The following is a 56475-nucleotide window of genomic DNA, read 5'->3' as shown; positions in this document are numbered from 1 at the left end:
GAGAAGTGCCCATCTGATATCGACGTCGAACTACTCGAGAACTTGCGAGCCTGGCGCCTGGACAAGTCCCGGGAACTGAAGGTGCCGGCGTATGTCGTGTTCAGCGACAACACGCTGACCGCGATTGCCGAACAGCGACCGCAGGACAACCGCGGGTTGGTCGCGATTCCGGGTATCGGGCCGAAGAAACTCGAGAATTTCGGTGAAGACGTCCTGGCCGTCATCAAGGGCAAGCAGTAGCTGTACCTGAATAACCGCAGGTCAAAAATAGGTTGTGCAGATTCACGGAGTTCTCTAGTCTGGATTCCAGCGTTACGGGGAAACTCGTGCGCAGAAATTATCCGGACCGAATAGAAATGGAGGTGGCAAAAATGACGAACTTGATTTCCTACGAAGCGTGCGCTCACGCAAAGTTCGCTGTTGCCGCCCCCGTGCGGCCCGAAGCAGCGGCCAAGGCGCAACATGCGTCGCGCCTGCGCTTCCTAGCAGCTGCACCGTCCGTGGTCCGAACCCATCGAGGTTTTTCTCGGTAAGGACCCACCCGTTCACTTACGGCCACGGACCCGCACTTATGCGGACCGTGGCCTTTTTGTTGGATCGCCCATTTCGGGGTTTCCGGCTCGGCTCAGGTTCGCGTCCATCGAACCCATTTTTTTGCGACATACGTTTTCGCATCCGAGCACCAGGAGACCGAGTTGTCTACGCAGACAAACCCAGGGACATCCGACAATTCCGTAACTTTTATCGAGGTCGCTTCCACCCGCCGCGACCTGCCCTGCCGGGCGTCCAACCCCGACCTCTGGTTCGCCGAGTCCCCGACAGAACTCGAGCAAGCCAAGGCACTCTGCGCGCAGTGCCCCATCCGATCTCGTTGTCTACGCGCAGCTATCGACCGCGCTGAACCTTGGGGCGTCTGGGGTGGTGAAATTCTCGAGCAAGGGTCCGTCATCGCACGCAAGAGGCCGAGGGGGCGACCACGTAAGCATTTGGTGTGTGCGTGAATTGGCGCCTATTCGGCCGCCGGTTCTTCGATAACAGGATCGGCGAATCCTGGCAGCCACCGGGTCAGGATTTCCATGTACGGGGCATATGCGTCCAATTGGGCGCAGATGCCCACCGAGCCGAGAAGAACCCGGAAGATCATCAGATATTCGGGCGGCAGGTTGAGTGCTCGGGCCGTTCGGAACTGCGGGCTGCTGAGATCAGTGGCAGTTCCGGCAGCTCGCTGCAGCCATGATCGCGTGAAGTGGAACGACTCCGTCTGAATGGGATCGGTGAACGGACGCAGGTAGTTGGCAATCTCCTGGTCGGTGACCGTGCGTCCGGGAATGACAAAACCGTTGGCGCGCAACAGTTCTGTGAGTTCGTCGAATCTTTCCTCGACGGCCAGACGGACCATGGTTCCCAAAATTGTGGGCAGGCCGTGTGGGAACGGCGCAGCAGCGCCGAAGTCGATGACGCCCAAGCGGCCGTCGTCGAGGAGCATGAAGTTTCCGGGATGCGGATCGCAGTGAAGTAGTCCGACCCGTGCCGGTGACGCGAAGTGGAATTCGGCGAGGAGCGCGCCGGCAGCATTGCGCTGCTCGGGTGTTCCTCTCTCGATGATCCTGGTCAAAGGTGTGGCTGTCATCCATTCGGTGACAACAACTTTCGGCGCACTCGCCACGACGCGCGGAACGACGAATTGAGGATCCCCGTCGAACTCCTTCGCGAAGGCCCGTTGGTTGTCGGCCTCGATCCGGTAGTCGAGTTCTTCTTCCGTTCGCGCCGTGAACTCTTCGATAACCGGTCGCACGTCGACGCCCGGCATCACCGAGCCGAACAGGCCGGCAAATCTGCCGAGGGTTTTGAGATCGGCTCGCAAAGCTTCATCTGCGCCGGGGTACTGCACTTTGACGGCTACGTCGCGGCCGTCCGACCACACGGCGCGGTGGACCTGTCCGATACTGGCCGATGCGGTCGGGGTGTCGTCGAACGACTGGAATCGCTCACGCCACTTCGTTCCCAGCTGCTGGTCCAACATTTTGTGAACCTGTTTGACGGGGAGCGGCGGAGCGGCGGCCTGGAGCTTGTTCAATGATTCGCGGTACGGCTCGGCGAATTCCTCCGGAATTGCCGCCTCCATGACGCTGAGGGCCTGCCCGAGCTTCATGGCGCCGCCCTTGAGTTCCCCGAGAACGGCGAACAACTGCTCGGCGGCTCTTGCGCTCAACTGCGCGTCGATCGCGCCCTTGTCGCCGCCGGCGAGCTTGCGCCCGAAGCCCATGGCAGCACGCCCTGCCATGCCGATCGGAATGCTTGCGAGTTTGGCAGTTCGGGCGGAGCTCTTGCGTGGGATCTCAGACACCACACCATCATGTCTGACGGACGCGTCCGGCGCCCGTCACCGGGGCGAGGTAGAAGCAACTGCACGACGTTTGTCGAGGCCAGTGGCGCATTGTGATTCGATACGGGACCAGATCGATTTCGAGGGTCGTGAACAAACTTGCGGGTGGTGTTGCTTCGCTCGCCCTCATTGCCGACGATATCTCGGACAACGCGAGTGCTGTTGTCGCGTGGATCATCGCAGGATCGGCGTACCCGGCGCTTCCTAGCAACTGGGACGCAAGGTGCAACCAATCCGGATCATGATCGGCTCGGGTGATGTCCGCGCACCGAAGACAACTCGAGTGGCCGGGCAGAACCAGCGGTCCGACGACACCGGATCCGTCACGAACGTGCACGGCGAGGTGGGGGATTCCGGCACGAACGAGGTCGGCGACCAGGCGTGGATCGGTGACGACGTCGTCGGTCAGGACAACCAAGGCGTTCTGCCAATCGGCTACGAGGTGACTGCCGCGGTAGCCGTGCGAACGTTGCACCGGCGAGTTTCCGTGGCGTAGCGCCTGCCTGATCGTGTCGGACAGGGGACCTTGCCCGTGGATCCGGATCGATCCGGCGCGAACGGTTTCCTGACGACTTGGTCGCAGAAACCCGGCGGTGGTGAGTTCGGACACAAGCGCGGTCATGACGTCGGAGCTGATTCCTCGCTGTGTTGCCGTCCACATCATCGTGGCGACACTCGTGTGCCCGTCCATCATGCGGAGCAACGACTGCATATCCCGGGCATCGACTCCGGGCGGCGGGGTCAGGACCACGGCGCGTTCGGGTTGCCAGCCCAACTGCAACCGGCCGTCGGGCCGCAAGAGCACAACGATCCGTGGGTCCCATTCGGGTCCCACGGATCGTGTGGTGTTCGGGGTGATGATGGTGTTCGAGGTGAAACGGCGATCACGTGTGCTCATCAACCGATGGTGGCACTCGGTCACACCGGCCAAGCGTCGAGAAAGCTAGTTATCCACAGACTGTCGCCGGGTCTGACCTGGCAATAGCCGTTGGATGAAAACCTTTTCGATTTCTACTTGTCGTTGCTGCCGGAGTCGTTCGTACCGGAGTCTTCGTCGCGAGTTTTGTCCATCGCTTCTTCGGCGGCGCGTTCCTTGGCGAGCAATGCCTCGAGTTGAGCCATCGGATCGTCGAAGTTCCCGGACTCGCCGACGCCGGTGACACGCTCGACAAACGAGTTCGGGGCATCGAGATCGCTGGAATCAGGCAGCAAATCGGGGTGTGACCAGATGCCGTCGCGGGTTTCCATTCCGGCTTCTGCTGTCAACCGCTGCCACAGTGCTGCGGCTTCACGAACCTTGCGGGGGCGCAGTTCCAGGCCGACCAGCGTTGCGAAGGTCTGCTCGGCCGGTCCGCCGGTAGCGCGTCGACGACGCAGCGTTTCACTCATCGCGGCAACACCGGGAAGACGTTCACCGAGTCCTGCGGTCACCACTGTTTCGACCCAGCCTTCAACCAGGGCGAGAAGGGTTTCGAGGCGCTCGAGTGCGGCCTTCTGCTCCGGAGTCGTCTGCGGTTCGAAGGTGCCCTGCTGCAACAGTGCTTCGAGCTTGGACGGATCTGCGAGGGCAGACGGGTCCAAGTCCTTGGCAAAATCTTCCATCGCCGAGAAGTCCATTGTGATTCCGCGGGCGTATTCCTCGACGGTGGCGAGGACACGCTGACGCAACCACGGCACGTGGCTGTACAGGCGCTGATGCGCGGCTTCGCGGGCGGCGAGGAAAACCAGGATCTCCTGGTTGGGCTGTTCGAGTCCCTCGCTGAACGCCTGCACTGCTGCCGGCAGGAGAGCAGCGGTGCCGACGGGGCCGAGGGGGAGTCCGATGTCGGTGGAGGAGAGAACTTCCTTGGACAGCTGCCCGAGGGCCTGGCCGAGCTGTGAACCGAACGCGAGTCCACCCATCTGACCGAGCATTCCCAGCATCGGACCGGCCATTTGCGCAGCTTCGGGCGGTAGGCCCTGAGTCCACATGCCCGATACCTTCTCGGCGACCGGATCGCATAGGCGCTTCCAGGTGTCGATGGTGTTGTCGAGCCAGTCGTTGGGAGTCCAGGCGAGTGTCTTGGTTGCGCCGGCCGGGAGCGTAGTCACGGCGTCCAGCCACATTTCGGCAAGATGGGCAGCGTCGGTGATGGCCTTGACGTTGCCTTCGGTGATGGGCGTCACCGAACCGATCTGCTGGCGAGCCAGCTTCTTCGCGACGTCGTAGTTGACGGGTCCGGATCCGCCGGATCCCATCGAAGAACCCATGCCGCTGAGCATCTGGCCGAACTGGGTCAGCATCTGCCCGAGCTGCGCGGGATCGAAGCCGCCTTCGGGGCCGCCGGCGCCGAACCCGAATGGCATGTCACCGCCCCCGAACGGATTGCCACCGGCCGCATTCTTGTCACGGTCGGGGTCGTCGTCGGAGTTGGAGAAGCCGAAGGGCGTGTTGCTCATACCTCAACGGTACAAGGGTTCTGTGGCTCGAGTAATGCACGCAGTCACGCTGATGGCGAACAGAGACGGCAATAGCTCTACCCTGGACCAGGTGAACCGACGGATCGTGACCCTATTGGCCGCACTTGCCCCCATTCTCGTACTGGGAATCGTCGGATCCGTTGTCACGGTTCCTTTCGTCGCTCTCGGGCCGGGGCCCACGTTCAATACGTTGGGCACAGTCGAGGTCGACGCCGACGGACAGACGGTAACCAAGCCGGTCGTCGACATCGAGGGCACGGAAGTCGATCCCACCACCGGCAACCTCAACATGACGACGGTGTCGGTTCGCGACAAGCTCACACTGTTTCAGGCGTTCGGGCTGTGGGCGAGTGGAAATCACGGGTTGGTCCCGCGTGCCGAGGTGTATCCGCCGACCAAGTCCAAAGAGGAAATTCAGCAGGAAAATACTGCCGATTTCCAACAGTCGGAGAACAGTGCCGAACTGGCAGCCCTTCACTACCTCGGTAAGCCGGTCGCACTGAAGATCGCTTCGGTCTCACCCGACGGTCCGGCTGCGGGCGCGCTCCGCGAAGGTGACACGCTGCGCAAGATCGGTGACACCCCGGTCACCACGGTCGGTGGCGTGCAAGAGAGCGTGGGGGCGATCAAACCGGGCACCGAGGTTCCGGTCACCGTACTTCGAGACGGCGTCGAAACTGTTGTGCCGATCACGGTCGGGGCCAGGCCTAATCATCCGGAAACCGGTTATCTGGGGATCACACCGGACGAGGTGCCGGACGTCCCGTTCGACGTGACGTTCAATCTCGCCGACATCGGTGGGCCGTCGGCCGGTCTGATGTTCACCCTTGCCTTGATCGACAAGTTGAGCCCCGGAGAACTCAACGGCGGCGAGTTCATTGCGGGTACCGGAACCATCAATTCGGACGGCGCGGTTGGGCCGATCGGCGGAATTCGCTACAAATTGATTGCTGCGTCCGAAGCGGGTGCGAAGACCTTCCTCGTCCCCGCCAAGAATTGTGACGAAGCGAAACAGGATGCGCCGGACGGGCTTCGACTGGTGAAGGTCGACAACCTGTCCGGCGCAGTGGATGCCTTGGACAGCCTCGATGCGGGCGGCGAAGCGCCCAGCTGTTAGGTCCCGGTTCAGTCCTCTTCGACCTCGTCCAACGTCGCGTACAAAGCGTGGACGAGATGAGGTGCCAGACCGTCGTACGTCAGAAGCTGGGGATCGCCGTACGGATCAGCGTCCTCGTCGGGACGCATCTGCAGCAGTGACAGCGACGGGCCGTCGCGCAGGACTCCGACGAACAGACGTGCCTGGCGACGATCGGGGTGGGCGTCGGCGGTGAGCCGGGCTACCTCGTCGGCGGCATGTTCGTCGGTGAGGACGGGTTCTACGGCGTGATCGAGATCGGATTCCGCGGTAGGCGGCAGAACCACGATCTCTTGGACGAGGATGCAACCTTCGACGGAGTCGGGCCAGTTGGTGGTGGCCAGGAATTCGTCGAGCGCACGGGATCCGCCGATGATGTCCTCGGGCAGGGCTTCCTGCTCGATGGGGGTGTATTCGGCACCGTCGGCGAGCTGGTCGAGCAACCCGGGTTCGGCTGCAGCAAGCAACTCGGTCGGTACGAGCGCATACAGCCTCGGCGGCTGATCCCAGCCCTCGGCGTCGATGTGGTCGACAACTTCATGAACGCACCGGGCCAAAGCCTTGGGTGATCTGATCGGATTTTCTTCACTCACCCGTTCATCCTTGCACCTCGGGCAGGAAGTCCGACTCGCCGTGTTGTCACCTCGTGACTGTTGTTACGTAGAGTGGTTCGAAACTGCCAAGCCCACTCGGGCCTGGCTGCACTGATCGATGCACTCGGTTGCGACGCTGTGGCGTCGCCGAATCTTGGAGCGTGGCACGTGGGCATGCGGCCCCCCGCAGGTTTACCCTCTCTGTCCAGACGCAGTCGAATCCTGTTGGTGGTGGCCGTAATTGTGGCGGCGCTGCTACTGGTGGGCCCGCGACTGATCAGCATGTACACCGATTGGTTGTGGTTCGGCGAGGTCGGTTTCCGAGGTGTCTTCACCAAGGTTCTGCTGACGCGTGTACTTCTCTTCCTCGTGGTGGGTGCCATAGTCGGTGCAATCGTGTGGCTGGCGATGTTGCTCGCGTACCGAGCTCGTCCGGTTTTTGTACCGGTCTCGGGACCGAATGATCCCATCGCTCGCTACCGGACCACTGTCATGTCGCGACTGCGACTGTTCGGTGTGGTCATTCCGATCGCGATCGGAATGCTGTCCGGATTGATTGCTCAGGCGAACTGGGTCACGATCCAGTTGTTCTTCAACGGCGGAAAATTCGGAGTCACCGACCCGCAGTTCAATCTCGACGTCAGCTTCTACACCTTCGATCTGCCGTTCTACCGCTTCGTTCTGAACTGGTTGTTCGTCGCGATTCTTCTGGCATTCCTGGCGAATCTACTCACGCACTACGTCTTCGGTGGTATCAAGCTGTCCGGTCGCGCCGGAACGTTCACTACGGCCGCTCGCGTTCAATTGGCACTGCTTGCAGGAACTTTCGTACTCCTCAAGGCTGTCGCCTACTGGCTTGATCGTTACTCGTTGCTCTCGAGTGATCGTAAGGAACCCACGTTCACGGGTCCCGGCTATACCGACATCATGGCTGTGCTTCCCGCAAAGCTGATTCTGATGTCCATCGCGGTTATCTGCGCGTTGGCGTTCTTTGCCGCGATCTTCACGCGGGACCTGCGGATTCCGGCATTGGCCGTGGCGCTGCTCGTCCTGTCGTCGGTGCTCGTCGGTGCGGTCTGGCCGATGATCGTCGAGCAGTTCTCGGTCAAGCCGAACGCTGCCGACAAGGAAAGTGCGTACATCGAGCGGAACATCGCGGCAACCAGACAGGCGTACGGGATCACCGACGACAAGGTGAATTACCAACCGTATTCGGGTGATGCCACCGCAATTCCGCGTGATGTGCCGGCCGACGTCACCACGATCGCAAATGCGCGTTTGCTGGATCCCAATATTCTCTCGCCCACGTTCACGCAGCAGCAGCAGCGTCAGAACTTCTACGGGTTCCCGCCTTCGCTGGACGTCGATCGTTACGACATCGGCGGTGAGAAGCAGGACTACATTGTCGCGGCGCGTGAACTCTCGCCGAACAACCTGCAGGGCAACCAGACGGACTGGATCAACAAGCACACCGTCTACACCCACGGTGACGGCCTTGTTGCAGCGCCGGCAAACAGGATCACGGCTCCGGTTCTGGATCCGACCAAGGAAGCCGCGAACAACAATGCCGGCTACCCGATCTACACCGTTAGCGACATCGCGTCGTTGGCTGCGGGAACGCAGGTCATCAAGGTCGACCAGCCTCGCGTCTACTACGGCGAGGTCATCGCCCAAGGTGCTGCGGACTACGCAATCGTCGGCGGGGGTGGTTCCGAACCGCGCGAGTACGACACCGAGCAGACCAAGTACACCTACTCGGGCTCCGGTGGTGTTCCGATCGGCAATTGGATCAACCGTCTCGCCTTCGCGGCCAAGTACACCGAACGCAACATCTTGTTCTCCGGTGCCGTCGGATCCGATTCCAAGATCATCTACAACCGTGACCCGCGCGATCGCGTCGGCCAGGTTGCACCGTGGTTGACGACGGATGGCGACGCGTACCCGGCCGCTGTCGACGGCAAGATCGTCTGGATCGTCGACGCCTATACAACTCTCGAGAATTACCCCTACGCACAGCGCAGTTCTCTCGAGGGCTTGGTAGCCGACAGTGTTGACGCCACCACGGGCCGACTTCTCCCAAAGAAGGAAGTCTCGTACATCCGTAACTCGGTGAAGGCGACTGTCGACGCGTACGACGGCACAGTGACGCTGTATCAGGTCGACGACAACGATCCGGTTCTCGATGCGTGGAAGGGCGTGTTCCCGAACACAGTCAAGCCGGAGAGCGATATCTCCGAGGATCTGCGTGCGCACTTCCGTTACCCGGAGGATCTGTTCAAGGTTCAGCGCGAGATGCTGGCGAAGTACCACGTCGACAACCCGACCGAGTTCTTCACCAACAACGCTTTCTGGTCGGTACCCAACGAGCCGACCGTTGAAGGCTCGAACCAGAATGAACCGCCGTTCTACGTGATGGTCGGCGATCAGGAGACCGGTGAGCCGGTGTTCCGACTCATCAGCCCGATGGTGGGCTTCCGTCGCGAGTTCCTGTCCGCCCACATCTCGGTGGACTCGGATCCGAAGAACTACGGCAAGATCACCGTCTTGCAGTTGCCGACGGACAAACAGACGCAGGGTCCGTCGCAGTCCCAGAACTCGATGATTTCGGATCCGCGAGTGGGTTCGGAGAAATCGATCCTCGAGAGAACCAACACCATCCGGTACGGCAACCAGTTGGCGTTGCCGATCGCGAAGGGCGGCATTCTCTACGTCGAGCCGATGTACACCGAGCGCAGTAATGCCAGCACGTCGTTCCCGCAGCTGTCCCGTGTTCTGGCCAGCTACCAGGAACCAGGTGTGTCCGGACGAGTTCGAGTCGGTTACGCGTCGACCCTCGCCGAGGCTCTGAATCAGATCTTCGACAACGGTGGCGCTGCGGGCGCGGCAACGGCTCCGGGCGGAACAGCCGAAACGGCGCCGGGACCGGATACGTCTACCGAGGCCAATCCGACGCCGGGTGCTCCGGCACCCGCACCGGGTACTGATACCGCGGCAGTGGTGGCGGAACTCGATGCGGCGCTGGCGAATCTGCGTGCAACACAGCAGAGCGGCGATTTTGCTGCCTACGGTGCGGCGTTGGATCGACTGCAGAAGGCAGTGGACGCGTACCAGCGTCTGCCGAAGTAGTTCTCGGCCCAGTCAAAACGTGAATGCCCGCTATCCGAATTCGGATAGCGGGCATTCACGTTTGTTGAGATTATTGCTGAAGAACCGATCAGCGAAGTGCAGCGAGCACCTGCGGGTTAGCATCGGCCAACTGCTGGAACTGAGCGCTGAAGCCGTACTGGTCGGCCAACTGGCGAGCGGAGTCGTAGGCCTGCTGGGCGGCGGGCTTGAACTCGGCCGGGATCTGGAATGCGGCGACGGGAGCCTCGACGGGAGCCGGTGCGGCTTCCGGTGCCGGCGCGGGGGCCTGCTCGGTGGCGACGGTCAGACGCTGGCCGCACGTGGGCCACGCGCCGGGGCCCTGCGACTGCAGGGTGTTCTCGGCGACGCGGATCTGCTCTTCCTTGGATGCGTGCGCGGGGGAGCCGGAGCCGCCGTTGGCGGTCCAGGTGCTCTGCGAGAACTGCAGGCCGCCGTAGTAGCCGTTGCCGGTGTTGATGCCCCAGTTGCCGCCGCTTTCGCATTCTGCGACGCCGTCCCAGTTGTGGGTGGCTGCGGAGGCGGTACCGGTGGAGATGGTGAGCGGTACGGCGACGAGTGCGCCGGCTACTGCCAATGTGCCGAGTGCACGCTTGCTGATGCTGGTGTACGTCATGCGGGGTAGATCCTCTCCGCGCTTGCTGACAACGGCGGGCCTGCGGGTCGAAGATGAAGCTTTCTTCCCGGGCGCTTCTCTCTCCGTGTCTCTGCCCCTCGAAGGTTTCGGGGGTTCCGATCCCGCGGGGCAGAGTGGAGCAGCGGCGGGTCGGCGTTCGCCCGGTTGATTCGGGCCGGGATCGACCGTACGGGAGTTAGGTTGAAGGTTCACTTCACGGTTTTCGGGGGTGACTGTTCGGTATCTCCGCGTGAAATTCGGACAATCGCCAGGTCAGATAATGGCGATGCATTTTCGAGGCATGTTCGTTACATGCCTGTTATGTGGGAATGCTCACGGGGAAACTGTGAAGCCGATCACCGGATTTTCGCGGTCGTCGTCCGAAATTCCCTCGGATGCAGGCGATTTGCATTCCGTTCACCGGCTCGTGTAACTTTATCAATGCATCGCGGGGTGGAGCAGCTCGGTAGCTCGCTGGGCTCATAACCCAGAGGTCGCAGGTTCAAATCCTGTCCCCGCTACTAAAAAAGAACCGCCGCACTGGATTCCAGTGCGGCGGTTCTTTTTTATTTGTCGATCTCCATCTCGATCAGTACGCGGCGCAACAGCTTTCCGGTGGCATTGCGCGGGAGTTCGTCGATGAAGACGATGTCGCGGGGCACCTTGTAACGCGCCAAGTTGGAGCGGACGTGAGCTTTGAGGTCTTCGGAGTTCTTGTCTGCTCCGGGTGCGATGACAACAAACGCGCGCAGGCGGTGCCCGAAGTCCGCGTCCTCCACCCCGATCACTGCCGCTTCCAACACGTCCTCGCGGTCGGCGAGTAGGTTCTCGACTTCGAGTGGATAGACGTTCTCGCCGCCCGAGACGATCATGTCGTCATCTCGTCCGTCGACAAAGAGCAGGCCGTTGGCGTCGAAGTGCCCGACGTCGCCGGTGGAGAGGAGGCCGTCGATGCGTTCCTTGTCTCTGCCGTCGGTGTAACCCTCGAAGCTGAGGCCACTGGCGACAAAAATTCGCCCAATGGTGTGGGGCGTGGTGACCTTCTGGTTGTTCTCGTCGAACAGTTCGACGTGACACGTCACCGGCGCACGGCCGGCGGTGCCCGGTGCGATTGTCAGATCCTCCGGCGTTGCCACGGTAGCGACAGCCACCTCGGTGGACCCGTACAGGTTGTAGAGCACGTAGCCGAAGGATGCGGTCACGCGCTTACACAGATCGGGGGACAGTGACGCTCCGGCCGAGAAGACGATCTTCAAGTTCGATGTGTCGTACTTGGACAACACCGCCGGCCCGAGGTCGATGATGCGTTGCAACATCGTGGGAACTACTACGAGGCTGTCGCATTTGTGTTGCGCGACAAGCTTGACGGTGTTCTCGGGATCAAATTTCCGATGCATCACCACCGTCTGGCCCAAACCCAGCGCGAGCGCGAACTGAGAGACGCCGGTGCCGTGGAATGCCGGTGCCGCCATCATCATGGTCTGGCCGCGGCGTAGCGGGACTCGGTCGAGGAACTGCGCCGACGCCAACGGGGAGGTATGGCCGCGGGGCGCTCCCTTGGGTGTGCCGGTAGTGCCACTCGTGAGGAGGACGAATCCGCCGTTCGTTGAGGGTGCCGGGACAGCGGAAGTGCCGCGCCCGGCAATGGCGTCGTCGAGGGAGTGAACGGTGGACGGCACTTCTGCCCAGGAACGGTATTTCTTCACGCTGGTCGGAAGCGCATCGGCGATGTCGGCGAATTCGTCGTCGTAGACAAAGGCGACGACCTTTTCCCGGGCAGCCACGTCGACCAGTTGGGGACGGGCGAATCCGGTGTTCATCAGTACCAGTTTGGTGCCGTTCTTGGCGGCCGCCAGCATCGTGAGCACCAGGCCACGATGGTTGCGACACATCGCACCCATCACTGAATCGGCGGTGATGCCTTCGGCCTGCCACGCCCGGACCAGCGCGTTACTCTGCCGTTCCAGTTCTGCATAGGTAATCGGTCCACGTTCGTCGATGATGGCCACGGCATCGAGGCCGTTCTCGGCGTGCGCGTGCACCGGTCCGGCAAATGGTCCGTACTTGTCCACTGCAGCAATGGACTTCAAGCCTTTGTCGATGCGCGGAAACGGAACCAGTCCGGCCCGGATCATGACCCCGGCAGCTCCGATGGTGTCCGTGACTTTAGTGACCAATCCAGGCATCCGTGAACCTCTTTCGGGCGTCGCAATGGTGCGGTCCTCCACCCTAACGCGCACATAGCCCCCGCCGCGGTGGATCAGCGGCGGGGGCGAGTGGTAGGGAAACTGCTACTTCAGCTGAGCTGACGACTTTCCGAGCAGACGTCGCGCAATGATGAGCTGCTGAATCTGCTGCGTGCCCTCGAAGATGTCGAGAATCTTGGAGTCGCGGCCCCACTTCTCGAGCAACGGGCGCTGGGAGTAGCCGTAGGTGCCCGCCAACTCGACGGCCTTGAGCGTGACGTCGGTACCGGTGCGACCGGCCTTGGCCTTGGACATGGAAGCCTCGAGAGAGTTGGGCTTCTTGTTGTCGGCCATCCACGCTGCGCGCAGGGAGAGCAGGTAGGCGGCTTCCCAATCGGCTTCCAGGCGAATGAACTCGGCGGCGGCAGCATGCTGGTTGTATACCGGTGTGTCGTAAGAGATCTCGACTCCGGCTTCGGTGAGGATGCTACGAAGCTCCTCGAGGGCTGCGCGGCCGACGCCCACAGCCATGGCGGCAACCAGTGGGCGGGTGTTGTCGAACGTCTGCATGACGCCGGCAAAGCCCTTCTCCACGTTGACCTCGGCGCTACCGAGGATGTTGTCGGCCGGGATGCGGCAGTTCTGAAGCAGGAGCACCGCTGTGTCGGAAGCCTTGATGCCCAGCTTGTGCTCGAGGCGGGCGACGCTCAGACCCGGAGCGTCACGCGGGACGACAAACGACTTGATTGCCGCGCGGCCCTTCGACTTGTCGACTGACGCCCATACGACGATGTGGGTAGAACGCTCACCGGCGGTGACAAAGATTTTCTCGCCGTTGAGGACCCACTCGTCGCCGTCGAGAACTGCGGTGGTGGTGACGGCTGCCGAGTCCGAACCGAAACTCGGTTCCGTGATAGCCATCGACGCCCACACCTTGCCGAAGCGTTCTAGCTGCTCGTCGGTGGAGACAGCGGCGATGGCCGCGTTGCCCAGACCCTGATAGGGGATCGAGAGCATGAGGCCGACGTCGCCCCAGGAAGTTTCGAGCGAGTTGAGCAGAGCGGACATGTTGCCGCCGTTGGCATTACCGGTCTTTCCGGAATCGGCGCGGCCACCGGCAGCGCCGCCGATGTCTCCACCGGAGTCGGACAGGCCCTCAACCATGGCAGCCATGGTGTCGAGTTCGACGGGGTATTCGTGTTCGGCCAGATCGTATTTACGCGAGATGGGCCGGAAGATCTGAGCCGCGACCTGATGTGCCTGGTTCGCAGATGCTTTGAGCTTCCGGGGAAGTTCGAGATTGATCATCGTGGTTCTCCTTGGAAGGTCAGCGGCGTCAGATAAGGACGATGCCCTCGGCAACGCCGATGGCACGAAGATCGCGGTACCAGCGCTCGACGGGGTGCTCCTTGGTGAACCCGTGTCCACCGAGGAGTTGTACGCCGTCGAGGCCGATCTGCATGCCCTTCTCGGAAGCCAACTTCCGGGCGAGAGCGGATTCACGAGCGAAGGACAGTCCCTGCTCGGCACGTGACGCACCGCGCAGCGTGACGAGGCGCATGCCGTCCAGTTCGATGGCGATGTTGGCCACCATGAAGGCAACTGCCTGACGGTGGCTGATCGGCTCGCCAAAGGCTTCGCGCTCGTTGACGTACGGAATCACGTAGTCCAGGACGGCTTGGCTGGTGCCGACAGCCATCGACGCCCAACCCAAGCGTGCCAGGCGAATCGCGTCGGCATATTCGGCCTTGCGCTGATCCGCGTCGCCGTCGCCGAGAAGCGCAGACTGGGAAACCGAGACGTCGGTGAGGATCAAGCGGCCCAGTCCGGCGGCGCGCAGACCCATGCTGGGATCGGCTTCGACAATCAAGCCTTTGGTGTCGGATTCGACGATGAAGAACGACGGCTTGCCGTCGAGTTCTGCGGCGATGATGAAGAGTTCGGAGGTGGCTGCGGCGGGTACGAGGCTCTTGACGCCGTTGAGCTTGTATCCGCTGGGGGAGCGAACAGCCTTGGTCTGCAGGGCAAACGGGTCGAACAACGCGCGAGGCTCGTTGACGACGACTGCTGCGCCGGGCACCTGCTCGCCGGTGAAAGCGGGGAGGTACGTCTTCTGCTGAGCGTCCGTGCCCCACTGGGTGAGGGCAACTGCAACACCGCTCGGTGCGAGGATTGGCAGGGCGAGACCCATGTCGCCATGCGCAAGTGCCTCGGCGACAAGAGAATTGGTCACCGCTCCGCGGTCGGCGGCTGCACCGTCGAGTTCTTCCGGAACGTTGATCAGCGTGATGCCGAGTTCGGCAGCTCGCTTCGAGAGATCCGCGGGAGCCGTGGCAGCGCCGTCGGCGTCGTGTGCTGCCGGACGCAGAATCTCGGACGCGAAGTCGCGGACCGTTTCCACGATCATCTTCTGATCTTCGTCGGGGGTCAGATCGAAGTAATCGGCGTTCTTGGTGGGGTTGTCGGCCAGACGCTTGGGCGCGTCGTTGCCGGCTACCTTCTTGAAGCCGCGAGTGGCGGCACCGAGGGTTTTGAAGCCGGTCTTGGTGCTCTCGTACGTCACGCGATCGATCGTCTGGCGCAGGTTGAACTTGTCTGCGAACTCCGAACCGGTGATCTTGGTAAGCACACGCATGGCTGCGCCCATTGCGTCCCGTTTGATCGGGTTCAGTCCGACGGCGGACGTGTCGCGGGGCTGCGCCGTGGCATGGCTCTTGCTTGGGGCCACACTGTCTTGCTTGGTCATGATCACCAGCTGTTTCTCGGTGTCGGGGCATTGGACGATCACTATCTTACTCAGGAGTAAGGAGCGTTGTCGAGAAACCCTGAGAATTCGTTCTAGGCTCAACTGGTGAAGCGGACGGAAATGCCAGACCGAGTCCAGGGATTAGCGCGATACGCGCCACTGGTATTGGTGCCGTGCTTGCTGCTCGCCAGCACGTATCCGGGGGAGTACCGAGTGCCCGCGTCGTACTGGGCGCTCTCGGTGGCGGCGGCACTGGTGTTCGTGGCAGGTCGCCGTTGGCCGACAACTGCGTCGCTCGCCATCTCGGCTCTGGCTGTTCCGATGTTCGGGGTCGATGCGTGGGGCTTGTCGGAACTTGTCCCGTATCTCGGCGCCGTCGCCGTTGTGGACGTCACGATGCGCGCTGCGCGGCGTGACTTGATTGTGGTCTCTGTGGCCGGGTGGAGTGCTGCGGTCCTGGCCGGCATCTGGTTCGAACCGCACGAGAGTATGTGGTCGGTGACGACGGCGGTGAAAGTGCTTGCGTACGTGGGGCTGCCGTTGCTGCTCGGGCTGTATCTGCGTTCGCAGCGAGAGTTGGCAGCCCAAGCCGAAGTGCATACCCGCGCAGCCGAGCGAAGTGCTCTCGCGAGGGAACTGCACGACCTCGTCGCCCACCATATGGCTTCAATCGTCCTGAGAATTGGTGTCGCTCAACATGTATTGGCACCCCAGGATGAAGCCGTGCAAGAGGTGTTCTCCGATGTGAGGGCGACAGCGTCCGACGCTCTGGCCGACATTCGACGTTTGCTGAGCGCACTGCGTGATCCATCGCTGAGCGAAGTTGCACTGGTGGAACCGACGGCTGTCGCTTCGGAACTCGAGGCGGCCGTTCAACGAGTGCGGGCCGCAGGATTCGACGTCGATGCGGCCATCGACGCGGACATCACCGGCCTCGACGCGATCGGCAGGTTGACGCTGCTTCGGGTTGTTCAGGAATCGCTCACGAACGTCATGAAGCATGGTGACCCGACTGTCACCGTTGCGGTATCGGTACGCCGAGTCGGGCAGGGCGCCGAAGTGCGCGTGGTCAACTCGCCTGTGCGGCCGCTCCATCAGCCGGGACACGGTTTGATCGGGATGCAGGAGCGCGTGCAGTTAGTAGGTGGTTCGATGACCTTCGGCGAACAAGGTGACGGGAAATGGGAAGTGCACGTGAAGATCCCCGGGAGCAACTCGTGATCGGAGTCTTGATCGTCGATGACCAGCGCTTGGTTCGCGCCGGCCTACGGATGCTGTGTGAATCTGCCGACGACATCGAGGTGATGGCCGAAGCAACGAACGGAGTGGAAGCGATCGCGCTGGCCGCTGAGCTGGACCCGGATGTCATTCTCATGGATCTGCGTATGCCTGGCCTCGACGGAATCGGTGCGACGCAGCAGATCGTCAAGTCGGGCCGCGGTGCCAGAATCCTCGTGCTGACCACATTCGACGACGACGATCACCTGTATCCGGCACTCGCGGCCGGGGCGGCCGGATTCTTGGTGAAGGACACAGAACCGTCCGAACTGTTGGACGGTATCCGCCGAACAGCGGAAGGTGAGATGGTGTTCTCACCCGAGCTACTGCGCCGTGTCGTGGATCGCGCGGTGCTCGGCGGGCAGGCTGAATCCACTGTGGTGGCAGCAGTTCCGCTCACCGACCGTGAAACGCAGGTTCTCGCGTTGGTTGCCGAAGGCAAAAGCAATCAGGAAATCGCGGATGCACTTCATCTCGGGGTGACGACGGTGAAGACGCACGTGGCGAACCTGATGTCGAAGACGGGTTGCGACAATCGGGTTCGCCTCGCGGTCTACTACCTGCAGCGAGGTCAGTGACCCGGCATATCCATCGGCATGTCCATCTGCATCGGTGTGCTTTTCTGTCCCGGTTCGAGGACGAGGAATTGTCCCATCATTCCCTGGTCCTCGTGCATCAGTAGGTGGCAGTGGAACATGTACGGAAACGTCGGATCGCTGTACTCGGACCACTTCAAGGCCAAGCGGATGCGGCTTCCCGGTGGGGTATAGATGGTGTCCTTGAGTCCGCGTAGGTGGGGCGGGGGGGTGCGGCCGTCCACATCGAGGACTTCGAACTGAACGTCGTGAACGTGGAAGTTGTGCGGCCAGTTGTCTTTGTTCGTGACAGTCCACACTTCGGTGGAACCCACTTCTGCCTCGAAATCGATGCGGTTCATATCCATTCGTTGGTTGTTGATCATGAACCACTGGAGATCGAACTCTCGGCGAACGCTTGCTGCAGTCGGATCGATTCGCGCGATCGTAGCCAGTTTTGCCGGTAGTTCCGAACGGGAAACTCGGGTACCGGTTCCGCGCAGTTGCACGATATCGAAGCGATCATTCATTCCGTAACCGGCTGCGTCAGAACGATTTACCCCACCGCCGTCCTCGATCGGGAACGACGTCAGAGTTGTCGTGGCTCCGGGGTCGATGCGGACGACGATCTCGGCACGCTCACCGGGGCTGAGCTGAATTCGCTTTACACTGATCGGAGATTCGAGCAAGCCGCCGTCGGTAGCGATCAGATCAAATGCCCGGTCGTCGGGGAATCCGAGGTTGTAGAGGCGCCCGGATGAACCGTTCAGCAATCTCAATCGTATTGTGCCCGTGGTGACGTCGAGGTAGGCGTCGGAAATTCCGTTGGTGATAATGGTGTCGCCGAGCAGTCCGACGTCCGTCGGGTCGGATTCGTCGAAGGCACCGGTAGCGGTGAATCGTCGATCCTGAATGACGATCGGAACATCGTCGAGTCCATAGGTTTTCGGGATGTCGAGGGCATCGGTCTCGGCGTCGTCGATCAGGAACAGACCGGCCAGGCCTCGCATCACGTGCCGTTCGGTGGCGCCGTGTGGATGCGGGTGGTACCAGAGCGTCGACGCAGGCTGATCGATTGTCCACTCAGGCTCCCAGCGTCCGCCTGCCTCGATGGTCTGGTGCGGTCCGCCGTCGAACTTGGCGGGGAGGTGCATGCCGTGCCAGTGCACGGTCGTCGGCTCGTCGAGGGTGTTGTCGATGGTGAATGCCACCGACTCTCCACGTTTCGCCCGAATGGTCGGTCCCAGGACCGAGCCGTTGAATCCCCAGGTATCCGTGAGCTTTCCGGCGACAATTTCTGTGGTCCCCGCGCCGGCGCTGAGTGTGAAGTGGCGTACGCCCGAACTGTCGACGATTGACGGTGCCAGCGGCGGGACGGGGAGGGGACGTGATGCGCCTGGTTCTGCACCTCGCGATTTCGGACCGGCAGTGCAACCCAGCGCGAGTCCGAGCGGTGCGGCTGCAAAGCCCCACAGGATTGTGCGTCTGGAAATCCGGTTCATCATGCTCCTGGAAGTAGTACGTGATCGACTACTTCCAGTGTTCGGGGATGACGGATCTGCCGAATCCTGCTTGCGGACCCGTCGCGCATCCTCCCGCGGACCCTTGCGGACCGCTCAAAGTTTTGCTACCGCAGGCGCGCCAGCACAGCCTCGTGGAGCAAACCGTTGGTCGCGACGGCACTGCCACCGTGTGGGCCGGCGCCGCCGCCCAAGTCGGTGAACACGCCACCGGCTTCGCGAACCAGTACGTCCAGGGCGGCGAGATCCCAGAGTGAGACCTCGGGTTCGGCAGCGATGTCCACTGCGCCTTCCGCAACGAGGCAGTAGGAGAAGAAGTCGCCGTAGCCGCGTACTCGCCAGACATGGTCGGTGAGTTCGATGAACTGGTCGCGGATACCGCGGTCCTTCCATCCGGACAGGCTCGAAAAGCTCAGGCTCGAAGATTCGCTGCGGTCGACGGCCGAGACCTGGATGCGGCGAGCATCGGCGCTGTCGTGCGACGTGAATGCGCCCAAACCTGTTGCTGCCCACCAGCGCCGGTTCAGTGCCGGTGCGCTGACAACGCCCACGACCGGTACGCCGTCCTCGAGCAAACTGATCAGGGTTGCCCAGACCGGGACGTTGCGCACGAAGTTCTTGGTGCCGTCGATCGGGTCGACCACCCACTGTCGACCTTCGAAGATCGCGTCGCCGCCGAACTCTTCACCGAGGACGGCGTCGCCCGGCCGTTGTTCCGCAAGAGTTGCGCGCACGGCCCGCTCGACGGCGAGGTCGGCGTCGGATACCGGCGTGAGGTCGGGCTTGTCGTCCACCCGAAGGTCGAGTGCGCCGAAGCGGGCGCGAGTGATCGCGTCAGCTTCGTCCGCGATACGGAGGGCCAGTGCAAGGTCGGAAGCAAGATCGGTCACGGGTAGACAACTTACCGGCTCAGCCAGGAGTGACTTCGTTCAGCTTTCCGGTTGCGACGTCGAAGACAAAACCTCGAAGTGAGGTCGTCGCGGTGATGAACGGACTGCTCTCGATGCGTCGCAGGGATTGACGGACATCTTCTTCCACATCGGTAAAGGACTCGGCAGACCAATTCGGCTTGATTCCGGTTTCGTCCTGGATGGAACGTTTGAAGGCGTCGTCGGTGAACGTCAGCATCCCGCAGTCGGTGTGGTGGATGAGAATGATCTCAGTGGTACCGAGGAGTCGTTGGCTGATTGCCAGCGAGCGGATCTCGTCGTCGGTGACCACACCGCCCGCGTTGCGGATGACGTGTGATTCACCTTCTTTGATGCCGAGCATTCGATACACGTCGAGGCGGGCATCCATACAGGCCAGAACTGCGACGTGCTTGCTGGGTGGTAGGGGGAGCGGCCCGGAGAATTGCTCCGCATAGGCGGCATTGTTCTGTAGGTATTCATCGGTGACGGTCATCTCGGACGTGCCTTTCGAGAGTGCGGACTGTTCCCTTTCCAGTAGGTGCTTTCGCCGACTCGACCGCAAGGGTTCGCGTCTTGCTGATCAGAAGGGTGATAGGCGACAGGGCTGTCGGTGACACCCGGTAGCCTTGAGAACCGTGCATCCTGACGTAATTGCAGACCTGAACGCGCTCGACACCACTCTTCGCACCTGCGAATCGGTTGTGGACGTCGAAGAGCTGCGCCGACGCATCGACGAGCTCGAGCATCAGGCTGCCGATCCGGGCCTGTGGAACGACCAGGACCACGCCCAGCAGGTCACCAGCGCTCTCTCGCACGCGCAGGCAGAACTGCGTCGTATCGTCGCGCTGCGTGAGCGGCTCGACGAGATGCCGATTCTCTACGAGTTGGCCGAGGACGAGGGTGACGACGCCCTTGCCGACGCCGACGCCGAGCGGGCTAGCCTGCGCGAGGACATCGCGGCCATGGAAGTCAAGACGATGCTCTCGGGCGAATACGACGAGCGTGACGCGCTGATCAACATCCGCTCCGGTGCCGGTGGCATCGATGCTGCGGACTGGGCCGAGATGCTCATGCGCATGTACATCCGCTGGGCTGAGAAGCACGACTATGGCGTCGAGGTCTACGACACGTCGTATGCGGAAGAAGCCGGTCTCAAGAGTGCGACCTTCGCGATCAAGGGTCCGTACACTTACGGCACCCTGTCCGTGGAGATGGGTACGCACCGGCTAGTCCGGATCAGTCCGTTCGACAACCAGGGTCGTCGTCAGACGTCGTTTGCCGAGGTCGAGGTCCTGCCGGTGGTCGAGACCACCGACCACATCGAGATCAACGAAAACGACATCCGCGTCGACGTCTATCGCTCTTCGGGCCCCGGCGGTCAGTCCGTGAACACCACCGACTCCGCCGTACGCCTGACGCACATCCCGACGGGCATTGTCGTGACGTGTCAGAACGAGAAGTCGCAGCTCCAGAACAAGGTGTCCGCGATGCGCGTCCTGCAGGCCAAGTTGCTGGCCGTCAAGCGTCAGGAAGAGCGCGCCGAGATGGATGCCCTCAAGGGTGACAGCGGCAGTTCGTGGGGTAACCAGATGCGTTCCTACGTGCTGCACCCGTACCAAATGGTCAAGGACCTGCGTACCGAGTACGAGGTCAACAACCCGTCGGCAGTGCTCGACGGCGATATCGACGGTTTCCTCGAGGCCGGCATCCGCTGGCGCATGAGCGAAGACCAGACCACATAGCTTTTACAGAAAGGCACGATGAATTTTCTGCAACCAGGTGAAACACTGGTCGCGTGGCTGAAGGACGATGGGTTGTCGATTCTGACAACCGTGCTCGGAGCGTTGCTCTTGGCTCGTTTTGTCAGTTGGGGCGGCAACAAGGTCACCGATCAGATCGACTCCAACTATCAGTTGGGTGACGCGCTGGTCCGCTCGGAGGCCACCAAGCATCGCCATTCGGTAGCGCAGGTGATCACGTGGGTGATCATCACGTTCATCTACGTCATCGCGACGATGAAGGTGCTCGACCAGTTGAACCTGCCGATCGGAAGTCTGGTTGCTCCGGCGACGGTTCTCGGTGCGGCGCTCGGCTTCGGCGCGCAGCGGGTGGTACAGGACATTCTGGCCGGATTCTTCATCATCACCGAACGCCAGTACGGGTTCGGTGACACCGTGCGACTGGCCATTACCGGTTCGTCCGACGATGCCGAAGGCGTCATCGAGGACGTGACCTTGCGTGTCACACGGATGCGCAACGCGGACGGCGAAGTGATCACCGTCCCCAACGGCCAGATCGTGAAAGCGACCAACCTGTCCAAGGATTGGGCGCGTGCCGTCATCGACGTCCCGGTTCCGGCAACGGCCGATCTCACCCGGGTCAACGAGGTGTTGCGTCAGGTCGGAGTCGACGCGATGGCCGATCGTGGGCTCAAGAAACTGCTCCTCGACGAGCCGACGGTCATGGGCGTCGAAAGCCTCGAAGTCGACCAGGTCATGATTCGGATGGTCGCGCGCACACTGCCCGGCAAGCAGTTCCAGGTGAGCCGTGCATTGCGAGTTCGCGTTGCTGCGGCATTGCGGCGGCAAGGAATCACCGTCACACCCGGAATTCATACAGCCAGTACGGCCAGTGCCGAGGAGGCGAGCGAATGACCGATCAGGAACCTCGTCGTGGTATCGAAAAATTCTTGCATCTGGATTGGTTGCCGGCGAAGTTGTTCGGCGGCCGAATACGGACGTCCACATTCATCTTGATCGTGGCGTGGCTTCTCGCCGGTTTCGCTCACTCGTATTTCAACCCGGCAGTGCCGGCGGCAGCGCCGGTACCTGCTGCTGAATCGTCGGTGCCGGAGCCGAACGTGTCGCCGCGGGAAAATACGTCGACACCAAGTGCGACGACAACAACCACCGCGGTGCCGACCACCACGGAGTCCACGCCCACCAGCACCGGTGAATCCATCACCCAAAGGGTTCCGGGAGCTTCGACGACTACCGGTGTACCACCGGGACCTCCGCCGGTTCCCGAGGAGGTACCGGAGAATCCGGGTCAGGCCGGCGTTACGACGCCCACTGCGACCACCACGACGCCCCCACTGACACAAGCTCCGACAACCACCGAAACGCAGTAAATCGGGCACTGTCGCAGCGCGTTGCTCCAAGGTCACTGTTATATAACGGCTAGACTGGCTTGTTGTGATCAGCATGAAGAATGTGTCGAAGTCCTACAAGGCCTCCACCAGGCCGGCGCTCGACAACGTCAGTGTGGAGGTGGAGAAGGGGGAGTTCGTCTTCCTCATCGGCCCCTCCGGCTCCGGCAAGTCGACCTTCATGCGCCTACTCCTCAAGATGGAGTCGCCCACGTCGGGCGATATCGAAGTCGGTGAATTCCACGTCAACAAGTTGGCAGCGCGTCGAGTTCCGAAGCTTCGCCAGAGCATGGGATGCGTATTTCAGGATTTCCGGTTGCTCCAGCAGAAGACGGTGTCCGAGAACGTCGCCTTCGCTTTGGAAGTTATAGGCAAGCCGCGAAACGTGATCGCCCGAACCGTCCCCGAGGTCCTCGAAATGGTGGGTCTGTCCGGAAAAGCTGATCGCCTTCCGACCGAACTGTCCGGCGGTGAGCAGCAGCGCGTCGCAATTGCACGAGCCTTCGTCAACCGTCCGCTCGTTCTGCTCGCCGACGAACCCACCGGCAACCTGGACCCCGAAACCAGCCAGGACATCATGCTTCTTCTCGAGCGGATCAACCGCACGGGAACCACCGTCGTCATGGCGACCCACGACCACCACATCGTCGACTCCATGCGTCGACGCGTCATCGAACTCGATCTCGGCAAGGTCAGCAGAGACGAAGCGCGGGGTGTGTACGGCGTTGGCAGATAAACGCCGACGGCTCTACCTTTCATCCCGTACGCCCGCCGGCTGCTGTGAAGCGGCCGATTATTCGAGAAGGAATCGGATTCCCCGATGCGCGCCAGTTTTATTTTCAGCGAGGTCCTGACCGGCCTGCGCCGCAACATCACGATGACTATCGCCATGATCTTGACGACTGCGATTTCGTTGGGTCTCTTCGGTGGCGGACTGCTCGTCGTGCAGATGGCGGGCAAGACGCAGCAGATCTTCCTCGAGCGAGTTGAGGTGCAGATTTTTCTGACCGACGATATTTCGTCGACGGACCCCGGTTGTGAGCAGGAAATCTGCAGTTCCCTGCGACAAGAACTCGAGCAGACTCCGTCGGTGGTGGCGGTCCAGTTCCTCAACCGCGACGACGCGGTGAAGGATGCCACCGAGCGAGTGTTCAAGGACCAACCCGAGCTGGCGGCCCTGGTGAGCCCCGACAGTTTCCCGGCGTCGTTCAAGGTCAGGCTCAGTGATCCGGAGCGATTCGGTGTCATCAACGACTCCTTCGGTACCCGGCCGGGCGTCGAGAGCGTTCTCAACCAGCGTGAGCTCGTGGACCGTCTGTTCAGCGTTCTCGGGGGAGTCCGCAATGCTGCGTTCGCTATTGCCATCGTTCAGGCAGTTGCTGCAATTCTGTTGATTGCCAACATGGTTCAGATCGCGGCATTCACGCGGCGTACCGAGGTCAGCATCATGCGATTGGTGGGCGCGACGCGTTGGTACACGCAGCTTCCATTCCTCCTCGAAGCCATGGTTGCCGCGTTGATCGGTGCAGTGCTTGCCATTGCCGGACTGTTCACAGCCAAGAATGTCTTCATCGACGGTGTGCTGGCCGACGTGTACGAAGCCAACATCGTCGCCCGGATTTCCAACAGTGACATCCTGTTCGTCTCGCCGTTCCTGGTTCTCGCAGGCGTGGGAATGGCAGCGATCACGTCGTACATCACCTTGCGTCTGTACGTCCGGGAATAATCAGTTTGCGTGAGCTTCTATGCTGGAGCCAGAAGTATAGATATTCGAGAAGATAGACAGCGGACTGAGAGGCCCGGACAGTGAAGGAACAGGGCCGCAAGGTCATTGCGACCAATCGCAAAGCGCGTCACAACTACACCATCATCGATACCTACGAAGCCGGAATCGCGCTCGTCGGCACCGAGGTCAAGAGTTTGCGCGAAGGAAAAGCGTCGCTCGTCGACGCATTCGCAACAGTAGACAACGGTGAGGTGTGGCTGCGATCGCTGCACATCCCGGAGTACACGCAGGGTAGTTGGACCAACCATTCGCCGCTGCGCGTTCGAAAACTGTTGCTGCACAAGCGTGAGATCGAGCATCTTGTGGGCAAGACCCGCGAGGGAAACCAGACACTGGTTCCTCTGTCGATGTATTTTGTCGACGGCAAGGTCAAGGTCGAGCTGGCTCTCGCGAAGGGTAAGCAGGACTACGACAAGCGCCAGGACATGGCCAAACGCACCGCTGAGCGCGAGGTGACCCGCGAGCTGGGCCGTCGTATCAAGGGAATGCGCGGGTAGTAGGTCTCCAGCCGCTCGCGTCTCTAGCCGCGCCGATCAGCAGGCGCGGCTCGCAGGTGCACTCGTTCGCCTTGCTTGCCGAACAGGCTGATGATCTCCGCTGGTCTGCCGTCGGCGGCGGAGAATCGATGCGGGATTCGGGTGTCGAACTCGGCGGCCTCGCCGGCTCCCATCACGAAATCGCGATCACCGAGTTGGAGCCGGACCCGACCCGACAGCACATAGAGCCATTCGTACCCTTCGTGTGTGCCGGGGTCGCGGATGTCGTCGGTGGGTGCCAGGATCATTTTGTAGGCCTGCAGATTTCCGGGCTGGCTGGTCAGGGGGATGATCGTCATGTTTCCGACGGTTTGAGGTTCCTCTCGAACCCGGGGGTCGTCGATGCCACTGTTGACCAGGTCGTCCAATGGCACACCATGGGCCTTGGCGATGGGGAGCAGGAGTTCCAAGTTCGCTTTTCTGCTGCCGGATTCCAGGCGTGACAACGTGCTGACGCTGATGCCGGTTGCTTCGGACAGCTCGGCCAAGGTCATATCCGACTGCTGACGCAGGGTGCGGAGGCGTGGCCCGATTCCAGCGAGGACGGTTTCGAACGTTGTGTCGGTCATGGACCTAGTTTGCCAAACTAGCAAGGGGGTTTGTCAATACTGAGGTCTGGTGTCAGTCTGGATTTATGACGAAGAACTCCTATGACGTAGCAGTAATCGGTGGCGGCGCAGCAGGGCTGAACGCCGCACTTATCCTGGGCCAGACCCGACGGGCGGTCGTGGTCTTCGACAACGGCACGCCACGCAACGCAGCCGCGGCGCACATGAACGGATTCCTCTCGCGGGACGGAATGAACCCGGCTGAACTCTTGACCGTCGGGCGCGGTGAGGTTCGGAAGTTCGGCGGCGAATTTCACGATGGAACCGTCGTGTCCGTCACCCGTGACGGTGCGCGGTTCTCGATCGAACTTGCCGACGGTGCAAGGATTTCCGTGCGCAAGGTTCTCGTGGCTACCGGTTTGACCGACCGCCTACCGGAAGAACTCCGCGGGTTCGGGGAGCGCTGGGGGCAAGACGTCTTGCACTGCCCGTACTGCCACGGATATGCAGTCCGCGATCAGCCGTTGGGCGTGATCGGCAAGAATGCAGAGTTTGCAATGCATCAGGCACTGATGATCCGTCAGTGGTCCGACGACGTTGTCCTCTTCCTGCATCGGATTGCAGAGTTGAGTGCCGAGGACCGGGAAAAGCTTGCAGCTCGAGATATTTCGATCGTGGAAGGCGAGGTATCTGGTCCGGTGATCGAGGGAGATCGCCTCGTCGGCATCCGATTGGTGGACGGCACCGCCGTCGCCCGGTCGGCGATCTTTGTCGGCGGCGCGATCACGATGGATCCCAATGACTCGATCCTGCGCGCCTTCGGGGCGGAGCGCGCCGCGAACCTGATGGGCGAGTTCGTGATTGCCGACAACATGGGTGCCACGAGCGTTCCCGGGGTATGGGCAGCGGGCAACGTCGTCGATCCGAGTGCGCAGGTCATCATGGCTGCGGCGGCCGGAGCCAAGGCCGGTGCGGCCATGAACATGGCGCTGACAACGGACGATCTCGAGGATGCACTTGCGCTGAGACGTTGAGACACTGATGATGTTGCTGCGTACGGTGGGGTGATGGACGCAGTGAGAGTGTTGATCACAGGCGCGACCGGCTACATCGGCGGACGACTGGCACCCCGCCTCGTGGAGGAGGGGCACCAGGTTCGGGTTCTGGTGCGTAGTCCCGAGAAGTTACGCGATGTTCCGTGGCGTGATTCAGCTCGGATCGTGCGCGGTGATCTGACCGACAAGCATTCCCTCGCAGGTGTTTTCGACGATGTTGACGTGGTCTACTACCTCGTGCACGCGATGGGCGGTGGGGGCGCGTTTTCCGATGTCGACAAACGCAGTGCGGAGAATGTGGCTACGGCCGCAGCTGCCGCAGGCGTGCGACGGATTGTCTATCTCGGCGGTCTGCATCCGTCGGACCGAGAGTTGTCGACGCATTTGAAGTCGAGACTCGAAGTCGGCCAAATCCTGCTCGCCTCCGAAGTGCCGACGATCGTCTTCCAAGCGGGGGTCGTGATCGGGTCGGGATCCGCATCCTTCGAAATGGTGCGTCACCTGACCAATCGACTTCCCGTGATGACTACTCCGAAGTGGGTGCACAACAATATTCAGCCGATCGCGGTGCGGGACGTTCTTCACTACCTCGTAGCGGCAGCGGCGGTGGAGCCTGTTATCAATCGCGCCTTCGATATCGGAGGGCCGGACGTTATGCAGTACGGCGAAATGATGAACACGTACGCCGACGTCGCCGGGTTGGTGCGTCGGCGCATTGTGGTGCTTCCGGTGCTGACGCCGAGACTTGCCGGCCACTGGGTGGGGCTGGTCACGCCGATTCCGCGACGTCTCGCGATGCCACTCATCGAGTCACTGCAGAACGACGCGGTGATGGCTGACCACGATATCGATGGCTTCATCCCACCGCCGAAGACCGGGCTGACTCCCTACCGTGAGGCGGTCCGGCTTGCCCTGCGCAAGATCGAGAACGGTGAGGTCGAGACGGCCTGGTCGGGCGCCTCGATCGAGGGCGCGCCGTCGGATCCGCTTCCGTCGGATCCTGATTGGGCCGGCGAAACGGTGTACGTCGACCATCGGGAACGCGCCTGTGCTGCAGATCCGCAAACTCTGTGGTCGGTCGTCGAATCCATCGGCGGTGAGAACGGTTGGTACTCATTCCCTTTGGCGTGGGCCATTCGAGGGTGGATGGATCGCGCGGTCGGCGGTGTCGGACTCCGACGAGGGCGGCGAGATCCGCGTCGGCTCAATACCGGTGAGGCCTTGGACTTCTGGCGTGTCGAAGAAATCGATCGCGGAAGATTGCTTCGACTGCGAGCGGAGATGAAAGTGCCCGGGGGAGCGTGGCTGGAGTTGCGCGTATCCGAGGGGACGGATGGTGGTTCTCACCTCGATCAACGGGCTGTTTTCTTCCCCCGTGGTCTCGCCGGACGGATGTATTGGTACGCGATCCTGCCCTTCCACGGTGTCGTTTTCCAGGGCATGATCACCAACATCACCGGGGCAGCAGAACGTGCCAATTAATTGGTATGACTTCCGAACGTCGGCGCGTTATAGTAGGTGGCCCCACGAAAGACGCGGGGCACACACGGGGCTGAACGGTTTCGACTGCGTGTGTTGAGTTAGGGGAAGCGTGTCGGTGCAGGCAAGAGACCACCGTAAGCGTCGCTGCAAACCTATAAGCGCCGATTCCAATCAGCGCGACTACGCTCTCGCTGCCTAAGTAGCGAAGCGTGTCTGTCAGCCCGGGGTTGCCCTCGACCCGGTTCCTGGCATCAGCTAGAGGGCTTTACTGTTCGGCTCGGTCACGGAGTCGAATGGGACATCAAACAGTGACTGGGATCGTCATCCTGGCTTGTCTGCGAGACTGGGAGATCCAAGTAGAGACTTAGCAGACTGCACACGGAGAAGCCCTAGCGATTCAACGTAGGACCCGGGTTCAATTCCCGGCAGCTCCACAACAGGTCGGGTCGGAGAGTTCACACTCTCCGGCCCGACCTTTTTGTGTTGTCGGTGGCTCTTGTGTTGTCAATGGTTGTCGATCAGGAGCCGAAGAATCCAAGGTCGACGGAACCCGTAAAGCCGGGAGCCTCCTTCGTCAGAGGCTTTCCATCGAGGTTTGCGGGCACTGCAATGCCGGGGCTCCGCAGAATGCTCGGGGTAATGTCGAGGTTTGCGGGCACTGTAATGCCGAGGCTCCGCAGAATGGTCGGGGTAATGTCCGCGATCGTGTAGTCGCCGGTGGCCTTGCCCGCCGTGTATCCGGCGCCGCGTGCGATCACAAATGAGGTTGCCTCTGCTGCGGATTGTCCGCCGTGGCCGCCCCACGGCTTGTGACCGTGATCGGCGGTGACGAGGACCGTCCACTGCTCGCCGGTCTTCGCGGCTCGGGCATCGACGGCGTTGATGATTCTTCCGACTTCTACGTCGACAGTCTCGATGCCCTTTTTGTATCCGGGTCCGTTGGTGCCGGCAGCGTGCCCTGCACCGTCGACCTGATCCAGTTGGGTGAAGATGAGGTCTGGGCCTCTGTCTGTGATGGCAGCAACGACTGCGTTTGCCGTCGCAATGTCTGTGGCAGCAATCGATCCGGCGTCGGGTGTGGTGATGACGAGATCGGCCTTCGGAGTGCCGCTGGATGCGATGTTGTTGATGCCGCCCCAGGTGGAGATCGACTCGGTCAGCAGGGCGGGGTTGGCTGCTTCGATCCGGGTGAAGACGGTGGGGTAGAGATCGTAGCGAGCGCCGGCAAACGTGTTGTCCATCACGCGGTGCTTGGTGTCCCAGACACCGGTGAGGATGGTGGACCACGACGGTCCGGAGATGGTGGTGTGGCCGAGGATGGACGATTCTCCGCTGGTTCCTTCGGCGATCAGCTTGTGCAGGTTGGGTGCATCGGCGGTCTTGATGTGGCTGAGCATTGTGCCGTCGAGTCCGATGACTACCGTCTTCTGGGTGGCAGCCGGAGTGAGCGCGGATGAGCCGGGACTGGCTGCGGCAGTCATAGTTCCGGCGACTACCGCGCCGGCGAGGAGGAATGTGAGAGCGACTGAGGTACGTGCGATTTTCTGGTTCACGCGTGGGAGCCTAAGCCCGTGCACTACCGGAATGTGAGGATGATCCGATTGTCTATTTCGGGGCCCAACTGTCGAGAATGACACTGACTGCATGGTCCAGGTGCAGTGGTTCACCTCCCCAGTTCGGGACGATCGCGTCGTCGAGGATGTCGCCGCGCAGGATTTGATCTGCCCGGCCGCTGATTGGCGGCGCTGGGGCAATGAGATCTCCGTCAGGCGTGCGGAACTCGAACTGTTGATCACCGAGCGCAGTGATCGTGAATTGGTCGCGGTGCAAAGCCCGATGACACGTGGCGCACAGCAAAATCAGATTGTCGAGATCGGTCTTTCCCCCGCGCCCCCAGAATCGGACGTGGTGAGCGTGTAGAAATCTGGTGCGTCCACAACCCGGTGTGCGGCAGTCGCCGTCGCGGTAGGTCAGAGCCAGCATCTGTTTGGCGCTTGTGACACGGGTCCGTAGGCCCAGGCTCAGGACGCGGCCCTTTTTGGTTTTCGCCAGTCGGAGGCGGGCGTTGCAGAGTACTTCCTCCGCATCGTTCTCGGGGAGCGCCGGCCCACCTGGTATCCGGATGGTGGCGTGTTCATGGAAGAACACAATTTCGGCGGCGCTGCCGGCTCCCGTTGCGGGGTTTGCGACTGCTGCTGCGGCGATGTCAGCCATCACCAGGAGTGCGGGTCCGATATCTCCCGGCGGTTTCTTGGCTGCATTCGCTTGTGTAACAGGTTCTTCCGGCTCAGAAGAGTCAGGCGCGGTGCGGATGCGTTCGCGCTCGCCGGCAGTGAGTGTGGCGAGGAGACGGGCGCCGTCTTGGGCCGGGAGGCGGCCTTTGACGACAAAATCTCCGGTGTCGGGGTCTCAATGCCAGCGCAACTGGAAGCGATCCGGCGATTTTCTGCGCTCAGCTTCTCTATCGGTGGCGGTATGGAGGCCGGCGACAAGGCGGTCGATCTGGGCGGCGGGCGCCTCGCGGCCCATGCGGACCATTTGCGTTTCGTTGGCCGGGGTTGCGACTCGGGTGAGCGCGCGCACCTTGGAATACGACAACTGGCCTTGTTCGAATGCTCGTTGCATCTTCGGCAATGGGCGGAGTGCTTTGGCGACGCGAACATATTCGCGTCCGGTGTGCAGGCTGAGCCCGCATTTCCAGGACAGCCAGTGGGCGCAGGAGTGAAGTCCGGGACCGGTCCAGCCGCGTTGTTCGTCGAAGTCGCCCAGGAGGGTGAGGAAACGGGCCGTGGCCGCCGCGATCTGGCCGGCGAGCGCGCAGATTTCGACACCGATGTTGTCGACGGCGGCCCTCTCGGATTCTTTGTCCGTGGCACTCTCGGTAAATCTGTCTGTAGTTCTGCCCAGTTCTACCGTGTCCATCGCCAACCCCCTGGCTCGAATATTTGTTCGACAGTAAACCGGGGTGCCGACAAACTTCGAAGGGCCACCGAAAAGCGTCCCCGCGGGGACGCAGACAAAAAATCATTGCAGTCCCCATCCAAGTGGCTTGCGGCTCCGAATACTGCCTATGACGCCTCAACATTCGACGACGCCTGGCGAGAGGCCCAGGGTGGTGGTAATGGTTCTGCCTGGTGGCAAGGTTTTGAGTCACCGACGGTCGAGATTGTGGCACCTGTCGAACCTGCGGATGCTTTCGTTCACTGCCGCACTTCGGCGGCAGGGGTTTGAGGCAGTTCAGGTCCGATATCGCACACGCGGGTGGAACGGGGCCGAGCAAAGTCCCGTGGCAGATGCTCGGCAGGCGCTCAATCGGATCACCGCGAGCGACCCTGGCGCCACAGTGGTTTTGCTCGGTCATTCGATGGGTGGGCGGGTGGCTGCCGCCTTGCTGAGTGACGGGTTGTCTGGTGACGCGGCAATTGCCGGCGTCGTCGCACTTGCGCCGTGGTGGCCCGCCGGGACGTCACTGGAACTTGATCAGGGCACTCGACTGCTGGTCATCCACGGCACTGCGGATCGCTGGACCGATCCGGCCGCTTCACAATCGACGGTCGAGATGGCGCGGCGGTCCGGTGCCGACGCCGAATGGATCGGCGTCGAAGGCGCAGGGCATTTCATGTTGCGCCGACCCCGTTGCTGGCACCGATTGGCCATCAGCGGAGTTTCGGGCATGGCGCGGGGAGTAACCGAATTGAAGCAAGGAGAACGACGATGAGTTCGGAAAAGCGCAAGGTTGCCGTTGTGGGCAGCGGAGTCGCCGGGCTGACTGCAGCGTGGGTGCTGAGCAAAGACTCGGATGTGACTTTGTACGAGGTGGACTCGCGCTTGGGCGGGCATGCGGACACCCACTCGGTGACGGACCCTGAGGGTCGGAATCTTGCAATCGACACCGGGTTCATCGTCCACAACGACCGCACCTATCCGACGTTGCTGCGTCTCTTCTCCGAACTCGGTGTCGTGACCCAGGAGTCGGACATGAGTATGTCGGTACGTTGTGGAGGTTGTGGCCTCGAATACTCCGGTGGGCAAGGTTTACGCGGAGTGCTCCCGACGCCCGGGTTGTTGGTGAACGGCAGCTTCCTCTCGATGTTGATGGAGGTCAAGCGGTTTCATCGGCGGGCGCGTGCTGTGCTGGATTCGACAGACGCATCGATGCCGGATCAGACGCTTGGTGCCTTCTTGCAGAAGGGTCGATTCTCCGAATACTTCACGGCGCATTTCATGACACCGTTGGTGTCAGCGGTGTGGTCGTGCAATCCGTCATCGGCGCTCGAGTATCCGGCGCGATACTTGTTTTCCTTCCTCGACCATCACGGCATGCTCAGCATTTCCGGCTCGCCGAGCTGGAGAACGGTCACGGGTGGCTCGGTCGAGTACGTGAACGCCGTCGCCCGGGGTATCGGCGATGTTCGCCTGAGTACCCCGGCGCGAGCGATATACCGGCACAACGATTCCGTTGAAATTCGTGGGGGCGACGATCGGCTGGAAAGCTACGGCGCCGTGGTTGTCGCAACGCATCCGCAGCAAGCGTTGAAGATATTGGCGGATCCGACGGCGACGGAACACGAAGTGCTCGGTGCTATGCCGTACACAATCAATCACACGCAGTTGCACACGGATGAGACTGTACTGCCGCAGAATTCGAATGCTCGGGCGTCGTGGAATTACTATCTTCCGGATTGTGGCGCGCCGTCCGATCATGTTCTGGTGAGTTACGACATGACTCGCCTGCAGCGTCTCCCTGACTCGGGTCGTCGGTACATGGTGACCTTGGGTGGGGATGACATCGTGGCCGCGGATTCCGTGATCGACAAGATGATGTACGAGCACCCGCAGTACACGCCGGCTTCTGTTGCGGCGCAGGGGCGCCTTCCAGAACTCGACACGAATGTTCTTGCCTTTGCGGGCGCCTATCACGGCTGGGGGTTCCACGAGGACGGTGCGTTGTCGGGACTGCGTGCTGCTGAACGAGTGGGCGGGCGATGGTCATGAGCATGCCTTCTCTACCTGCCATCATTCACACGAACATTCGGCACGTGCGAACCGAACCGATGCGCAACGCGTTCGAATATCGTAGCTACAGTTGGCTTGTCGACGTCGACAAGCTCCCGGTGCTGCCGAAACCTCTGCGCCCGTTGGCCGGATTCAATACCGGAGATCACTTGGGTGATTCGACGAAGACCCTTCGTGGCAACGTTGAAGCGTTTCTCGCCTCCAACAACACAGATTATTCCGGTGGGCGCATCGTGATGCTCGCGAATGCGCGGGTGCTCGGTTACGTGTTCAATCCGTTGAGTGTTTTCTGGTGCTTGGATGACGTCGGCAATGTGGTTGCTGTGGTGGCAGAAGTTCACAACACTTATGGGGAACGGCATTGTTACCTCCTCAATCCCGACGACCGCGGTTCCGCCCGAACATCCAAGGCGTTCTACGTTTCGCCGTTCAACGATGTCTCGGGTGAGTATCGAATGCACTTGCCTCTGCCGGAGGAGTCTTTGAATCTGTCGATCGTGCTCGCTCGCGATGGGCAGGCACCGTTCGTGGCGACGGTCTCCGGTCGGTGTTCGCCGGCAACCACCAGGGAAATTCTGCGCACGGCGTTGGCGATCCCCCTCGCACCACTCCGGGCATCCGCGCAGATCCGATACCAGGGAATCCGATTGTGGGCCAAACGCTTACCGATAGTTCCCAGATCTCGACACCAACCACAGGAGGCAGTGCAATGACTACCACCACTCTGACCGCTGAGGTTGATCGTTGGCCCGGCGTTGCTACAGTTCCGGGCGGCCTGAAGGTTCGCATCGCGGCACCGGTTGCACGATCGCTGTTTCATAAAGCTGTGGCGCGCTTGCCCTTGCGGGTTCAGATGCCGAACGGTGACGTCTCGGGCGGTGGGGGCGTCGGCGCTCCGTTGATGATCATTCATCGACCTGAGGATTTTGCAGCGAGGGTCGGTGACAGTGGCCTGATCGGTTTCGGTGAATCGTATATGGCCGGGGACTGGGAGGCGTCGGATCTCAGTGCAGTGCTCGAAGTGTTCGCATCTCGTGTCGCGACCTTGATTCCCGGGTTCTTGCAGCGTCTACGTGGTTTATACATCCCGAAACAGCCTCGTAGTGAACGTAATTCGACGCAAAATACACGCTCGAACATATCCCGGCACTACGACCTGTCCAACGAGCTGTTCGAACTTTTCCTCGACGACACGATGACCTACTCGAGTGCGTTGTTCGAGAACCTCGCGACGGGAGAGTTGCCGTCGTGGAACGTGTTTGCCGCCGCGCAGCACCGCAAGATAGATCGACTCCTCGACGGGGCCGGCGTGGGGCCAGGCTCACGGGTTCTCGAGATCGGAACGGGCTGGGGTGAACTGGCACTTCGCGCGGCGCAACGTGGTGCGACGGTGCGATCGGTGACCTTGTCGGTGGAGCAACAGGAGTTAGCATCCAAGCGGATCAGTGCTGTTGGCCTTGCCGATCGGGTGCAAGTGGACCTCCTGGATTACAGACTGGTGGAGGGTGAGTACGACGCGGTGGTGTCGGTCGAGATGATCGAGGCCGTCGGCCATCAGTATTGGGGGAGCTACTTCCAGAAAATCGATTCGCTGTTGGCTCCCGGCGGGCGGGCCGCGATTCAGGCCATCACCATGCCGCATGATCGAATGTTGGCTACCCGCAACACCTATACGTGGGTACACAAGTACATTTTCCCCGGCGGATTCCTGCCTTCGGTACGCGCGATCGAGGATGTGACCGAACGGCTGACCACGCTGCGGGTGCGTGAGCGAATGTCCATGGGTGATCACTATGCACAAACCTTGCGTCTGTGGGATGAGAAGTTCACTGCCAGAACGGAAGAAGTCGAAGAACTCGGATTTGATGCGGTGTTCGCCCGGATGTGGCACTTCTATCTCTGCTACTCCGAAGCCGGATTCCGGTCCGGATATCTCGATGTCCAGCAAGTGATTCTCGATCGGAGGAACCCGCGATGACTGCCACTGTTGCCGCTCGATTGGCCGAATTGATAGAGCCGCTTGTCGGTGGTGACCTTCCGGTTCATCTCACCGCCTGGGACGGTAGCTCTGCCGGGCCGTCGGACGCGCCGAAAGTGACTCTGCACAACGCCAATGTGTTGCGTCGACTCCTATGGAATCCTGGCGAGTTGGGCGCTGCGCAGGCGTATGTCCTGGGGGAGTTGGACGTCGAAGGCGACCTTGCCGACGCGCTCACCCACGTGTGGAAAGTCTCGGCCGAGCGCGGGTTGGGTTCGGTGACACCAACTCCGGCTGTTGTACTCGCGGCAGTCAAGGCTGCGCGTTCGCTGGGGGCATTCGGACGGCCGCTACCGCCGCCGGATTCGCAGGCTCAGGTCAAGGGGCGCCTGCACAGTCTCGCGAGGGATCGCGCTGCGATCGGGCACCACTACGACCTCTCCAATGACTTCTACCAGTTAATTCTCGACGAGAACATGGCCTACTCCTCCGGGTACTGGACGTCCGAGGATCCCGATTACACACTCGAGGATTCTCAGCGCGACAAACTGGACCTGGTGTGTCGCAAGATCGGCCTCGATCAGTCGCGAGGTCGTCGTCTGCTTGACGTCGGCTGCGGGTGGGGTTCCCTGAGCTTGCATGCTGCCCGCGAATACGGCGCACATGTTGTCGGAGTGACGATTTCGGCGGAGCAGAAGGCGTTCATCGATGCGAAGGTCCGGATGCTCGGACTGGAGGATTGGGTGGAGATCCGTTTGCAGGACTACCGCGAGATTCCCGACGGTCCGTTTGACGCCGTTGCTTCGATCGAGATGGGTGAGCATGTCGGTGAAGGCAACTATCCGACTTACGTGAAAGCGCTGCATGACAACGTAATCGAGGGTGGACGAGTGCTGATTCAGCAGATGTCGCGTACAGGAGCGCATCCAGGTGGCGGGCCCTTCATCGAATCGTTCATCGCTCCCGATATGTTCATGCGTCCGCTGGGACGCACGGTCGCGATGATCGAGGAGGGTGGCCTCGAGGTCCGTGACGTCCAGGGCCTCCGTGAGCACTATGTGCGGACCGTGGACGCATGGATCGATACCTTCGAATCCAACTTCGAGCGGGTTGTCGAACTGGTCGGACTCGAGGTTGCGCGCGTCTGGCGGCTCTATCTTGTGGGCGGCGGTATGGCTTTCCGGGACGGCCGGATGGGCGTTCACCAGATTCTCTCGGTGCGACCGTAATGGGTACGGTCGCGCTCGCGAGTCTGCTGGCGATTGTTGTCACGATGGCGGTGACCGCGGTGATCGGTGTGCGCATCGGCCGCCACAACGTAGTCGACGTGTCCTGGGGTGCGGGCTTTGTGGTGATCGCTGCTGTGTCCGCGGCGGTGGGTACGGGCGATCTGTGGCGTCGACTCTTGATGCTTGCGCTGGTGGGGATTTGGGGATTGCGATTGGCGTCGCACATGGCTGTGCGTTCCCGAGGCAAGGGCGAGGACCCGCGCTACGAGGAACTGCTGGGCAGAGCGAGTGGCAACCGCACGCTCTATGCGATTCGGAAAATTTATGTGACACAAGGTATTTCCTTGTGGTTTGTGTCGCTGCCGGTGCAGGTGTCTGCGCATTCGAGTGGCGGATTCAGCGTCATCGTTGTGCTCGGTGTGTTGTTGTGGCTGCTGGGAGTGACATTCGAGGCGGTGGGCGACCGGCAGATGGCGGCGTTCAAATCCGATCCGGGTAGTCGCGGGCACATCATGGATCAGGGACTGTGGGCCTGGACGCGTCATCCGAACTATTTCGGTGACGCGTGCGTGTGGTGGGGTATCTTCCTCGTCGCTGCGTCCGTCTGGCCGGGAGTGTTGACTATTCTCTCGCCCATCGCAATGACGTATTTTCTGGTGTTCGCCACCGGAGCGCGACTCCTCGAAAGGCACATGGCTCAGCGTCCCGGGTATCGGGAGTATCAGGAGCGCACAAGCTACTTCATTCCGCGAAGGCCACGATCCGCACCCGAGGCTTGACTGTCGGCCTAGCTCTCGCCGAATCGGTCGAACAGTGCAAAGGTAGTCGTGTGAGCGTGAGTGAATTGACATTGCCCGCGGCGATCGGTGCGGTGGCTGCCGGCGGCGCGCTAGGGGCGCTGACGCGATATGGCCTGGGCGAGTTGTTCCCACACATCTGGACGACGCTCGTCATCAATGTGGTCGGCTCGTTGATACTCGGAATCCTTGCTGCACTGTTGGTTCACAATAAGGGGTGGTACATCTTCCTCGGAACAGGATTTTGCGGCGGGTTCACCACGTTCTCGTCGTTCGCGGTTCATGCTGTGACCGAAAGCCCGATTCGATCCATCCTGTACGTGCTCGGCACGTTGATTCCGGCTATTCTTGCCGCGGCATTGGGCAAGGAGCTCGGTGAGCGTTGGATACGAATCAAGGATGAAGACACGAACGAGGTGCCGGCATGACCGTCGTCCTCGTAGCCCTCGGCGGCGGTGCCGGCGCGACCGGCCGATACCTGCTGGCAAAATACGTCCCGGCCTACAAGGGATTTCCGGCCGCAACATTCGCGGCTAACGTCCTGGGTTGCTTCCTGCTCGGATTGTTCACCGGCGCTACGCTCTCCACCCCGATGGCTGCCTTGCTCGCGACAGGCTTCTGCGGCGGTTTGTCCACGTACTCGACCTTTTCGACCGAAAATGTCGGCATGCTCGAGAAGCGCAAGACGGCTCTCTCGTTGATGTACATCATCGCCAGTCTTGTCGTGGGTCTCAGTGCTGCCTGGTTGGGAATTCAGATCACAGAGTAGAGAATGGGTTTCAGTCGTGTCGGCTTCGTGGCCGACCACCGTGATTAGGGGGAGTCGTGGCGCACGAACGAGCAGGACAGTTGGCATTGCCACAGGATCTGGTGGATGTGCCGCATCTGGTCACTGCCTATTACGTCCGCACGCCGGACCCCGAGAACCCTCTGCAACAGGTGGTATTCGGGACGTCGGGTCACCGGGGCTCCAGTCTCGACAACGCATTCAACGAAGCCCATATTCTTGCCACGACGCAGGCGATCGTCGAGTATCGATCGTCGCAGGGCATCGACGGGCCGTTGTTCATCGGACGCGACACCCATGCACTTTCCTTGCCGGCTTGGACATCAGCCTTGGAAGTTCTTGTTGCCAATGACGTAGTGGTGCTTGTTGATTCGCGCGACGCCTACACACCTACGCCCGCTGTCAGTCATGCGATCCTGCGCTACAACTCCACTCGCCCTGAGGCCAGAGCCGACGGAATCGTCGTCACGCCTTCGCACAATCCGCCGCGTGACGGCGGATTCAAATACAACCCTCCGCACGGCGGCCCGGCCGATAGCGACGCCACATCCGTGATCGCTGCGCGCGCCAATGAACTGATCAGAAACGGACTTTCGGGCGTACGCCGCGTGACTGCAAAGCAGGCACACGCCCGCGTCGAGCGATACGATTTCCTGCGGCACTACGTCGACGACCTCCCCTCGGTCCTCGATCTGGCAGCGATCCGCGATGCCGGCATCCGGATCGGCGCAGACCCGTTGGGTGGAGCGAGCGTCGACTACTGGGGCGCAATTGCAGAAACGCATCGGCTCGATCTCGAAGTGGTGAATCCGTTGGTCGATCCGACGTGGCGATTCATGACCCTCGACACGGACGGCAAGATCCGCATGGATTGTTCCTCTCCCGACGCTATGGCGTCGTTGATCGGGATCCGCGATCGGTACGACATCGCTACCGGCAACGACGCCGATTCCGACCGCCACGGCATCGTCACACCCGATGGCGGATTGATGAATCCCAATCACTATCTGGCCGTCGCCATCGAGTACCTATTTGCTCATCGACCGAGTTGGGGCGCCGATACCAAAGTGGGCAAGACTCTGGTGAGTTCATCGATGATCGACCGCGTTGTCGACGGTTTGGGGCGTCAACTTCTCGAAGTCCCGGTGGGCTTCAAGTGGTTCGTGCCGGGCCTGCTGGACGGTTCCGTGGGGTTCGGCGGCGAAGAGAGCGCGGGTGCGTCGTTCCTGCGCCACGACGGTTCGGCGTGGACGACGGACAAGGACGGGATCATCCTTGCTCTGCTGGCGTCGGAGATCACAGCGGTAACAGGCAAGACGCCGTCGCAGCATTACACGGCCCTGACCGAGAAGTTCGGCACTCCCGCGTATGCGCGCATCGATGCTCCGGCGACCCGCGAGCAAAAGGCGGTGCTGGCGAAACTGTCGCCGGATCAGGTCACTGCCACCGAGTTGGCAGGTGAGCCGATTACTGCGGCGCTCACGGCAGCTCACGGAAACGGCGCCGCGATCGGTGGTTTGAAAGTCACCACCGAGAATGCGTGGTTTGCCGCAAGACCGTCGGGCACCGAGGACGTCTACAAGATCTACGCCGAGTCGATGAAGGGCGCCGAGCATCTGGCGCAGGTTCAGGCGGCCGCCAGGGACCTGGTGTCGAGTGTCCTGAAGGCCGGTTAAAATCCTGGGCGACATGAAAACTCGCGCAGCCAGACTGCCACAGGAAATCTGGGTACTGGTTTCCGCCAGCTTCGTCATTGCTCTCGGATTCGGTGTAGTTGCCCCGGCACTACCGCAGTTCGCCCGTAGCTTCGACGTATCGGTGACCGCCGCCACCGTCGTTATCTCGTCGTTTGCATTCATGCGGTTGGTGTTTGCGCCGATGAGCGGCACTTTGGTGCAAAAGCTCGGTGAGCGGCCGGTCTACATCGCCGGGCTCCTGATCGTTGCGTTGTCCACCGGTGCGTGTGCGTTTGCACAGGACTACTGGCAATTGCTGCTGTTTCGTTCGGCCGGCGGCATCGGTTCGACCATGTTCACGGTCTCGGCGCTGGGGTTGCTCATCCGGATCTCGCCGCCGGACAGTCGAGGCCGAGTTTCCGGTCTCTACGCGACGAGTTTTCTGATGGGCTCGATCACGGGGCCGATTTTCGGTGGAGCGCTCTTGCAGTTCGGTCTGCGGATGCCGTTCATCATCTACGCGGTCACGCTGGTCGTTGCTGCTGCGGTGGTCTTTGTCAGCTTGCGAGGCTCGCACCTGGCGTCGCCGCAGAAGGGCGAGGTCGTCACCCCGATGACGCTGGCCGAAGGTCTGCGTTCGCCGGTATACCGGGCAGCGCTGGGCTCGAACCTGGCCTTCGGTGGTGTCATCTTCGGTGTCCGCGTCGCCATGGTTCCGCTCTTCGTAGTGGAGGCACTGGGGCGCGAGGATTCGGTCGCGGCCTACGCGTTGGCGGTCTTCGCCGTCGGAAATGCACTGGTCTTGACGTTTTCCGGTCGGCTCTCCGACAAATACGGACGGAAACCGTTTGTCATTGCCGGTCTGCTCGTGTGTGGATTCGGCACTATTGCGATCGGATTCACCGACAATCTTGTTGCGTTCTTCGTGATCGCCGCGATTACCGGCGCAGGGTCGGGTTTGATGAGTCCGTCGCAGCAGGCGGCTGTTGCCGACGTTGTCGGTTCGAAGGCTCGCGGTGGCCCGGTTCTGGCGGTATTCCAGATGATGTCCGACGTCGGTGGCGTCGTTGCACCGATCTGTGCGGGTCTGTTGGCTCAGAATTTCTCGTACTCCGTGGCGTTCGCCGCGATGGGGTCCGTGGTCGTCCTAGCCACGGTGGGTTGGATTCTGGTGCCGTCGAAGGCAGTGAAACCGACCACGGTGGATACAAAGGCTGCTCTGTAGGCTCGGCTCGTGGCGATTCGTATCGTGAGTCTTGTGGCCCGATTGGGTTTGGCGGCAGTCTGGCTGATTTCGGGTGGGCTGAAGTTCCTCGATCCGGTGCAGACGAAGATCGCGGTCCGGGCGTACCAACTGTTGCCCGAGAGCCTCGTCGGTCCCGTTGCGATGGCATTGCCGTTGATCGAGATCATCCTGGGACTGCTTCTTCTCGTCGGTCTTGCCGTCCGAGCGTCGGCTGCTGTCTCCGTGCTGGTGCTTGTCGTGTTGATCGGCGTGATCATTTCGGTGTGGGCCCGGGGATTGTCCATCGACTGCGGCTGTTTCGGCGGGGGTGGAGCGGCCGACGTAGGCGCGTGGGACTACCTCAGCGAGATTCTGCGAGACATCGGTTTCCTGGCGCTGGCGGTGTGGTTGTGTGTCTTCCCGCGCTCACCGTTGGCATTGGGACAGGGATCACGTGTGGGTTTCTCAGTTGAAGCTCAGTCTTCAGTGGCAAGGTAGACAAAACTACCGACGCACGAAGGACTGCATCAGCGTGAGCGCCCAGAACAAGAAATACACCCCGGAACCGGTATCGAGTCGTTCGACCTACATCATCGGCGGGTTGGCGATCGTAGTCATCGCAGCCTTGGTGTTCGGCGGCATTTGGTGGACGAAGAGCAAGAACGAAGTGCAGAACGACGGCTACGGCTCGGTGCAGAACTCCGAGGTTGTGGTCACAGTTCAGGACAACGGCGTCGTACTGCTCGGAAAGCCTGATGCGCGTACCACTCTCGATATCTTCGAGGATCCGCTGTGCCCGGCGTGCGCGGCACTCGAGCACCTGAGCGGACAGGCAGTCGCACAGGCAATCGACAACGGTGACATCGCCGTTCGCTACCACATGCTCAACTTCCTCAACAAGGCATCGAGCAGCGGCGACTACTCCACCCGCGCTGGTGCTGCATTGATGTGTGTCGCGCAGGACGGCAACGCCATCGCGTACTCGCGCTTGCACACGGCACTGTTCTCGCCGGACAACCAGCCGGCCGAGAGCGGAAAGAGCGATCACAGCAACGACGAACTGGCGAGCCTCGCCACTGCGAACGGTGCGTCTCCTGCCGCAGCCACCTGTATCTCCTCGGGAGTGAACGTGGAGGCCGCTGCGGCCAACGCTGCCGCAGCCAGCGCAGCGCTCTCCGCTGCCGGCGGAACAGGCACTCCGACGGTTGTCGCGGACGGCAAGGTCGTCAGCACCAAGAACAGTGACTGGGTTTCGCAGTTCACTTCCTGAGGCGGTCGCGGCCGCTCTGAAGTGAGAGCGGCCGCACCCTTCTGACCAGCCGATTTGTAGCCCGACGCGCAAGTGGTGTAACTTTCTTCGAGCAAGCGGAAAGCAGAACAGTCGCTCGCAAGATCAACTGAATACGGGGCTATGGCGCAGCTGGTAGCGCACCACACTGGCAGTGTGGGGGTCAGGGGTTCGAGTCCCCTTAGCTCCACCCAAGACAAAGCTCCTCACTTGCGAACCTTCGCAAGTGAGGAGCTTTTTCGTGTCTCGAGCTTGGTGGTACTCACCGCAGCAGGCGGCCAGGGGGGATCACGCCTGCCGCGGGAGGTTTAGGCGCGGATTCCCGCGGATTGATGACAGGGCGCGCTCGACGGCCTCACCGGTAGCAACGGCGTACGGAGCCCGCAGGATGTCCTCGTGTGAGCCGAGGATGTCCTGGAAGGTTATGTGGCCAGTGGCGACAGTCGACCAGTCAGCGGCGCTCTGACGGTTGTCCTCACCGCGGATGACAGTAACCGCGCCGCGGTACGGGCGCGGGACGTAGTTACGTAGCGAGGCCAGGCCGCGATGATAGAAGAGGTACCACTGCATCGAGGTGTCGAACTGCATGACGCCGGCAAACTGGTACCGGAACCAGATTCCCAGGACCGATTTCCGCGACGTGCGTGCTCGCGCATTCAGAACAGGTTCGGGGCTCTTTATTTCCGAGCTTGTTTCGAGCGCAGCGTCAGGGTTCGGCGCAATCATGTTCTCGCGCAGGTGGGTGTCCAGAATGACAACCTGCTCGACGGTCTCGCCCTCGTCGTGAAGGCGACTGGCGATTTCCAGGGCAACGAAACCGCCGTGCGAGTACCCACCCAGGACATAGGGTCCGTGCTGCTGAACCTTCCGGATCTCACGGATATACCGATCAGCCATCTTGGAGACGGTTCGATCGGGGAGGCCGCGAGATTCCATTCCATGCGCTTGCAGGGCGTACACCGGTCGGTTTCCGGACATTGCCTGCGTCATTGCGAGGAAGCTCAGTGCCGGCGCTCCGGCACCGGTGATCAGGAAGAGCGGGGTTCGCGATCCTTCGGTGGCAAGAGGAACCAAGTCGGAAGCCCGGCCCGCGTCACGCTTTTTGTTGCAGAGCATGGCGTCGACAAGCGCAGCCAGTTCTCGAATGGTTGTGGCCGTGGCAAATTGGGCTCCGGTGACGGTGACCAGGACCGCTGCCCGAACGGCAGTCAGCATCTCGGCGGCAGCCAGTGAATCGCCGCCGAGCGCGAAGAAATCGTCGTCGCGGTCCAAGCTTTCGAGGCCGATGATCTTGGACCAGATGATGGCAATGCGAAACTCGGTGATGGTTTCCAGCGTCGGTCCGGCCGTCGTGGTGGTGACGGGTGCCGGCGCGGGAAGTGCGGCGCGGTTGATCTTTCCGCGTTCGGTGCGGGGGATCGAGGTCAGCATGATGATGTGGCGGGGCACCATCCAGCCCGGCAGCCGTTGGGAAAGTTCACGTCGAACTTCGGCGGGGGACAAAGCAATTCGATTCGGATTGCTGACGACGTAGGCGCACAGAACCGGGTCGTCGTTCTCGGTTCTCACGATGACGGCAACGTCCACGACGTCGGAGATCGCGCGGAGTGAGGCGTCGACTTCAGTGGGTTCGACGAGATACCCGCGGATCTTCACGGCGTCGTCGAGACGGCCCCTGAGTTGCAGTTCCCCCTGGGTATCGATGCATCCACGGTCGCCGGTCCGGTAGCGGCTGACGCCGTCGGCCAGGGTGGTGAAGCGTTGCGCTGTCCGCTCAGGATCGCCGTGGTAGCCGTCGGCCAAGTCGCTGGAGATGATGTGGATTTCGCCGACCTCGCCGTCGGGGAGCGAGTTGCCTTCGAGGTCGACGATCTGGACGTCTTTCCCGTCGCGTGCACGACCGGCCGGGACGATGCCTGCGGGGAATGCGGAACCAGGAGCAAAGGCGTTGTACGCGACAACGCCGGTCTCGGTGGCGGCCATCCAGTTGATGTACGTGGTGTCCGAGAATCCGTGATCGCGGTGTTGTTGGTAGTCGCGGCCGTGCACGGCCTCGCCGTACGTGACGACGATGCGCAGAGAGTTATCGGAACAATCGCGCCGGTCAGTAGGTTCGGCGGCAGTCCAGGCGCGCAGGAAGGAGGGCGCACAGTGGGCTGTGGTGATCGCGTTCTTACGGAGCCAGTGGTCCAGGTTGGACGTGCCGTCGACCCGCGGATCCCAGCAGTACACGGTGACACCGTTCATCAATCCCATGATGAGAGCGGTGATACCGGCGCCGAAGCTGACAGGCAGGAGGTTTCCGATGTGATCGTCCGGACGTAGATCGATCGCAGCGGCGAGTTCGTCGGCCTTGTTCAAGCACATCGAGTGACTGAGTACAACACCTTTGGGGGCGCCGCTGGTACCGGAGGTGAACGCGATCATCGCGGGATCGGAACTGAGGGGTTCGAGCGCGTTGCCGAACCGAAATTCGGTGGCTGCAGCTTCCTCGAGAACGGTGTGGAGGGCGACGGCTCCCGAGGTGGACAGGATGTGTTCGCGCCGGGCGTCGGGCAGTTGCGGATCGATCATGACCAACGGGCGACCGGAGATCAGGGTTGCGAGTAGGTGGACGACGGATTCGGCGGTGGGCTCGAGGTCTACTGCGACGGGGCAGCTTCCGTGGGGGCCTCGAATGTCGAGTTCACGGGCGATTGCGTCGGCGCGTACTTCGAGATCGGCGAAGGTGATCTGATCGCGAGGTGTGACTATGGCTACGGCGTCGTGCTGCATCGAGGTGACACGGCGCCACCGGGATTCGATGGTCTCGTCGATGACGGCGTATCTCGTACGCTCGAGTCCTAAATCGACAACGTTCATGTCTGAAGCTCCGTTCCAGCTATCAGTTACCGTAGAGCAAATGCTACAGAAGGTTTGCCATCCACGTCGATAACAAACCAAAAGTAGTTTTCCATACCGGCCCATCCGTGGGGTAGTCCGCTCCGAATGTTGTGTAGGGAGTCGAGAGGGAAGCAGTGCTCGGCCGGAATTTTGTGGTGGACAGGAGAGGGACATGAAACTGTCAGGGCAAAGTGCAGTCATGCTGGTCGGAGTGTGTGCGTTTATGTCAGTACTGCCCGGTACGGCGCAGGCGGCACCAATCTGGGAGCCGCTGCAACCGGTGCAATCGCTGGACGTGGAGCGTTACGTGGGCGATTGGTACCAATTGGCTGCTGTGCCGCAACCGTTCAACCTGATGTGCGCCAAAGATACGCAGGCTCGATACGAGGTGCTTGATGCGTCGAATGTGAGCGTTCGGAACACATGTACAACGTGGACCGGGCAGCAGAGCGGAATCGCCGGTAATGCTCGAGTTATCGATGTGGTGACGAATGCCCAGTTGCATGTGAGCTTCCCGGGTGTTCCCACACAAGACGGTCTGGACGGGCCACCCAATTACATCGTCACCTACGTAGCAGACGACTATTCCTGGGCGCTTGTCGGCGATCCGCTTCGCCTATCGGGTTTCGTGCTTTCGCGGTCACCGGTCGTCGATGCCGCACGATGGAATGAGATCCGCCGAGTGGCCGAGACTCACGGATACAACGCCTGCACCATCCTGACGTCGCCGACTACGGAGGGGATGAAGGACATTCGACCGCTCTGCGTCCAATAGAGTGGCCTCGTGAAGAAACAGATTCCCGTGATCGTGGTCGCCGGATTTCTGGGCTCGGGCAAGACGACACTGCTCAATCACCTGCTCCGCAACAATAACGGCGTCCGCATCGGTGTGATCGTCAATGATTTCGGAGCAGTCAACATCGATTCGATGATGGTTGCCGGTCAGGTCGACTCGATGGTCTCGCTCAGTAACGGGTGCATGTGCTGCGCTGTCGATGTCTCCGACATGGACGAGATGCTCGACAAGTTGGCGCATCGCCAGTCCGAGATCGATGTCATCGTCATCGAAGCCAGTGGACTTGCTGAGCCGCGCAACATGATTCGACTCGTACTCGGCAGTGAGAATCCCCGTGTTGCCTACGGTGGACTGGTAGTTGTTGTCGACGGGGCGAATTTCCGCTCGACGCGCCGCGACCATCCCGAATTGGATCAGCACGTCGCACTCGCGGATTTACTGGTCGTCAACAAGATCGACTGTATCGGCGACGAGGATCGCATGGAGTTCACCGCGGTGATTCGTGGTCTCAACCCGCGGGCGCCTATCGCGGAGGCGGCGCAGTCGAGGATCGATCCCGGACTGTTGTTCGATGCCGGCGCACCGTCTGCTCCGCGTCCGGGTGAGCAACTCAGCCTCGAGGAGTTGATGCGGGAGGATCACGACTCCTGCGGGCACGATCACGTGCATACACGGTACGAGGCAGTCGATTTTGTTTCCGCCGCACCGCTCGACGCCAAGACGGTCACCCGGTTTCTCGAGAATCAACCGGCCGGTGTCTACCGCATCAAGGGATACCTGAACTTCGAGATTCCTGGTTACACAGGAAAATTCGAGGTTCAGACGGTGGGGGATCATGTGCGGATCACGCCCCTCCGCTGGAAGGCCGGCGAACCCCGAATAACGCAGTTGGTTGTGATCGGTACCGGCATGGACTGTGCGGCCGTAGACGAGGCCCTACGCGAGTGTGTTCGAAGCGTCGGCGTCGAACCCCACCCGGACGCCATGTTGGGATTACATCGCTATACCGTCGGAGCGTGAGTGAATCAGCTGTATCTGTATACGAAGCGATCCGGCGCAGACGTGATGTGCGTGCAGAGTTCTCAGGCGAGGTAATCCCGGATGACGTCTTGATGCGCATTCTCGACGCTGCTCACCGGGCGCCGAGCGTCGGGAACACGCAACCCTGGGATTTTGTCGTCGTCCGCAAGCCCGAAACGCTCGGGACATTTGCTGCTCATGTGGCAGATGCGCGGGTGAATTTCGCGAAGTCTCTGCCCGAGGACCGGCGCGAAACATTCGATCCCATCAAGATCGAGGGGATCACCGAAAGTGGCACCGGGATCGTGGTCACTTACGACCCGTCGCGGGGCGGCCCCAATATCCTGGGTCGCCATACTGTCGACGACACTGGACTGTTTTCCGCGGTACTCGCGATTCAGAACCTGTGGCTGGCGGCGGTTGCCGAGGACATCGGGATCGGGTGGGTGTCGTTCTACGACGAGGCATATCTCACCGAACTGATGAACATTCCGGCGCCGGTGAGGCCCATCGCCTGGCTGTGTATCGGGAAAGTGACCGAGTTTCAACAGGTTCCGGACCTCGAGCGCTTCGGATGGAAACAGCGCCGGCCATTGGCCGACGCTGTCCATTTCGAAACGTATTGAGTTGTAAGGCGGGCGTTTAGCGCGCTGCGGGCCGTGCGCCACCGGTGCGGGGACGGCTTGCGCCGCCGGTGCGGGCACCGCGTGCCTGTCCGCCCTGTCCGGAACGTGCCTGTCCGCCCTGTCCGGAACGTGCCTGTCCGGAACGTGCCTGTCCGGCGCGTGCCGGGCGTGCTCCGCGGCCGGGACCCTGCGGCTGAACCGGTGCCTTGGGGGCCGGGGTGACGTGCGGGGCGATGTCGCCGACAAGCGCGATGACGTGCTCGGAGTTGGCAGTCGAACGAATCGAGGTCACCTTGATGGAGGCCTTGCGCATGAGGATCGCGAGATCCTTGCGCTGCTCCGGCAGGACGACGGTGACAACGTCACCGGCGCTGCCGGCGCGAGCGGTACGGCCGCTGCGGTGCAGGTACGCCTTGTGCTCGGCCGGGGGATCGACGTGGACAACCAGCTGGACGTCATCGACGTGAACGCCGCGAGCGGCAACGTCGGTGGCGACGAGAACGCGGGCCTCGCCGGCGGAGAACGCCGCGAGGTTGCGGTCACGAGCAGCCTGCGACAGGTTGCCGTGCAGGTCGACGGACGGGATACCCGATTCGGTGAGCTGGCGAGCCAGCTTGCGAGCCTGGTGCTTGGTTCGCATGAAGAGGATGCGTCGGCCGGTGCCGGAAGCGAGCTTCTCGACGAGAGCCTTCTTGGCTTCGACGCCGTCGACGTCGAAGATGTGGTGCGTCATTGCTGCGACGGGGGAGTTGGCCTCGTCGACGGAGTGCATGACCTCGTTCTTGAGGAAACGCTTGACGAGCTTGTCGACACCGTTGTCCAGGGTGGCGGAGAACAGCAGACGCTGTCCGTTGGCCGGGGTGGCGGACAAGATGCGGGTGACGACGGGGAGGAAGCCGAGGTCGGCCATGTGATCGGCCTCGTCGAGGACAGTGATCTCGATGGCGTCCAGACTGACGAACTTCTGCTTCATGAGGTCTTCAAGGCGACCGGGGCAAGCGACGACGATGTCGACGCCGGCCTTGAGTGCCTGGACCTGACGGTGCTGCGAGACGCCACCGAAGATGGTGGTGACGCGCAGGTCGTAGGCGGAGGCCAGCGGCTCGAGGGCTGCGGTGATCTGGGTTGCGAGCTCACGAGTCGGCGCGAGGATGAGTCCGAGCGGGCGGCCTGGGCGACGCTTACCACCGGCTAGTTCGCCGGCGAGGCGCGAGACCATGGGGATGGAGAAGGCGAGCGTCTTACCGCTGCCGGTCTTTCCGCGGCCCAGTACGTCGCGTCCCGACAGGGTGTCGGGGAGGGTGTCGATCTGGATCGGGAAGGGAGACGTGATTCCGCCATCTTCGAGGGCCTTGACCAAGGGTGCGCGTACACCGAGGGAAGCGAAGGTGGCAGTCGAGGTGTCAGACAAGTGTGTTCAGAGCCTTTCGGGGCACTTTGCGTGCCCGGATGTCGACACGGAAATATCCCGGTCTGACAATCAAGCACAATGGTGGCGGCGCTGCCGGTCGGCAGGCTTCTTCGCCGTAAGAAGTTCGGGTGCGTTAAGCACTCTGCGCGAACTGAAGTTGCGTTCTTTCGACGCTGGATGCCCACTTTCGGACACCTAGTAACGGCAACCCTACCTGCAGATGACGGTTTCCCTACAACCCGACCCACTCGGAAATGCCGCTGGAGAAGTGTTGACGCTTCCAGATCGGGACTTCAGCTTTGATCCGTTCGACCAGTTCCGCGCACGCTGCAAATGCTTCGGCCCGATGCGGCGCAGCGACAGCAGCGACCAGCGCAAGGTCACCGATTTCGAGATGCCCGACGCGATGAATTGCAGCGACAGGTAGGCCGGTGGAAGCCGATACCTCCTCGCAGCAGGTGCGCAGAAATCGTTCGGCGTCGGGATGTGCCTGGTATTCAAGGGCTGAAACTTCTTGCCCGCCATCATGATTGCGGACCGTTCCGGTAAAGGCGACGACGGCGCCGTTTTTCGGCCCGGCAACGGCGGCGTCGACGGTCGCGGTCGAGATGGGGTGCTCGGAGATCTGTGCCAGCAGTTCACTCATCGTGCATTCCTCCGCCTGCAACCTGCGCGAGCAGGTGATCGATGATGGGTTCGAGGACGGAAAGTCCGTCCTTCACGCCGCCCGGCGAGCCAGGCAGATTGACGATGACAGTGCTCCCCGTGGGGTTGCCTGTGAGTCCGGCCACTCCGCGACTGAGGGAAGCGTGAGGGGTCTTTTCGACGCCCTTGTTCCGGATAGCTTCGGCAATGCCTGGCAGTTGGCGGGTGAGCACCGCGAGGGTCGCTTCCGGGGTGGCGTCGGTGGGGGAGGCGCCGGTTCCGCCGGTGCTGATGATCAGTGCGGGGGCACCCGATTTGGCGTCTGTGATGCCGGCGGCGATCTCGGCATCCGCGTAAACGAGAGGCCCGCGCACCTCGAAATCGCGATCTCGGAGCCACTGCGCGATGGCCGGTCCGGTGGTGTCGGGACGAGTGCCGGCGGCGCCGCCGGTGGAGGCGACCAGTACGACTGCGGACCGGGTGCTGGTGAAGGCGAATGGTGCAGCGGTGGGGGTCGGTTCGCTCTCGCGCGTCCAATGTCCGTGTTTACCACCATCTTTGGTGAGAAGGCGGACCCCGTTCATCGTGGCACCGGGGTCGATTGCCTTGACCATGTCGTGCAAGGTGAGTCCGGCAATCGCTACTGCGGTGAGGGCTTCCATCTCGACGCCGGTCTGCCCACGAGTTTTGGCTGTGGCCTCGACGGTGATGGAGTTGTCCGTGAACCCGAATTCCACCTTGACGGACGAAAGCGCCAGTTGGTGGCACAGGGGAATGAGTTCCGATGTCTTCTTGGCCCCGGAGATTCCGGCGATTCGTGCCGTCGACAGCACGTCGGCTTTGGGCATGCCGTCAGCGCGGACAAGTCGGACCACCTCGGGCGTCGTCACCAGTTCGCCGGCCGCGACGGCAATGCGCGTCGTCTCGGCTTTGGCGCTCACGTCGACCATGCGGGCGCGGCCTTCACCGTCGACGTGTGTCAGTTCTGTCATCAAATCCTCTTCTTCAGTACCAGGTGGAGAGCGGAATGACGTCGACGAGCGTACCGGCGTCGAGTTCGGTGACGTCGGCGGGAATGTCGAGTAGTGCGTCGGCCCAGGCCATTGCGGCCACGAGGTGGGAACCGGCACCCGAGACGAGTTCGACGCCGTCGTTGGTGCGTCGTGCTCGCAGGAATTGGCGCTTGCCGGGAATGGATCGCAGGGGAGCGGTCAGGGCGTGACGCTGCGGCGCGATGGACGGCAGTCCGGCGGCATGTCGGATATCGCCGCGCGCAAAGACTTCGAACGAGATCATCGTGCTCACCGGGTTGCCGGGAAAGCTCAGTATCGGAACTTCGTTGACGACGGCGGTGCCCTGAGGCCCGCCGGGTTGCATGGCGACGTGGCCGAACTGTGCGCCTAGTGGCCCCAATGTTTCCTTGACTACCTCGAAGTCTCCCATGGACACACCGCCGGAGGTGAAGACCAAATCTGCGACAGATGTTGCGTACGAGAGTAGTTCGCGGAACATGTCAGGATCGTCGGTGCTGCGCGCAACCGATACGACGTCAGCTCCGTTGGCTCGGGCCAACGTCGCCAGAGCGGGACCGTTGGAATCGTAGATTTCGCCCGGTTCGAGTTGCGTTCCCGCACTCTTCAATTCGGCACCCGTGGTGATGATGGCGACGCGTGGCGGCGTGTACACGGTTACCGTGGCAGCGCCGACGGCGGCGAGTGCCGCAATGTGTCGAGGTTCGAGGCGAGTGCCCGACCGGACCAGCAGCATTCCCGCGGTGATATCGCTGCCGCGTTCGCGCACGAACTCACCCGCGGCGCGGCCGCGCTCGATGGTGACAGTGTGCTCCGAGTGGTTGGTGGTGTCCTCGACCGGGATGATGGCGTCCGCACCTTCCGGGATGGGCGCTCCGGTCATGATCCGAAAAGCTGAGCCTTCGAGGTGCTTCGGGGGTTTACCACTGCCGGCAGCGAGAACTCCACGCACGGTAAGTGTGACCGGTACGGTGCGCACCGACTGCGCGTCGACGGCATATCCGTCCATCTGCGAGTTACGGAACAACGGTAGATCGACGGGCGAGTTGACGTCTGCCGCGACGATGGAGCCCAAGGCTTCGACGACGGGGAGTGGAGTAGGCGCAAGGGTATGCAATGCGGCCAGTAATCCGGACACATGGGCGCGATGATCTTCGACGGAACGTGCGCTCACAGCAGCAGCAGCCTCTTTCATCTCCTGATTCTAGGCGGAGTGATCCGTCCGACACATCAGGCTCTGACACATGTCGTTGAATGCTGCGCCATACTGGAGTGATGCGGAACCTGGTGCGGCAATGACTCCCGTGGCGATGGGGATCCCCACTGTCCGTGGCGATTCTGTATCAATGGCAGGTCGGCCCGATTCGACTGCGTTGATCGACAAGTTCGGGCGCGTTGCCCGCGACTTCCGCGTCTCGATCACCGAAAAGTGTTCACTGCGTTGCACTTACTGCATGCCGGAAGAGGGCTTACCGGCCATTGCGCCACAAGATTTGTTGTCTGCTGACGAGATTGTTCGGGTAGTAGGTATCGGAGTTGACCTAGTCGGTATTCGGGAAGTTCGATTTACCGGCGGCGAACCGCTGATGCGTAAGGATCTAGAGAAAATCATTTCGGGTTGCGCCCAGCGGGTTCCGGGAATTCCGTTGGTAATGACCACTAATGCTGTCGGTTTGGAACATCGCGCAGCGCAATTAGCGGCAGCCGGGTTGACACGGGTGAATGTGTCATTGGATTCAGTGGACCGTGCACATTTTGCAGAATTGACGCGCCGCGACAGACTTCCTTCGGTATTAGCCGGTATTCGTGCCGCAGCGAAGGTTGGGTTGGCGCCACTGAAAGTCAACGCTGTGCTGATGCGCGAGACTCTCGCCGGGGCCCCCGAACTACTTCAGTGGTGTTTGGATGCGGGCGTGGAGTTGCGATTCATCGAGCAGATGCCGCTCGACGCCGATCACACTTGGGCGCGGGCAAACATGGTCACTGCCGACGAGTTGCTTGCCGAATTGGGCGCACAATTCGAATTGGCGGAAATCGGCCGCGACGATCCCAGTGCCCCGGCCGAGGAGTGGAGCGTCGACGGCGGCCCGGCCACGGTCGGGATCATCGCGTCGGTGACTCGCTCCTTCTGCGCCGATTGTGATCGCACCCGGATGACGGCGGAGGGCACGATTCGGTCCTGCCTGTTCAGTGATCGCGAAGTGGATCTGCGGGCAGCACTGCGGTCCGGAGCCTCGGACCAGGAACTCGCTGATCTGTGGCGAGGCGCGATGTGGAATAAATGGGCAGGTCACGGGATCGCATCTGCGGATTTTGTGCCCCCGGAAAGAAGTATGGGTGCAATCGGTGGTTGATTCGGAAACGATCTCGGTTCGGTATTTTGCGGCAGCAGCCGACGTAACCGGTTGTAGTGCAGAGAGTGTTGCTCTGACGCAATCGAGCACGCTGGCTGATCTTGTTGCGGTGTTGTCCGACAAATACGGCGTCGAGATGGCACGCATCTTGTCGGTGTCAGCGTTCCTCGTCGGAGATGAGTTGACGCGTGATGTCGAAAGGGCCACGGGGCCTGTCGTGGACGTCCTGCCGCCCTTCGCCGGCGGTTAGGGAACCTGTTTTCGAAGTTTCTTCGAAATAATCCAGATGCGACCTCATTGTGTAGGTACCGACCGAAATGATGAGAACACTTGTTCTGATTGAATGTCCAGTTACTCTTTCAAGTTGCATTGGATTTGTCTCGTTCCTGCTGGATGTAGACGTATTTCACGTCAATTGTGTTCAATTGGTTGATTTTTCAAATGAGAAAAGAAGATTTGAAAACTAGTACTTTTGGTGGGTGTGCATTGTTCTAGCTTTTGGAGAGCGTGTCATTCAATTGAATGACGTCAGCATTTCCGGCGTGCGGAATGGTCGAATTGCCGTGCTAGGTTCAGTTTCAAATCCGATCCCCGAAAAGTCCTGTGAAAGGGAATTCTTCATGTCTGTCAATTCCAAGCGCCGCGTTGGCTTCGTTTTTGCACTCGTCAGCGCAGCAGCGCTCGCTGCCCCGACAATGGCCGGCGCAACAATCGGTTCACTCGCATCTTCAGATAGCGGTTCACTCGGTTCTCTGGGCACCGGTTCGTTCGGTTCTTTGGGCGGCGGCTCGCTCGGTTCTTCCGGAGAGGGCTTCACCTGCTCGGCTCTCTCCACCGACAAGGACCCCGCCGGCTGGGGCATCCCGTTCGATGACGAGAAGAAGCAGCTCGCCTTCTACTCGTCCGAGAATGTCCTGGACACGGACGGCTCGCTGGAACTCAAGATCGTGGAAGCTACGCCCAACAACCGTTCGGTGTCGTACCACTCGGCCGGCTCGGTCCCGCTCGCCGAGGTGGCAACGAAGGAGATCGGCTTCGCGGAGAAGGCTCCGACCTCGCAGGCGTCGTTCCAGCTACGTCTGTCCCATACCAAGAACCCGAACGACAACGGATTCACGACCCTCTACTGGGTTGCTGCTGGTAATGACGTTGTTGACACCTCTGCCGGTGGAACTCACACCAATATCGAGGGCGGCAAGTGGATCAGCACGCGCGACATCGGCAGTGTGCCGAGGAATGTCCCGACCAGCCTGGCTGACATCGTCGCCGCCAACCCCGCCGCCACGGTCGAGCATTACGGAATGAGTGTCGGCCGCGCAGATGCCGGCGACACCAACGTCGACGCCGTGAAGTTCAACGGTTGCACCACCAACTTCGCGGTAGTGGCGTCCACCGGCTCGCTCGGTAGCTTGGGCAGCCTCGTCGGCAGCCTCGGCAGCTGATACCGGTTGGCGTCAGCGCCACCAGGTGTCTAGTGGTGTGACAGGCACAGTCCGCTTGTGACGCGTGTTCGTGTACATCTTCTCCAGTTTTTCGGCTACCTCGTCGGCAACATCCTTGCCTTCGAGGTAGTCGTCGATCTGGGTGTAGGTGAGCCCCAGTGCCACCTCGTCGGGAAGGGCCGGGCGGTCGTCCTCGAGATCGGCGGTCGGTACTTTGCGCCAGGTGCTCTCCGGTGCGCCCAATTCCTGCAATAGTGCTGCGCCCTGGCGCTTGCTCAGGCCCGTCAGGGGAGTGATGTCGACTCCGCCGTCACCGAATTTGGTGAAGAAGCCGGTGATGGCCTCGGCGGCGTGGTCGGTACCGATCACCAGGTACCCCAACTGTCCGGCGATGGAATACTGGATCATCATGCGCTCGCGGGCTTTGATGTTGCCGCGCACGAAGTCTCGAAGTTCGCCGTTACCCAATGCCTCGGAGGCTTCGCGGGCGGTGGCGTCGGCACCGGGCTTGACGTTGACGGTCAAGGAACGGTCGGGCTTGATGAAGCCGAGCGCGATCTGAGCGTCGGATTCGTCGGCTTGCTCCCCGTAGGGGAGTCGGACGGCTACGAACTCGGCATTGTGGCCTTCGTCGCGCAGTTCGGTTGCTGCACGTTGAGCGAGTGCGCCCGCCAAGGTGCTGTCCTGGCCACCGCTGATTCCGAGGACGAATCCCTGTGCCGGAGTTGAGAGTAGATACTCCTTGAGGAAGCGGACGCGCGCAGCGATTTCCTCGGCGGCGTCGACGGACGGCTTGGCGCCCAGTTCTTCGATGATGCTCTCGCGCAATGTGGCCATGGGTAGAACTCTAGCGAGCGGTATCGTCTCGCGCATGAGTGCTCAGCAGGTTCTGGTGGTCAGTGCGACAGCGGCAGAAGCGGCCTATGTTCCGCAGGAATTCGAGTTGGTGATTACCGGCATCGGAAAGGTCAGTGCGGCAACGGCTGTCGCGTCGGCGCTGGCCAAGTTCAGTTCGGGCGCGTTGCCGCTGGTGGTCAATATCGGTACCGCCGGCGCGCTACATACTCATCACGGTGGGCTGTTCGTGCCGGGTGTTGTCATCAATCACGACATCAGCAGCGCGGCAATTCGATCCTTCGGTCATGAGGTTGCTGATCGGCTGGAACTGCTCGGCGGCGACGATTCAGTGCTCGCGACCGGTGACGCGTTCATCTCCGATGCCGCGGTCCGTGATGCGCTCGCCGAGCGTGCCGACCTCGTGGACATGGAAGGATTCGCTGTTGCCTACGCGGCCACTGTCGCTGGCGCGCGTTGCCGATTGGTGAAGCAGGTGAGTGACCAGGCTGACGATTCCGCAATGGACTGGCCGGCCCAAATCGATGCCAGCGCCCGCGAATTGGGACGCTGGCTGATCGACAACGTGTGAGCTAACCCTGCGCGGTGAGGATCAATCCGTTGCCGTCCGGCTTGCGGAGCGTCAGGGTGTCGGCGTCGAGTGTGTAGGCAACCTCGCCGTCGAGCACAGTCAGAACCTGGCGTTCGACGGCGGCTACGTCCTCCGTGCACGCCATCATCGTGGCGCCCATCGGGGTGAAGGTGATGGTGGTGGCGGTTACCGTTGCCGATCCCGTCATACGGTTGCATCCGGAACTGCCGCTGACCGTGCCGTCGGCTGCAATCGTGAAGTTCGGCGCTGAGGCTTCGAGCGCGGTGCTGGTGCTGATGGCGTCGGGAGTGATGAGCGACGTCACCGTCCACGTAGTGCCCTGGACGGGACGGTCCGGATCAACAACCTTCTTGTCGGCCAGTGTGACTGTGGCGTCGGCCGTCGTGAGGGTCAATGTGTCACCGGAAAGCGTCCACGCCGGTGTTGCGCCGATGAGTGTGGCCACCCAGGCGTCGGATTCCATGACTCCGGGTTCGCACGCCATCATGGTCGAGGCCAAGGCGTCGGCCGTGATCTTGCCGCCGGTGAATGTCACTGTGCCCGTGGCGTTGTTGCATCCGGCTGTCGCGAGAATCCGGCCGGGAGCGGTGAAGTCGAGGGTGAGGGGACCGCCTCCCGGAATGGGGGTTCCGTCGACCGCGGTGGAAATGAATACCCGACCGGTTGGGTCGGAGCCTGCAACTGCCGCACTGGAAGTGGCGGTGGAAGTGGTCTCGGAA

The 56475-nt window shown here is 61.5% G+C and carries 56 protein-coding genes, 2 tRNA genes and 1 other RNA gene (2 of these 59 running past the window's edge); 37 read left to right on the top strand and 22 right to left on the bottom strand.

Going from position 1 to position 56475, the window contains the following annotated elements; genetic code table 11:
- The 3 genes from MTX36_RS08790 to MTX36_RS08780 form a co-directional block, all read left to right on the top strand.
- On the top strand, positions 1-240 hold the 3' portion of the coding sequence (locus MTX36_RS08790) for an ATP-dependent DNA helicase UvrD2 (protein ID WP_243619459.1). It extends 1878 nt beyond the left edge of the window; only the last 240 of its 2118 coding nucleotides appear in the window; its start codon lies off the left edge, out of view; its stop codon occupies positions 238-240.
- Positions 241-371: 131 nt separating this feature from the next.
- The gene (locus MTX36_RS08785; RefSeq protein ID WP_243619343.1) at positions 372-533 is read left to right on the top strand and encodes a hypothetical protein; all 162 of its coding nucleotides are present in this window, start codon (positions 372-374) and stop codon (positions 531-533) included.
- Positions 534-695: 162 nt separating this feature from the next.
- Positions 696-1001 carry a WhiB family transcriptional regulator gene (locus MTX36_RS08780; protein WP_279394360.1) on the top strand — a complete coding sequence of 102 codons (306 nt, stop codon included), beginning with the start codon at positions 696-698 and terminating at the stop codon, positions 999-1001.
- 8 nt (positions 1002-1009) lie between these two features.
- On the opposite strand, the gene MTX36_RS08775 is transcribed toward MTX36_RS08780, so the two are convergent.
- From MTX36_RS08775 to MTX36_RS08765, 3 genes are all read right to left on the bottom strand, one after another.
- Positions 1010-2347 carry an AarF/ABC1/UbiB kinase family protein gene (locus tag MTX36_RS08775; RefSeq protein WP_243619342.1) on the bottom strand — a complete coding sequence of 446 codons (1338 nt, stop codon included), beginning with the start codon at positions 2345-2347 and terminating at the stop codon, positions 1010-1012.
- A 7-nt stretch (positions 2348-2354) separates the two neighbouring features.
- On the bottom strand, positions 2355-3284 hold the full coding sequence (locus MTX36_RS08770) for a hypothetical protein (protein WP_243619341.1): 930 nt from the start codon (positions 3282-3284) through the stop codon (positions 2355-2357).
- 113 nt (positions 3285-3397) lie between these two features.
- Positions 3398-4825 carry a zinc-dependent metalloprotease gene (locus MTX36_RS08765; protein ID WP_243619340.1) on the bottom strand — a complete coding sequence of 476 codons (1428 nt, stop codon included), beginning with the start codon at positions 4823-4825 and terminating at the stop codon, positions 3398-3400.
- A gap of 91 nt (positions 4826-4916) precedes the next feature.
- On the opposite strand from MTX36_RS08765, the gene MTX36_RS08760 reads away from it, so the two are divergent.
- Positions 4917-5963 carry a PDZ domain-containing protein gene (locus tag MTX36_RS08760; RefSeq protein ID WP_243619339.1) on the top strand — a complete coding sequence of 349 codons (1047 nt, stop codon included), beginning with the start codon at positions 4917-4919 and terminating at the stop codon, positions 5961-5963.
- Between the two features lie 8 nt (positions 5964-5971).
- On the opposite strand, the gene MTX36_RS08755 is transcribed toward MTX36_RS08760, so the two are convergent.
- Positions 5972-6574: a PPA1309 family protein gene (locus MTX36_RS08755; RefSeq protein WP_243619338.1), complete on the bottom strand. Its 603-nt coding sequence runs from the start codon at positions 6572-6574 to the stop codon at positions 5972-5974.
- Positions 6575-6742: 168 nt separating this feature from the next.
- On the opposite strand from MTX36_RS08755, the gene MTX36_RS08750 reads away from it, so the two are divergent.
- Positions 6743-9700 carry a UPF0182 family protein gene (locus tag MTX36_RS08750; RefSeq protein WP_243619337.1) on the top strand — a complete coding sequence of 986 codons (2958 nt, stop codon included), beginning with the start codon at positions 6743-6745 and terminating at the stop codon, positions 9698-9700.
- Positions 9701-9788: 88 nt separating this feature from the next.
- Here the strand turns inward: MTX36_RS08750 and MTX36_RS08745 are convergent, their stop codons facing one another.
- On the bottom strand, positions 9789-10334 hold the full coding sequence (locus tag MTX36_RS08745) for a transglycosylase family protein (RefSeq protein WP_243619336.1): 546 nt from the start codon (positions 10332-10334) through the stop codon (positions 9789-9791).
- 447 nt (positions 10335-10781) lie between these two features.
- On the opposite strand from MTX36_RS08745, the gene MTX36_RS08740 reads away from it, so the two are divergent.
- Positions 10782-10855, top strand: a tRNA-Met gene (locus tag MTX36_RS08740).
- A gap of 45 nt (positions 10856-10900) precedes the next feature.
- Here the strand turns inward: MTX36_RS08740 and MTX36_RS08735 are convergent.
- The 3 genes from MTX36_RS08735 to MTX36_RS08725 all read right to left on the bottom strand — a co-directional run bounded on the left by MTX36_RS08735 (position 10901) and on the right by MTX36_RS08725 (position 15272).
- Positions 10901-12520, bottom strand: coding sequence for an acyl-CoA synthetase (locus tag MTX36_RS08735; RefSeq protein ID WP_243619335.1), 1620 nt, complete (start codon positions 12518-12520; stop codon positions 10901-10903).
- 105 nt (positions 12521-12625) lie between these two features.
- On the bottom strand, positions 12626-13828 hold the full coding sequence (locus MTX36_RS08730; RefSeq protein WP_243619334.1) for an acyl-CoA dehydrogenase family protein: 1203 nt from the start codon (positions 13826-13828) through the stop codon (positions 12626-12628).
- 28 nt (positions 13829-13856) lie between these two features.
- Positions 13857-15272, bottom strand: coding sequence for an acyl-CoA dehydrogenase family protein (locus MTX36_RS08725; protein WP_243619333.1), 1416 nt, complete (start codon positions 15270-15272; stop codon positions 13857-13859).
- A 114-nt stretch (positions 15273-15386) separates the two neighbouring features.
- Between MTX36_RS08725 and MTX36_RS08720 the strand changes: the two genes are divergently transcribed.
- Positions 15387-16487 (top strand): histidine kinase, encoded by a 1101-nt coding sequence (locus MTX36_RS08720; protein WP_279394381.1) that lies wholly within the window; start codon positions 15387-15389, stop codon positions 16485-16487.
- Positions 16484-17122, top strand: coding sequence for a response regulator transcription factor (locus MTX36_RS08715; RefSeq protein WP_243619457.1), 639 nt, complete (start codon positions 16484-16486; stop codon positions 17120-17122). The genes MTX36_RS08720 and MTX36_RS08715 overlap by 4 nt, the downstream gene beginning before the upstream one ends.
- On the opposite strand, the gene MTX36_RS08710 is transcribed toward MTX36_RS08715, so the two are convergent.
- The 3 genes from MTX36_RS08710 to MTX36_RS08700 form a co-directional block, all read right to left on the bottom strand.
- Entirely contained in the window at positions 17116-18621 is a 1506-nt protein-coding gene (locus MTX36_RS08710) for a multicopper oxidase family protein (RefSeq protein ID WP_243619456.1), read from the bottom strand. The two genes, MTX36_RS08715 and MTX36_RS08710, sit on opposite strands and share 7 nt — an antisense overlap.
- Before the next feature lie 125 nt (positions 18622-18746).
- Positions 18747-19529: a histidinol-phosphatase gene (hisN, locus tag MTX36_RS08705; protein ID WP_243619331.1), complete on the bottom strand. Its 783-nt coding sequence runs from the start codon at positions 19527-19529 to the stop codon at positions 18747-18749.
- A gap of 19 nt (positions 19530-19548) precedes the next feature.
- Positions 19549-20043, bottom strand: a complete 495-nt coding sequence (locus MTX36_RS08700) for a carbonic anhydrase (RefSeq protein WP_243619330.1) — start codon at positions 20041-20043, stop codon at positions 19549-19551.
- A 142-nt stretch (positions 20044-20185) separates the two neighbouring features.
- Here MTX36_RS08700 and prfB point away from each other — a divergent pair, with 142 nt between their 5' ends.
- The 6 genes from prfB to smpB all read left to right on the top strand — a co-directional run bounded on the left by prfB (position 20186) and on the right by smpB (position 24981).
- Entirely contained in the window at positions 20186-21292 is a 1107-nt protein-coding gene (prfB, locus tag MTX36_RS08695) for a peptide chain release factor 2 (protein ID WP_243619329.1), read from the top strand.
- Positions 21293-21310: 18 nt separating this feature from the next.
- Positions 21311-22204 (top strand): mechanosensitive ion channel family protein, encoded by an 894-nt coding sequence (locus tag MTX36_RS08690; protein ID WP_243619328.1) that lies wholly within the window; start codon positions 21311-21313, stop codon positions 22202-22204.
- Complete coding sequence (locus MTX36_RS08685; RefSeq protein ID WP_243619327.1) at positions 22201-22680, top strand: hypothetical protein; 480 nt, start codon at positions 22201-22203, stop codon at positions 22678-22680. Before MTX36_RS08690 ends, MTX36_RS08685 begins: the two co-directional genes overlap by 4 nt.
- Positions 22681-22753: 73 nt before the next feature.
- Entirely contained in the window at positions 22754-23434 is a 681-nt protein-coding gene (ftsE, locus tag MTX36_RS08680) for a cell division ATP-binding protein FtsE (RefSeq protein WP_206041267.1), read from the top strand.
- An 84-nt stretch (positions 23435-23518) separates the two neighbouring features.
- Positions 23519-24424, top strand: coding sequence for a permease-like cell division protein FtsX (ftsX, locus tag MTX36_RS08675; protein ID WP_243619326.1), 906 nt, complete (start codon positions 23519-23521; stop codon positions 24422-24424).
- 80 nt (positions 24425-24504) lie between these two features.
- Complete coding sequence (gene smpB, locus MTX36_RS08670; RefSeq protein ID WP_094272170.1) at positions 24505-24981, top strand: SsrA-binding protein SmpB; 477 nt, start codon at positions 24505-24507, stop codon at positions 24979-24981.
- Between the two features lie 23 nt (positions 24982-25004).
- Here smpB and MTX36_RS08665 read toward each other — a convergent pair whose 3' ends face one another.
- Positions 25005-25589: a helix-turn-helix domain-containing protein gene (locus MTX36_RS08665; RefSeq protein WP_243619325.1), complete on the bottom strand. Its 585-nt coding sequence runs from the start codon at positions 25587-25589 to the stop codon at positions 25005-25007.
- Positions 25590-25654: 65 nt separating this feature from the next.
- Here MTX36_RS08665 and MTX36_RS08660 point away from each other — a divergent pair, with 65 nt between their 5' ends.
- From MTX36_RS08660 to ssrA, 3 genes are all read left to right on the top strand, one after another.
- Positions 25655-26602 carry an NAD(P)/FAD-dependent oxidoreductase gene (locus MTX36_RS08660; RefSeq protein ID WP_243619324.1) on the top strand — a complete coding sequence of 316 codons (948 nt, stop codon included), beginning with the start codon at positions 25655-25657 and terminating at the stop codon, positions 26600-26602.
- A 33-nt stretch (positions 26603-26635) separates the two neighbouring features.
- Complete coding sequence (locus tag MTX36_RS08655) at positions 26636-28105, top strand: SDR family oxidoreductase (RefSeq protein ID WP_243619323.1); 1470 nt, start codon at positions 26636-26638, stop codon at positions 28103-28105.
- A 66-nt stretch (positions 28106-28171) separates the two neighbouring features.
- Positions 28172-28542, top strand: a transfer-messenger RNA (tmRNA) gene (gene ssrA, locus MTX36_RS08650).
- Between the two features lie 81 nt (positions 28543-28623).
- Here the strand turns inward: ssrA and MTX36_RS08645 are convergent.
- From MTX36_RS08645 to MTX36_RS08635, 3 genes are all read right to left on the bottom strand, one after another.
- The gene (locus tag MTX36_RS08645; protein WP_243619322.1) at positions 28624-29658 is read right to left on the bottom strand and encodes an alkaline phosphatase family protein; all 1035 of its coding nucleotides are present in this window, start codon (positions 29656-29658) and stop codon (positions 28624-28626) included.
- 52 nt (positions 29659-29710) lie between these two features.
- Entirely contained in the window at positions 29711-30319 is a 609-nt protein-coding gene (locus MTX36_RS08640) for an HNH endonuclease signature motif containing protein (protein ID WP_243619321.1), read from the bottom strand.
- A 195-nt stretch (positions 30320-30514) separates the two neighbouring features.
- Positions 30515-31027, bottom strand: a complete 513-nt coding sequence (locus tag MTX36_RS08635) for a DUF222 domain-containing protein (RefSeq protein ID WP_243619320.1) — start codon at positions 31025-31027, stop codon at positions 30515-30517.
- A 148-nt stretch (positions 31028-31175) separates the two neighbouring features.
- On the opposite strand from MTX36_RS08635, the gene MTX36_RS08630 reads away from it, so the two are divergent.
- From MTX36_RS08630 to MTX36_RS08570, 13 genes are all read left to right on the top strand, one after another.
- Positions 31176-31823, top strand: coding sequence for an alpha/beta fold hydrolase (locus tag MTX36_RS08630; protein WP_308198205.1), 648 nt, complete (start codon positions 31176-31178; stop codon positions 31821-31823).
- Positions 31820-33100: an NAD(P)/FAD-dependent oxidoreductase gene (locus tag MTX36_RS08625; protein ID WP_243619319.1), complete on the top strand. Its 1281-nt coding sequence runs from the start codon at positions 31820-31822 to the stop codon at positions 33098-33100. The genes MTX36_RS08630 and MTX36_RS08625 overlap by 4 nt, the downstream gene beginning before the upstream one ends.
- A complete protein-coding gene (locus MTX36_RS08620; protein ID WP_374230452.1) occupies positions 33097-33834 on the top strand; it encodes a DUF1365 domain-containing protein in 738 nt (245 codons plus the stop codon). The genes MTX36_RS08625 and MTX36_RS08620 overlap by 4 nt, the downstream gene beginning before the upstream one ends.
- Positions 33831-35099, top strand: coding sequence for a cyclopropane-fatty-acyl-phospholipid synthase family protein (locus tag MTX36_RS08615; RefSeq protein WP_243619317.1), 1269 nt, complete (start codon positions 33831-33833; stop codon positions 35097-35099). Before MTX36_RS08620 ends, MTX36_RS08615 begins: the two co-directional genes overlap by 4 nt.
- A complete protein-coding gene (locus MTX36_RS08610) occupies positions 35096-36328 on the top strand; it encodes a cyclopropane-fatty-acyl-phospholipid synthase family protein (RefSeq protein ID WP_243619316.1) in 1233 nt (410 codons plus the stop codon). The genes MTX36_RS08615 and MTX36_RS08610 overlap by 4 nt, the downstream gene beginning before the upstream one ends.
- On the top strand, positions 36328-37107 hold the full coding sequence (locus MTX36_RS08605) for a DUF1295 domain-containing protein (protein ID WP_243619315.1): 780 nt from the start codon (positions 36328-36330) through the stop codon (positions 37105-37107). The genes MTX36_RS08610 and MTX36_RS08605 overlap by 1 nt, the downstream gene beginning before the upstream one ends.
- Before the next feature lie 56 nt (positions 37108-37163).
- Complete coding sequence (locus MTX36_RS08600; protein ID WP_243619314.1) at positions 37164-37553, top strand: CrcB family protein; 390 nt, start codon at positions 37164-37166, stop codon at positions 37551-37553.
- The gene (crcB, locus tag MTX36_RS08595) at positions 37550-37894 is read left to right on the top strand and encodes a fluoride efflux transporter CrcB (protein WP_243619313.1); all 345 of its coding nucleotides are present in this window, start codon (positions 37550-37552) and stop codon (positions 37892-37894) included. Before MTX36_RS08600 ends, crcB begins: the two co-directional genes overlap by 4 nt.
- Positions 37895-37950: 56 nt before the next feature.
- On the top strand, positions 37951-39588 hold the full coding sequence (pgm, locus tag MTX36_RS08590) for a phosphoglucomutase (alpha-D-glucose-1,6-bisphosphate-dependent) (protein WP_243619312.1): 1638 nt from the start codon (positions 37951-37953) through the stop codon (positions 39586-39588).
- A gap of 13 nt (positions 39589-39601) precedes the next feature.
- Complete coding sequence (locus MTX36_RS08585) at positions 39602-40813, top strand: MFS transporter (protein WP_243619311.1); 1212 nt, start codon at positions 39602-39604, stop codon at positions 40811-40813.
- A 9-nt stretch (positions 40814-40822) separates the two neighbouring features.
- Positions 40823-41311: a MauE/DoxX family redox-associated membrane protein gene (locus MTX36_RS08580; RefSeq protein WP_243619310.1), complete on the top strand. Its 489-nt coding sequence runs from the start codon at positions 40823-40825 to the stop codon at positions 41309-41311.
- 34 nt (positions 41312-41345) lie between these two features.
- Positions 41346-42083 (top strand): thioredoxin domain-containing protein, encoded by a 738-nt coding sequence (locus MTX36_RS08575; protein WP_243619309.1) that lies wholly within the window; start codon positions 41346-41348, stop codon positions 42081-42083.
- A 135-nt stretch (positions 42084-42218) separates the two neighbouring features.
- Positions 42219-42291: transfer RNA gene (locus MTX36_RS08570), tRNA-Ala, on the top strand.
- A 98-nt stretch (positions 42292-42389) separates the two neighbouring features.
- Here MTX36_RS08570 and MTX36_RS08565 read toward each other — a convergent pair.
- Complete coding sequence (locus MTX36_RS08565) at positions 42390-44963, bottom strand: alpha/beta fold hydrolase (protein WP_243619308.1); 2574 nt, start codon at positions 44961-44963, stop codon at positions 42390-42392.
- 193 nt (positions 44964-45156) lie between these two features.
- Here MTX36_RS08565 and MTX36_RS08560 point away from each other — a divergent pair, with 193 nt between their 5' ends.
- Genes MTX36_RS08560 through bluB form a run of 3 tightly spaced genes read left to right on the top strand, consistent with a single transcriptional unit; the run spans position 45157 to position 47426 of the window.
- Positions 45157-45759 (top strand): lipocalin family protein, encoded by a 603-nt coding sequence (locus MTX36_RS08560; protein ID WP_243619306.1) that lies wholly within the window; start codon positions 45157-45159, stop codon positions 45757-45759.
- Between the two features lie 9 nt (positions 45760-45768).
- Positions 45769-46800, top strand: a complete 1032-nt coding sequence (locus MTX36_RS08555; protein ID WP_243619304.1) for a GTP-binding protein — start codon at positions 45769-45771, stop codon at positions 46798-46800.
- Positions 46797-47426 carry a 5,6-dimethylbenzimidazole synthase gene (gene bluB / locus MTX36_RS08550; protein ID WP_243619301.1) on the top strand — a complete coding sequence of 210 codons (630 nt, stop codon included), beginning with the start codon at positions 46797-46799 and terminating at the stop codon, positions 47424-47426. The genes MTX36_RS08555 and bluB overlap by 4 nt, the downstream gene beginning before the upstream one ends.
- Before the next feature lie 16 nt (positions 47427-47442).
- On the opposite strand, the gene MTX36_RS08545 is transcribed toward bluB, so the two are convergent.
- The 4 genes from MTX36_RS08545 to glp all read right to left on the bottom strand — a co-directional run bounded on the left by MTX36_RS08545 (position 47443) and on the right by glp (position 51687).
- A complete protein-coding gene (locus tag MTX36_RS08545; protein WP_243619299.1) occupies positions 47443-48837 on the bottom strand; it encodes a DEAD/DEAH box helicase in 1395 nt (464 codons plus the stop codon).
- 232 nt (positions 48838-49069) lie between these two features.
- Positions 49070-49483 (bottom strand): molybdenum cofactor biosynthesis protein MoaE, encoded by a 414-nt coding sequence (locus MTX36_RS08540; RefSeq protein WP_243619297.1) that lies wholly within the window; start codon positions 49481-49483, stop codon positions 49070-49072.
- Positions 49476-50474: a bifunctional molybdenum cofactor biosynthesis protein MoaC/MoaB gene (moaCB, locus tag MTX36_RS08535; protein ID WP_243619295.1), complete on the bottom strand. Its 999-nt coding sequence runs from the start codon at positions 50472-50474 to the stop codon at positions 49476-49478. The genes MTX36_RS08540 and moaCB overlap by 8 nt, the downstream gene beginning before the upstream one ends.
- Positions 50475-50487: 13 nt before the next feature.
- Positions 50488-51687, bottom strand: a complete 1200-nt coding sequence (gene glp, locus MTX36_RS08530; protein ID WP_243619454.1) for a gephyrin-like molybdotransferase Glp — start codon at positions 51685-51687, stop codon at positions 50488-50490.
- A 121-nt stretch (positions 51688-51808) separates the two neighbouring features.
- On the opposite strand from glp, the gene moaA reads away from it, so the two are divergent.
- The 3 genes from moaA (at position 51809) to MTX36_RS08515 (ending at position 54309) form a co-directional block, all read left to right on the top strand.
- On the top strand, positions 51809-52867 hold the full coding sequence (gene moaA, locus MTX36_RS08525; RefSeq protein ID WP_243619453.1) for a GTP 3',8-cyclase MoaA: 1059 nt from the start codon (positions 51809-51811) through the stop codon (positions 52865-52867).
- The gene (locus MTX36_RS08520) at positions 52860-53117 is read left to right on the top strand and encodes a MoaD/ThiS family protein (RefSeq protein WP_243619294.1); all 258 of its coding nucleotides are present in this window, start codon (positions 52860-52862) and stop codon (positions 53115-53117) included. The genes moaA and MTX36_RS08520 overlap by 8 nt, the downstream gene beginning before the upstream one ends.
- A 370-nt stretch (positions 53118-53487) precedes the next feature.
- Positions 53488-54309 (top strand): hypothetical protein, encoded by an 822-nt coding sequence (locus tag MTX36_RS08515; RefSeq protein WP_243619292.1) that lies wholly within the window; start codon positions 53488-53490, stop codon positions 54307-54309.
- A gap of 12 nt (positions 54310-54321) precedes the next feature.
- Here MTX36_RS08515 and nadE read toward each other — a convergent pair whose 3' ends face one another.
- Positions 54322-55146 (bottom strand): ammonia-dependent NAD(+) synthetase, encoded by an 825-nt coding sequence (nadE, locus tag MTX36_RS08510; protein WP_243619291.1) that lies wholly within the window; start codon positions 55144-55146, stop codon positions 54322-54324.
- 34 nt (positions 55147-55180) lie between these two features.
- Between nadE and MTX36_RS08505 the strand changes: the two genes are divergently transcribed.
- Positions 55181-55735 carry a nucleosidase gene (locus tag MTX36_RS08505; protein WP_243619288.1) on the top strand — a complete coding sequence of 185 codons (555 nt, stop codon included), beginning with the start codon at positions 55181-55183 and terminating at the stop codon, positions 55733-55735.
- Position 55736: 1 nt separating this feature from the next.
- On the opposite strand, the gene MTX36_RS08500 is transcribed toward MTX36_RS08505, so the two are convergent.
- Positions 55737-56475, bottom strand: the 3' portion of a protein-coding gene (locus MTX36_RS08500; protein ID WP_243619287.1) for an META domain-containing protein. Its footprint extends 83 nt past the window's final position; only the last 739 of its 822 coding nucleotides appear in the window; the start codon falls outside the window, past its right edge; the stop codon is at positions 55737-55739.

This window comes from Rhodococcus sp. ARC_M6 (assembly GCF_022810305.1).
Classification (GTDB): Bacteria; Actinomycetota; Actinomycetes; order Mycobacteriales; family Mycobacteriaceae; genus Rhodococcus_F.
This window is presented reverse-complemented; position numbering and strand designations above follow the sequence as displayed.

What these genes read in the sequence shown, in the direction of transcription:
- MTX36_RS08785 (WP_243619343.1), top strand. Translation starts at nt 372, where the DNA reads ATGACGAACTTGATTTCCTACGAAGCGTGCGCTCACGCAAAGTTCGCT.
- MTX36_RS08770 (WP_243619341.1), bottom strand. Translation starts at nt 3,284, where the DNA reads ATGAGCACACGTGATCGCCGTTTCACCTCGAACACCATCATCACCCCG.
- MTX36_RS08765 (WP_243619340.1), bottom strand. Translation starts at nt 4,825, where the DNA reads ATGAGCAACACGCCCTTCGGCTTCTCCAACTCCGACGACGACCCCGAC.
- MTX36_RS08745 (WP_243619336.1), bottom strand. Translation starts at nt 10,334, where the DNA reads ATGACGTACACCAGCATCAGCAAGCGTGCACTCGGCACATTGGCAGTA.
- MTX36_RS08735 (WP_243619335.1), bottom strand. Translation starts at nt 12,520, where the DNA reads ATGCCTGGATTGGTCACTAAAGTCACGGACACCATCGGAGCTGCCGGG.
- MTX36_RS08730 (WP_243619334.1), bottom strand. Translation starts at nt 13,828, where the DNA reads ATGATCAATCTCGAACTTCCCCGGAAGCTCAAAGCATCTGCGAACCAG.
- MTX36_RS08720 (WP_279394381.1), top strand. Translation starts at nt 15,387, where the DNA reads ATGCCAGACCGAGTCCAGGGATTAGCGCGATACGCGCCACTGGTATTG.
- MTX36_RS08710 (WP_243619456.1), bottom strand. Translation starts at nt 18,621, where the DNA reads ATGAACCGGATTTCCAGACGCACAATCCTGTGGGGCTTTGCAGCCGCA.
- MTX36_RS08700 (WP_243619330.1), bottom strand. Translation starts at nt 20,043, where the DNA reads ATGACCGTCACCGATGAATACCTACAGAACAATGCCGCCTATGCGGAG.
- MTX36_RS08690 (WP_243619328.1), top strand. Translation starts at nt 21,311, where the DNA reads ATGAATTTTCTGCAACCAGGTGAAACACTGGTCGCGTGGCTGAAGGAC.
- MTX36_RS08685 (WP_243619327.1), top strand. Translation starts at nt 22,201, where the DNA reads ATGACCGATCAGGAACCTCGTCGTGGTATCGAAAAATTCTTGCATCTG.
- ftsE (WP_206041267.1), top strand. Translation starts at nt 22,754, where the DNA reads ATGAAGAATGTGTCGAAGTCCTACAAGGCCTCCACCAGGCCGGCGCTC.
- ftsX (WP_243619326.1), top strand. Translation starts at nt 23,519, where the DNA reads ATGCGCGCCAGTTTTATTTTCAGCGAGGTCCTGACCGGCCTGCGCCGC.
- MTX36_RS08665 (WP_243619325.1), bottom strand. Translation starts at nt 25,589, where the DNA reads ATGACCGACACAACGTTCGAAACCGTCCTCGCTGGAATCGGGCCACGC.
- MTX36_RS08660 (WP_243619324.1), top strand. Translation starts at nt 25,655, where the DNA reads ATGACGAAGAACTCCTATGACGTAGCAGTAATCGGTGGCGGCGCAGCA.
- MTX36_RS08655 (WP_243619323.1), top strand. Translation starts at nt 26,636, where the DNA reads ATGGACGCAGTGAGAGTGTTGATCACAGGCGCGACCGGCTACATCGGC.
- MTX36_RS08640 (WP_243619321.1), bottom strand. Translation starts at nt 30,319, where the DNA reads ATGGCTGACATCGCCGCAGCAGCAGTCGCAAACCCCGCAACGGGAGCC.
- MTX36_RS08635 (WP_243619320.1), bottom strand. Translation starts at nt 31,027, where the DNA reads ATGGACACGGTAGAACTGGGCAGAACTACAGACAGATTTACCGAGAGT.
- MTX36_RS08630 (WP_308198205.1), top strand. Translation starts at nt 31,176, where the DNA reads ATGACGCCTCAACATTCGACGACGCCTGGCGAGAGGCCCAGGGTGGTG.
- MTX36_RS08625 (WP_243619319.1), top strand. Translation starts at nt 31,820, where the DNA reads ATGAGTTCGGAAAAGCGCAAGGTTGCCGTTGTGGGCAGCGGAGTCGCC.
- MTX36_RS08620 (WP_374230452.1), top strand. Translation starts at nt 33,097, where the DNA reads ATGAGCATGCCTTCTCTACCTGCCATCATTCACACGAACATTCGGCAC.
- MTX36_RS08615 (WP_243619317.1), top strand. Translation starts at nt 33,831, where the DNA reads ATGACTACCACCACTCTGACCGCTGAGGTTGATCGTTGGCCCGGCGTT.
- MTX36_RS08610 (WP_243619316.1), top strand. Translation starts at nt 35,096, where the DNA reads ATGACTGCCACTGTTGCCGCTCGATTGGCCGAATTGATAGAGCCGCTT.
- MTX36_RS08605 (WP_243619315.1), top strand. Translation starts at nt 36,328, where the DNA reads ATGGGTACGGTCGCGCTCGCGAGTCTGCTGGCGATTGTTGTCACGATG.
- crcB (WP_243619313.1), top strand. Translation starts at nt 37,550, where the DNA reads ATGACCGTCGTCCTCGTAGCCCTCGGCGGCGGTGCCGGCGCGACCGGC.
- MTX36_RS08585 (WP_243619311.1), top strand. Translation starts at nt 39,602, where the DNA reads ATGAAAACTCGCGCAGCCAGACTGCCACAGGAAATCTGGGTACTGGTT.
- MTX36_RS08565 (WP_243619308.1), bottom strand. Translation starts at nt 44,963, where the DNA reads ATGAACGTTGTCGATTTAGGACTCGAGCGTACGAGATACGCCGTCATC.
- MTX36_RS08560 (WP_243619306.1), top strand. Translation starts at nt 45,157, where the DNA reads ATGAAACTGTCAGGGCAAAGTGCAGTCATGCTGGTCGGAGTGTGTGCG.
- MTX36_RS08540 (WP_243619297.1), bottom strand. Translation starts at nt 49,483, where the DNA reads ATGAGTGAACTGCTGGCACAGATCTCCGAGCACCCCATCTCGACCGCG.
- moaCB (WP_243619295.1), bottom strand. Translation starts at nt 50,474, where the DNA reads ATGACAGAACTGACACACGTCGACGGTGAAGGCCGCGCCCGCATGGTC.
- moaA (WP_243619453.1), top strand. Translation starts at nt 51,809, where the DNA reads ATGACTCCCGTGGCGATGGGGATCCCCACTGTCCGTGGCGATTCTGTA.
- MTX36_RS08515 (WP_243619292.1), top strand. Translation starts at nt 53,488, where the DNA reads ATGTCTGTCAATTCCAAGCGCCGCGTTGGCTTCGTTTTTGCACTCGTC.
- nadE (WP_243619291.1), bottom strand. Translation starts at nt 55,146, where the DNA reads ATGGCCACATTGCGCGAGAGCATCATCGAAGAACTGGGCGCCAAGCCG.
- MTX36_RS08505 (WP_243619288.1), top strand. Translation starts at nt 55,181, where the DNA reads ATGAGTGCTCAGCAGGTTCTGGTGGTCAGTGCGACAGCGGCAGAAGCG.